The following is a 57671-nucleotide window of genomic DNA, read 5'->3' on the forward strand; positions in this document are numbered from 1 at the left end:
TCAACCTGGTTAAAGATATCGCAAACCAGTTTTCGATAGCAGTAGGTAACATTATAGCCAATGAAACAATTCAGTCCAGACAGGCGGAACAAGAATTGCTGTTGAAATTGAGTTGTGACATAACTTCTGTAAAAAGCAGAGAGAGCCTTCTTAAGGCATTAAAGCTCAATCTTAAAAAGATGTTCAATTTCAGGCGTCTCACGATCCTGACAATGAATGACGGAAGTCATACCCCGCAGATATTTCTTTCGACGGACCCAACGGCTGAAAATCTCAGTTTAGCCAGTTATACAAGGTGGCCGATACAAGATGATATTTTCGACAAATGCATTTTAACAGCTGAACCATTGATATTTGATCTTGAAGCACTCACCGATTCAAGGAATGGCGACTTACCACTCTATTTAAAAGTCAACTATGAGTCAGGATTAAAAAAGGCTGTTATTATACGTTTTTCAAAGAGCGAAGATGTCTTTGGTTTCTGGATCCTCTTCTTTGACCATGATCTGGTTTGGGATAAGGGAAAACAAAACCTGATCAAAGGCATATCGCATCAAATTTCAATTGCCGTATCTAACATTGTCGCAAATGAGGAAATCACAAAAAGAGAAGAAGAAAAAACCAGGTTGCTCGCTTTCAGTAATGCCATTGCTTCAGTGAAATCAATCAGAGAAATTTCCTCCGTCATCAATGCGCAGCTAACAGCATGGGGCATCATAGGCGATCACTGTATGCATATCGTGAATGATGATAAAGTCACGCATTCTCTTTACTTATATGATCAGGAAGCGTTGTGGACGAAACTTCCTCAATTTAAGGAAATAAAGGCGGGTAAGTACCCGATCGCGGACGGTATAATGGACGGGATGATTAGCGGGAACCGCCTCATGGCGCACAACATACAGAAATATGATAACAGAAATGAGCTCCCCAGGTATGTCGAATATTGGAAACTAGCCGGCATGAGCGAAATTGCAAGCATCCCTGTTAATATGGGCAACAAACTAATTGGGATCCTAATACTAAAACTTTCGGCTCCATTCGCCCAACTTACTAATCAGCAAAGCTTACTTATAAGTATCTGCTCTCAAATAGCCATTGCGGTATCTAATCTTACAGCAAATGAGAAAATAAATAAACAGCTGGCTGAGATCGAACAATATAAAGGACAACTGGAAGACCAAACCAGTTACCTCAAAGAGGAAATTGAGATTACTCAAAATTATGGGGATATCATCGGAGAGAGTTGGGCAATCAGGAAGACATTCAAATTGGTTTCCCAGGTTGCCATGTCTGACAGCACGGTACTGATACAGGGAGAGACGGGTACAGGTAAGGAACTTATTGCCAGAGCTATCCATAATAGCTCTCCCAGAAAAGATAAGCTTATGGTTAAGGTGAACTGTGCAGCGCTCCCTCCCAATTTAATCGAGAGTGAGCTCTTTGGTCATGAACGTGGAAGCTTTACCGGTGCAACCGAACAACGGATCGGAAAAATTGAATTGGCAAAAAACAGTACGCTTTTTCTGGACGAAATAGGAGAAATGTCGCTTGATCTGCAAGTGAAGCTTCTTCGTGCACTGCAGGAAAAAGAAATTGAGCGAGTAGGCGGAAACAAGACCATAAAGGTTGATATCAGGATTGTAGCCGCAACGAACCGCGATCTGGAAAAAGAGGTTGCTAAAGGCAGGTTTAGAAGCGATCTTTATTATCGCCTGAATATATTTCCAATATCACTACCACCCCTTAGAGATCGAAAGGAAGATATTCCTCTTCTCGCCGCGTACTTTGTCCGACGGTTTGCCCAAAAAGCCGGACGTCAGATCACCACTTTCAGCGACATTGCTATGCAGCATATGATGCGATACAGCTGGCCAGGAAATATAAGGGAGCTTGAACACGTTATAGAACGCTGTGTCCTGCTTTCTTCTGGAGATGCTATCAAATTTGCCGATCTGCTGCCATTAAGCAAGCCGGCATCACCCGATCCTACAGCTATCGAAACGACTTTAAAGACCATCGATGAGAATGAACGCGATCATATCCTGCGGATACTAAAATACTGCGGTGGCAAAATTGCCGGTGATAGCGGCGCTGCTCAAATACTAGGAGTGCCGGCCGGTACCCTCTATTCGAAAATGAAAAAGCTCGGTATCAAACGTGAACATTCAATATAATTTCATCTTAACACATTCCCTCTTTCCTTAAGTTGCTGTAAGATGTGATTTAAGAATTTAAGGAAGACAGCGGTTTATAGAAATAATCCACTGCCTTCCTGATTCAAACACCTACCTGACTTTAATTGCTTCCTAGAAAGAATTCGGCTTCTCTGTTAAAATCCTCATGATATTGAAACAACCCTCCATGACCTGCATCACTCCAGACGATCAATTTCGAATTCTGGAGGTGCTTGGCCAACGTGAAAGAATTAAGTGTCGGCACAATAAGATCAGAAGTTCCATTCACAATTAAAACAGGATGCTTAATCCCTGCCAGTTGCTGATGGCCATTATCTTGCTGATAACCATAGGTGATAATTGCTTTCGCCTGCGCTCCGATAGTTGCGCCGCTATTGGGAACATCTCTGTTAACAGTTCTTGAGCCAAGCCTCTTCATGAAAGCCCTGCCGGCGCTGATGCCTTCCTCTGATTTTGTAAAAAACAGATTAATCAATGCATTTTCAGGTCCATCTTTCATTCCTTCACCGATGACTGCTTCCAGTTGCGTGATGCCAGCCGAACCTATTGGGCCGGTTCCTGCGAGTATAAGTTTTCTCACCAGTGATGGACGATTTGCAACGATCTCCTGTGCTATAAATCCTCCGAGTGAAAAACCTAATAGATCAACCTGCTCATAACCCAGGGCATCAATAAAATCTATCGCATCTTTAGCCATCTCAGCAACGCTGTCGGGCGCACTTCCCTCTGAGCTGGCAACGCCTTTATTGTTAAAAAGTATGACGTACCTGTTTTGAGCAAAGGCATTTGTAACTGCCGGATCCCAATTGTCCATCGTTCCTGTAAAATGTTGCAGGAATATTAATGGTACTCCTACTTTTTTCCCGAAGGCACGATAAGCAAATTTTACATTCTTTACATCCACATAACTTGTGGGAACAGTTTCGTGAGTGAACACCTCTGCGTTTGTTTCTTCAATTGTTTTCATTTTCATTGTTTTTATCTGTACTGTATATTAAAATTCATCTCAGTCTGTTAACAAACGGTCCTCTCCTGCTTATTGGCCGATCTTTTTCAAGAGTATGGCTAACGAATCAGCCTTTGTTATTGATGCGCAATGACCCGCATTCAGCTGATAAACTTCTTTAACAGCTGCAGTATTGATCATTTCGTTTTGTAAATCGGGAGAAATTGTATGGTCTTGTAAAGTCTTGATGTAAGCTTTTGCAACAGATCCGAAGTTTGCCGAAGTTAGCGCCACAGTATCTATCAGTGGTTGAGCGGGTTCAGTTTTGTAGTGATTTAACACCAGGTTTTGAGCCTGAGTTGATCCGTCCTGGATAAATACATCTACTATGTGCGTGCCTTCTATGTCGACGGTTGAATGATCTGCTGAGAACTTTAAGATGTCCAATGTAAGGTGTGATCCTGCATCTGTAGTTGCGATCCCAAATAAAGACTGCCCTGAGGTTGGAAGATACGCTGCGAGGTAAACAAGCTTCTCAACCTTAGTGGGTACCTGCTCAGCCACAGCAGAAATGATCATACCTCCCAGGCTATGGCCTACCAGAATTACTTTGCCATTCATACTTGTCATGGCATCAATAACTTTATCTCTATAAAGATTTAAAGTTATCCTTGAAGCATCGGTCGCATCGCTACCATGACCAGGAAGTTGAACAACTGTAACATTATTTCCATCTTTAATCAAACTTGCTTTCACAGAATCAAATACATAAGGGGCTTCCCAGGCTCCGTGAACAAGTAGATAATTTTTAACCGAAGGATTTGTTTCATCATTCTTTTTTGAACAAGATGAAAACATCAAGGCAGCAGTGGCTGCGAAAAACAGCATTAAAATAAGTTTCTTCATGACTATAAGCGGCTAGTTTTTTAGCACACCACAAACTTAGAATTAACCTACCCCGAAAATCTTAACCGATGTTAAAATCAGAAAGTGACAGGAATTATTTTTTTCAACCAGCCTCTTTATTTCAAGACTAAATATCCGTCATCGATATATCAAGACCTGATCAGTCAGACCCAAACCTATAACGATAACCTTAAAGTTATTTGGAGGGCAAAAGCTTGTTTTGGGTATTTATTTAGCGAAGAACCGGTACTATCGGAATATCAATAGCAGGGAAGGAATTGTTGAAATATCAATATCTGCCTTCAGCCATATAACCATGCAACAATATGGCATACAATTATTTACAAATCTGGCATGTATTTTACATATGCAGAGGCACATGGGCTGTAACCATAGGCTTGGAAAGAATACACTTTAATCTGAACTGCAATGAAATACACTGATCTTACATCTGCACTATCCCTACTCAACACTATTGGCAAACTGACAGGACTGAACGGCACAACTATCGAATTAATGCTGAATAACAGTAAAGAATTGGAAATCCCCAAAGGGGATACGATAAATAATGATGGAACACTATGCAGGTATCTCTATTTTATCATGTCAGGTAAAGCAAGATTATACTATGTAGATTATGCGGGAAAAATCATCACCTGGTCCTTCCATTTTAATGATATACAAAGTACACTTAAGAACCTTTACATTGTTGACTATAAGAGCGTATTAGTGAACGCTTCAGGGAATATGCTCATTGAAGCCCTTACGGATACCAGATTACTAAGGATCGGAAGCAGAGAACTCTGGGATAAATTCGATAGTGAACCGGCAATGGAGAAATGTTTGCATAAACTGCGCGAGCACTCCTTTATTGCGGCATATGGACGGATCCTGAATATGCTTACGCAATCTGCCAGTGAAAGGTATAATCACCTATTATATCATGAACCACACTTGTTGCAGATGTTCGCCGACAAACACCTTGCATCATATCTGGGAATTGAACCTCAATCTTTAAGCCGTATCAGAAGAAATTTAAAATCGTCTTCTTCACAGCGCAGATCAGTAGAATTTTCCAGTGATATCAGGTCATGATATTAGATCAAAATGATCAGGCAATTAAATACGTCATGTACGATTGCCATCAAAAAAAACATGGTCCCTTTCAACAATTTGAAAGGGACCATTAGCACACATGTTCGTTTTCAGGTTACCATCTATTTACTTTCGGAGATGATAATATCTGCCAGCTTATCAGGCATTGAGATAAATGGAGTATGGCTGCTGGATAAGGTATACACTTTATCTACTTTACCCGCTTTTACCATATGCTGTTGTGCTCCATAGCTGATTGCATTATCATTAACAGTATGGATAAATACTTTTCTGATGCTGCCAAAGTTCTGCTCTGTCAGCTGAACCGGAGTAGCCAGGGGAGCAAGCGGTTCAGGCTTGATATGGCTCGCAAGATATTGCTGAACCGGAGGTGGTGCATCTGCTGCGAAAATATCTGCTACGGCATCCTTTGCAATGATCGCCTGACCGTGCTCTTTATCAACTGTAAGTGATTTACCGATGTGTGATCCCGGGTCCTGTTGCGCCAGTGACAAAAGACTTTCGCCATTATGAGGCAATGCGGCAGCAAGGTAAATCAGTTCGCCTATCTGACCAGGAATATCTTCGGCGACCTGGCTTATCACCAGACCAGCGAAACTATGCCCCACCAGTACCACTTCTTTACGGGAACCGATGGCTGATTTTACCTGGTCAACATACGTTTTAAAAGTGATTTCCGCAAAGGAGGTGTTATCTGCGCCGTGGCCTGTAAGATTAACCGTGATCACTTCGTTGCCCTGCTTTTTAAGCTGTGGGACAACTGCATCCCATGAAGAGGCATCAGACCAGGCACCATGGATCAAGACAATTGTTTTTGGACTCTTGTCATTTTTTTTCTGGGCTTGAGTAGAGATTCCGAATAGACTCATAACCATAATAATTATTGCTGTTTTCATGTTGTTTAATGCCTAATTGTTTAGGACAGTACAAACCTCCGACAAATCAACAGCAATAATTTTAACCGATGTTAAAATCCAAAATCAGCTAGAAAAATCTTTGAGATCAATCTGAACTTATCGTTCAATCATTCTCTTTCGGATCCGGCTAAGAGAAGGTCCCTGGATACCCAAATAAGAGGCGATATGATAAAGGGGGACATTATTGAAGATGTTTGGGTGCTTCTCTAACATTTCACGGTAACGGTCTTCAGCGGATTTAAACAAAAATCCTTCGGTATTGGACATTACTTCATGGAAAGCCATTTCAGCGACGATCCTACCGAATCTTTCCCACTGATGAGATTGACCGTATAGCAGATTGAGGTCATCGATATGAATATATAATATCAGGGAATCAACCATGGCTTCTGTATAATAATCGCATGATGTCTGACTTAAAAAACTCTTATAGGATGTAACAAACTGCTGGTCGGTAAAAAACAACATGTTCTTTTCCTCGCCCGTTTCAGTATTTACACGGTAGATCCGAAATACTCCATTTATGATAAATCCCAGGTGCTTACAAACGTTCTTGTATTCGTTGTAAAATTCGCCTTTCTTATATTGCTGAACTTTCCAGTAAGGCAAGGACAAATCGAATTCATCCGGTTTCATCCCAAAGGAGCCTAATTTCTCCTTTAATAAGGCTGTTTCTGTTGCACTCTTTATCATTTCGTGAAAGTATCACATTTAAGGATAATCCACAATGGTAGTTGCTACCGGCCATCCCAATTTTACATCAAAAATCAAATTTCTGCCTGGTTACAGTAGTGTAATAAAGCAATAGAGAGTAGAACCCAATGTTCCTACTCTCTATATTCATTTGTGACGTTACCACAATAAAGCTGTTCTAACCGACACTGCCGACACATACTATTTTTCCAAGATGTAAATCTTCTTTTCCGCGTAATCCCATACTGTCTTATACTGATCCAGAAACCTATAGCCGAAACACATAAAGCTGGGTTCCTCAACCTGAAGTGCTTTTCGAAACACATCAGTACCTTTCCGGCTCATAGGAGGAGTACCGATCACATTAGTTTTAAAAGTCCCGTCAATTACAACGTCATTGACATTGAACAGCTCTTCACCATATCCATCAATTCCGCCCGACACCAAAAGTCCCTTTGCTTTAAGTTCTTTTTCTACGTTTTCTTCAAACTGAATAATTCCGAATTGTCCTGTATCAAATGCTCCCAAAACATCGGTATCCCCTATTTTGACATGCACCAACGGTATATTAGGCCGGCTTCTGAGCTCAAAATTGATAATCGCTATTACCCGCTCTCCGTTTAGAAAATCTTTGGAAGAGCTTCGCTGTTCTGTATTTTTATATAATGTAATCTTCCTTCTTAAATAATCCAGCTTAAGAATATATCCTTTAAAAAAATTGTATCCGATAAATCCCATTAGATCGGGCGTGATACTCCTCTGCAGGAAATCCAGTTTCGCACTCTTGATATTGAGCAAATTCCGGTAAGTTAAGCCATTGGTGAATTTAAGCTCGGCAATGGTATCGCTAATGTTTTCATCAAATGATTGCCCGCTGCCGAAGTTACCTTTACCTTTTTTCTTTGTTTTCAAATTAACAAGGTTATCATTGAGATTTAAGGCGGCCTCCGTTCCATTATCAAACATCAACTTCCCCTTTATACCATTGACTTCGACCGAAACAAAAGGATAGGCATTTACCATTGTTATAGGGAAAACAATGCTGTCACCATGGAAAATTGGAATGTGTTCATAAACCTGTTCCGTTGACAGTTGCCCCAGGGCGCCAAGCTGTATACTACATAGCAAAACAGCTATCATCATCTTTTTCATAAATTGTTTCTTAATAAGGATTTATTCTTTTGGCTAATCAATATGGCTTAAGAAAGCCCAATAGTGCGATCGCCTATTGTTAGATCTTTCATGCTCTCGAATGCCTACGTATTTAACACGCCACAAACATCGTTCTATCTTTTATCAATAAAATTAACATGGGTTAACATTATCCCCGCTGAATAACCCGAGGTTTGTCGTGTACTAAACAGTTAGTTGCCAAACAAATTACCTGAAGGCACGGGCTGGCCATTCCTATAATTAAACCTAAAACAGATGAAAAATAATCTTCTCATAGCAGCGGCATTTTTATTGTTGCCGGCTACGCTCATCGCACAAAAAGATAGTCTTAAGGCCGTGATTGAAAAACAGCCTGCCAATGTCGAGGCACACAAAGAATATGTATCGCTGATGGAGGGCGATAGCGCCGGCCTTGTAAAACAATATCAGCTGTGGCTCAAAAAGTTTCCAAAAACAGCGGCAGTGCCGTATGGTCTTGGTTCCTATTATGCCAGCAGGGAAGATCCTGCCGCCAAACCTTACCTGCTGAAAGCAGTAACACTGGATCCTAAACTGGCGGATGCCTGGTTTAGGCTATCTTTCGATGCACAGTGCTGGGGAGAGTTCAAAAAATCGGAGGAATACATGGGCAATGCGGTGAAAGCAGCCCCCGATAATCCTGACTACCTATTTCAATATGCCTACAGTTTGCTGGAAACAAACCCTGTCAAAGCAGACGAGCAGATAAAAATTTTATATTCGAAGTTTCCTCAGAGCCAACGTTGGGCGCAGATGTTATATTGGAGAGCAATTCTCAGCACTGACCAGCAACAACGGATAGACCTGTATGAACAATTACGCGAAAGCTTTCCTATGGCTAGCACTAAATGGGCTGCCTGGGGCATGCGGGATTACATAGATCTCCTGCTGGGCATCAATGCTGATACTGCCGCTAAAATGGCCTCTCTCCTGCTTCAACAGCCGGGGTTAGACAGCTCGCAAACGGCAGACCTGGAAACAGGAAAACAATTGTCGCTTGCCTTTGTGCAGGCACAGACACTGTTGGCGGCACATCAGCCAGCAGCAGCGAGTGACGCACTTAAGGGTTTGACTGTGAATATGTGGGAAGAGCAAAGCTTCTTCCTGCTGAAAGGGCGGATAGCACTTGAAGCAGGCGGTCCGAAGCAGGCATATGATACGCTGATGGCCTGTTATATTAAAGCTCCTGCCAGGCGCCTGAAAGATACTTTGTTATATTATGGTGGTAAAGTAGGTAAAACTGAAAACACTGTTTACAAGGAGATCAAACAACAACTGCTGGCCGGGGCGAAGCAGGCTGATTTTAAACTGACGTCTTATTTGTCTTCCGGCCAGGCGTCAATGAGTGATTATAAAGGGAAAGTGGTGCTGTTTACTTTCTGGTTTCCGGGATGTGGCCCCTGTCGGGATGAATTTCCTCACTTTGAAAGAGTGCTGAAACGGTTTCGTGAATACCCGGTTTCCTATATAGGCGTGAATATAGCGCGGCAACAGGATAGTTATGTGATCCCGTTCATGAAAAGCAGCGGTTACAGCTTTATGCCCCTGAAAGATATGGGAGCCAACCGGCATAATCTGCCTGTCTGGGGTGCTCCTACAAATTACCTGATAGACCAGGAAGGGCGTATTATTTTTAAGGGTTTCAGGGTTCACGATGAGGAATCGGAAAAGATGTTACAGGATATGATCCAGTTGCTGTTGCATAAAACAGTCTGACCTTTTGCGATAGTTCTGCTATATAATGGGACTGAATGAGCCTTAAAATATCTCTTGTCGCCGAAGCATAAAATAATAAGTTCATTCATTATTTTTGCTCCATAAAAGGCAAGTTATGCATTCCCCAAATATGGCAGATATCCGTAGGATATCCCTGATTAATAATCCTGTACTGCGCAATGTACTTATCACACAATCTTATTACGAGCTTTCGCAGATCATCATGTCCCGTACAGGGTCGGTGGCGAATTGGTGTACCTTCGCTACATGGGCTTCCAAGCAGGCCGGTCAAAGTATCCGGAAAGAGGATCTTCAACGGACACTCGAGGCACGGGTGGACATTGAGCTGTTGAAGGAATTTCAGACACTTATTACAATTGCTGCGGAAATGGGTATTGGCTCTTCTATTAAAATCAAGCTCCACGCCCTCGTAAAAAATAGTATGATCATCAGAGTAGTTGATCAGATAGGCGAAGCGGTTGCAAAAGGAAATAAAAAGGTATTTGAAGAAATAGGTTTTCAATTTGCCAGATTTATTGCCAATTGTTTCAACAATGCTGAACCTGACTTACAAAGCTGTGAATTATTTTGCCGGGAAATGCTTGACGGTGACCCGCCTGACGGGCAGCAATATTTAAAAAGAGCCTTCACAAATTACTATATGGCTTTTTTTGAGCACGACGAGCAATTGCGCGTGGAAAAATTGTTGCTGGCTAACCTTGAGATCGGATTCCATGAGCAAACAAGATTACAGCCTGAAATTCTGGCATCCCTCAATGCTGCTTTTACAGGAAAAGATACTTTTCGCAAAGAGGTCATTGACTTCTTATTTCCTCCCGGAAGCTGGCTTTCCCAGGTACGTTTTCTCTATCTGAAAGCTACCGGAAAAACATCACGCCTGGAAGCAGCAATTGATCGACTGATAATGGAGCTGCAGCATCTCGTAAGGAAGCAGATCACCGCCTATCTGATGACATTAAACCTGCCGCATGAAAGTCTGCTGTTATCCAGAGATCTACAGCGAACATACCCTTTGGTGTTAAGCAGCCTTTCGTGTAAGGACCTGGTTGAATTAATGGCAAAAATTGATACGACTCCTGATAGCTTAAAAGAAAGCGGGGCGGAAGATTGGGCTGATCTCACCGATCGCATGCATTTTATTACGGAACTTTTCCGCTGTTACCAGTTCGATGAACAGTTGTATCAGCCAGCTTTCAAACCGGATCAAGTAGAGGCAATGAAAAGAGGAGAGATACCAATGGGACGGTTATAGGATTAAGAGATCAAGGATAAAGCTCATTTAGAGGTTAAAATCGACCTAAACCAGGGAAATAAAAAGCAGTTGCCATGCCTGCACCCGAAAGTTTGAACACTTCCCGGGTGCAGGCATGGCAGCTGTTTTTATTTTATCGCCTGCGACGGTATAATAAGAGTACGGCGGAGAAGATCAACAGGCCGCCTGGTATTACGCCAAAGAAAATAATACGCATCATTAAAATACCCTGATCATCGCTGTCGATCGCATCTTTGGAGCGGATGGCACCGGTGTTGACCGGGAACGTACCGTAGGTGAACCAGCGGAACATTTCTGTAATGAGCGGCTGGTTCCAGTTATAAGGCTTACGGCGTCCCAGTTCTGCGGAACTCATGAAATCGGCGTCGCCGGTTACCACGATCCGTTGTTCCTTACCGTTTACCTTGCGTTGCGCCGCTATGGCCAGCGCTTCATTGTTTTTCGCTACTAACAAAGGAACAATGTGAAAGCCTGCAGTATCGTGGTACCCGATGCCAGCAGTGCCCGACATAGATACCACGCCGTTGTCGGCTTTGTATCCGCTCAGTTTAGGCGCTATCGTGCCTGCACTATCCGCAAAGTGGGCGAGTATAAAATCGGGAGCGTAATCGCGGCTTTCTTCCTGTATCGCTGTAGGACCGGGATGTATGCCAAGCGGTTGCAACAGCGGTGTTACAACGTTCTGAGAACCGGGTTCGGTGATCACAAAAAGGTTTCTTCCACTGGCTACATACTGCGCCAGTTTTTGCTGTACTTCGGGAGAGAACGCAGTTTTGGGATCGGCGATCACCAGTACCGAAGTGGAACCCGGAATGTCCTGCTGTGCAAGGTTTACTGTATCTACGTTAAAACCCTGGTTGATGAGTGCACCCCTGAACGTAAGTTCGTTTACAAACGTCCTGAACTCCGCATCGCCGGCTTTGATAATACTGCGTTCCCCGTTTCCACGCAGGAAGGTAATAACGGGAATGTCTGCAGGCGTGACTAACCTTTTCAGTGCTGCGGTAAATTCCTGTTCACCGGGATATATGCGGATGTCGTTGTAATAGCGTAAGAAGGTTTTCTTATCACCATATTCCAACAGTCTTACCAGACGATTCTCTTCCGGATTCAGATCTACGATCTTCTTTACGGCCTCAGGTTTCAGCACTTTCCTGAAGTCGAGGTCCTGGATATCAGATACTTTTTTTGCAATGGCCGCATCGCTTTCCCCGGGATAGTTTTTATAGAGCCCTTCGTTGTTGGAGAAGTCGTAGTAATACACGTATTCCATCTTCATATCGGGCATAAACCTGCGATATGGCGTGAGGATGCGTTCGTCCTCGCTTTTCTTTTCCGGGGCGCCGAGGTAGTAGTTATTGTCCAGGATGTTTACGTAGGTAGTTACTTTCAACGGATGCTCCATTTTTGAGACCAGCTCACGGCTTTGATTACCCAGTGTATGCGTCTGCGTGGCAGTCATATCGATATATCCGGTTAAAGCCGGAATGGTGCTCAGATAGCCCACCAGGAAGCACAACCCAACCAATCCGAAGTACCGGGCCGTACGTGATGTCCTGGAACGGGCCTCTCGCTGGTCTTGCAGCCGCATCCCGGTAATGGCTAAGAAGAAGCCGATCACGATCAGGAAATAAATGATGTCCTGGGTACTGATCAGACCGAAAATAAATTGTTCGGTCCTGCCTGCAATTGACATAAAATAGGTGATATGCCGTACGGTATCGTTCCCCTGGAACAATCCGCCCACGAAGTTAAGGCCAGCTAATACCGCCAGTGTGCTGATCGCTGCTACAACCTGGTAGGTAGTGAGTGACGACATAAACAGTCCGATGGCGGAATACGCGCAGATCAGCAGGTACAGTCCCATAGCACCGGAAGCTAAAAGCATCCAATCGATATCGGTGATGAAAAACGAACCTGCCACGCCGTATAAACAAATGATAACGAGTAGAAGTGCGCCGTAGCCCATCATGGCTACGTATTTACCGAGTACGATATCTTTTACCTTAATGGGAGATGATAACAACAGTTTGATGGAGCCACTGTGAGTTTCGCGGCTGATCAGGCCCATAGTAAGCAATGGAATGTAGAAGTATAGAGTACCTTTTACACCGGGATAAAATCCTTCCTGCAGCCCCGCGAACACGATAGAAGTAACATCGTTAAAATGATTACCCATCCGCTGTGCGCGGCCGAGCATCTGTATGTAATAAAGAAAATTAATGCCTATCTGTACGGGAAATACGATCAGGATGAGCCAGGCCACCGGCGAATGAAACAGGAGGCTCAGTTCCTGGCGGGCTATTCTGATAATTACTTTCATGATTGAACGGATGGTTTAGATGTTTTGTTGGATAACTGTGCGAAAATGGCGTCGAGCGAACTTTTCTCCAGTGTGATTTCTTTCAGGCGCCATTTGCGGTGAACGCTCGTTTCCACCAGTCCTTCTGCAATGTCGGCAGCAGGATCGAACCGCATACGAACGGTTTTGTCCGTGAGGAACACTACTTCCTTCACTCCCCCTATCGCCCGCAATTCTTCGGCTGAAGGTGGATTTTCCATGGTGGCCACCAAACTATCCGGTTCAATGTAATTGTTGAAAGTATCCATCGTGTCTTTAAACACGATCTTACCACCTTCGATCATGATGATATCCTGGCAGGTGGCCTGTATCTCCGAAAGGATATGCGAAGAAAAGATCACTGCGCGGTCGCTCGCTATTTCCTTGATCAGTTGCCGTACTTCCAAAATCTGGTTGGGATCGAGGCCGTTGGTGGGTTCATCCAGCACAACAAGCAGTGGCCGGTGAATGATCGCCTGGGCAATACCCACGCGTTGCCGGTAACCGCCGGATAAATTGCCGATCAGCCTTTTGCTGAAATGCGCTACACCACATCTTTCCTTGACCCTGTCCACCGATTCACGGATCTTCCGTTTTTCGATCAACCGCAGGTGTGCGCAATAGGTGAGGTATTCGTCTACGGTCTGCTCCAGGTACAGCGGTGCGTTCTGCGGCAGGAAGCCGATGCGTTTCTTGGCCTCTTCCGGGTCAGTACGCATGTCTATACCTTCAATCAGAACCTGTCCCCGGGTTTGGCTCAACACGCCGCAAAGGATGTTCATGGTTGTAGATTTGCCGGCGCCATTGGAGCCTAGCAGTCCTACAATACCGTTCCTGTTGATCTCGAAGTTAATGTCCTGCACCGCCCAGTCTTTGCTGTAGCGGTGAAACAGTCCTTCGATCTTTACGATATTATCTTGCATATTCAATTTATTACGCAATGAGAGATAAATGGCGCCGGAGGTCTCCGGCGCCGGGTAGGTATGGTTGGTTGTGCGATGGCTTATGGATTCAGTGGCCAATCCGGATTAAATATGGTGGCGTTGGGCCACAGCTGCCGCAGGTATTTGTCGCTGCCGGGCTGCAATTCATACTCTTTTCCTTCGGCGGTATGTTTAATTGTTTTACTGAAACGGGCTTCCTTGTTGAGGCGTTTCAAATCTATCACCCGCATGCCTGTAAATGCCAGCTCACGGCGTCTTTCTTCCAGTACAAAACGCAATATCCGCTCGTCGTCGTTACCGAAATCGGCCGGCGTAAATACTTTATAGGCAGCCGGTGTGATCCGGTTCAAACGTAGCTTGTTGATATCGTCCAGGGCTTCCTGTTTTTTACTCTCGCGGGCAAAACATTCAGCGCGTACAAGGTACATTTCGGGTACGTTGAGGTAGTTGCTAAAGAAGTCTCCACGGAGGAAAATTTTTACCTGGTACCTTGACATATAGTTGAACGGTGGTGCAGGTGGCCAGCCATCTGCATAATACAGGGTCCAGCGTTTGTCGTCGTTGGTAAACAAGGCACTCAGTTCCGGCGATGCACAAACGTCCATGCCCAGCCCAAATGGCCGCAGGAAGTGGCGTGCCACGATAGTTTCGGGATTCAGCTGTGCATCCGGGATGTTTGTCCAGCCCAGTGGTGCACCTGGCACATTCGGGAACGGACCGGGAATGATGATGCTGTAATCATTCATGTTTTTAAGTTCTCCCTGTAGTGAAATGGCCAGATCAGCATTTTTACGGGCGTTCTCATAATCGCCCATAAACAGGTAGGTCCTGGCCAGCAGTGCGTATCCACCAGCTTTGGAGGCCCTGAATTTCGTGAGTTTATTTTTCTCAGGCAGATCGGCTACTGCGGCTTCTCCGTCGCGCAATATCTGGTCGTACACTTCTTTTACCGTGTTCCTGATAAATTTTGCATTGATGTCGGCAATCAGCGCAAGGGGAATACCAGTCGTAGTAGCGGCGGATGCGGCATCGTAATGCTGTGCGTACACGTTTACCATTTGCAGATGCTCCATGGCACGCCCCAGGTAAGCTTCAGCACGAACGCTCCTCTTGGTTGCTTCCGTTCCTTCAGTAGCATCCATAATATTGTTGATGATACTGTTGTAGTAGAAGATCCTTTTATACCCTTCACTCCAAAGAAAATCGTTGGCGCCCTGGTCGTAGGGATTGTTGTTAAAGGTGTAGATACGACGGCCATGCAATTGCTGCTTTGTAAACAGGTTGCCTGGTTCTCCCTCGGGCAAAAATGCATCATCGGACTGAAGATCCCAGAAGTAATCGCCAAAGTTGACGATGATACCGGAATTGAGCATGTTCTCGTAATCCGTAGTGGTTATGGGAATGAACTTGTCTTTCGGTTTGATATCTAAAAACTTATCGCAACCGGATAAAACAACGAAGCTGAATATATAGAGAGATAATTTTTTCATGATTCCGCTTTTTTAGAAGGTGATATCAATGCCTGTTGAATAAACCGGCATCACCGGCAATAGCCTGTTGGCGTATTGTATGGTGTGCTCGTACGCTTCCGGATCTATACCGGCATCGTTGCGGAACCACGCAAAAGGATTCTGCACCTGGAAGGTTAGTTTGGCAGAAGTCAGTTTTCTGATCCGCGACAACAACTGTTCAAAGTGGTAGGTCAGGGCGATGTCGCGCACTTTTACATAATCACCTTTGAGTACGTTGCGGTCAGACGCATAAGAGAGCAGTATATAATAGCTGCCGCCATCGCCTTTAAGATCGGGCGCCGGCATCATGCCTGGTATTTTCTCATCGCCTGGTTTACGCCAGAAATTCATTACGCGCTGATCAGCGTTCCTGAGCGGGAAACCGGTCTGGATGGTAGGTACCACATCCCGGATCACGTTGCCACCATTAGCAATGATCATCACACTAAGTGAAAGTTGTTTGTATGTAAAGCTGTTGGTAAGCCCTGTAGTGTAGGTTGGACGAAGGGTACCGCTGTACACCAATCCTTTTACATCGGTCATGTTGGCCACGATCGTGCCGCTCTGATCGTAGTTCTGTACTATTTTTCCTCCCGCGTCGTATACCAGCATGGAACCGTTGGTAGGATCGAGTCCTGCGGAACGGAAGCTGAACACGGCATCCATCGGGTAACCGATCCTGTTTACGCCGTAGCCGCCGGTAAAGGTATACACCGTTTCCTCTCTGGTATTGATGTTGGTCATCCTGTTTTTATTAAAACTTAATGCCAGCGTGGTGTTCCAGGAAAAAGTTTTGCTGGCGATGTTGCGGGTGTTCAATGCCAGCTCAAAACCTTTGTTGTTCAGACTACCGTAGTTGATCAATGCGTTGGGAAAGGCGTTAGTGGGATCGATAGTCTTTTCGCCGAGTAGGTCGGTTGTTTTACGGATGTAATAATCCATAGATCCGGAAATTCGGTTGTTCAGCACAGCGAAGTCGACCCCCAGGTTAGTAGTGGCTGTTTTTTCCCAGCGCAAAGATTTATTGGGCGGATACACGATATCAGTAGCTGTGGCATTGGCTTCAGCAAAATACGTAGAACGTGCCTGCAGGAATGGTCCCACAGTACGGGCTACGTTGCCGCCTAAACCGTAAGTAGAACGAATCGTAAGGTTGTTCAGCCAGCTGATATCTTTCATGAAATCTTCTTCGGCCATGCGCCAGCTCGCGCCCACTGACCATAACGGCAGGTAGCGGTAGCGGGGATCGGTTCCGAAGAGATTAGAGTTATCTACGCGTACGCTGCCTGTCAGGTTGTAACGGCCGTTATAGGTGTAACCGGCATTACCATACACTGAAATATATCTTTCCTCTCCGTAGTAGAAACCGTTGCCATCGTTAAAGGGCAGTGCAAAGGTGCTGGTCAGGGACTGCGTTCCCTTAAGGTTGCCCAGGAGGAGTTCATTTACGGGTTGAAACTGCAGATTGTTATCGCTGTAGCCCATTTTAAATACCGAGGTACTGGCATTCGAAATAGCCCTACGTTCGGTGCCGGCCAGGGCAGAGACGTGATGTTTCGAAGCGAAAGTCCGGTCGAAGTTTAGTTGCGCACGTGCAGTGTACGATTGGGAGTTACCGCGTGTTTCGTACAGTTGTCCACCGTCCGGAACATTTTTTATCAGCTCATTATTGATGACCTGCGCGGCATCGTTGATCATCCGTTTTGCATAGTAAGAGGCGGAGTTGTAATACTGCTTATTATAGCTGGTACCGCGTTCTGTCTGGTATTTCAGATCGAGAGTGAGCCCTTCGATAATCTTTGCTGTAAAGCCTCCCTGTACACGGAAGTAGTTCGACCAGTACGACAACTCGGCACGATCCATTTCTTCGAGCGGACGGTAGGTTTCATCATGCAGGCCCAGGTCAATGAGACGCTGGATCTCGTAAGCTGATTTTAGTTTCGTGAAATCGGCTGCACTACCATCGGGATTGCGGATGATTTCGTAGGGCATATTCCAGTAAAACGATTCCGGGCTTTCGCGTTGATATTTTCCTTTACGGATGTTGGTGTTGGCGCCGATCTCGGCATCCAGCCAGCGGAACACTTTCAGGCGGTCTTTCAGCCCCACGTTGATGTCGTCGCTGTTCGTCCGCAAACCATACCCGCTATTGCCGGTATAGTTCATCATCAGATTGTATTGGTGTATATCGTTGCCGCCACTGGCCGAAAAGGCGTGGCGTTGTTTTACATTGTTGCGCATGAAGAGGTCTTCGAGTTGACTTTGCCCATCCTGTGTTTTGAGCCTTTTCAGGGTCGCATCCAGTTCAGCCTGTGTAATGTAGCCTTGCTCCTGCTCATAAAGGGCCTGCAGCACTTTAGAGTTGCCGGTACGCCGGATCTCGTCGGTGAAGCCGCGATGCCATTTATTAAAGAGTTCCTGCTGCAAATCCACCATCTGGGAGGAATTGAGCAGGTTCAGATAACCGGCGTCGGGTTTGGCGGTGAAAAATACGCCGCTGCTAAAGGTAACCACCGGCTTCCTGCTGCTGCCGTGACGGGTGGTGATAGAGATCACACCATTGGCCGCACGGGTACCGTAAATAGAAGATGCGGCAGCATCTTTCATCACAGTCACGTTTACTACGTCGGCGGGGTTGATGTAGTTAAGGTCTCCTTCATAAGGAAATCCATCTACCACATATAAAGGTTGCTGGTTACCATATAACGTAGACAGGCCACGGATCGTAGGGATCCCGTTTTGCATGAAAAGCCCTGGCACGGTGCCTTCTAAACGGTCCATAATGCTGGTTTCCATCCTGGCGCTCAGTGTGGCTTCGGTAACAACACCAAACGAGCCGGTAGCGCGTTCTTTTGGGATAGACTGATAACCAGTGTTGGCAGTTACGTTCAATTCAGTCAGGGTGGAAGAAATGTGAGGCAATATGATGGTACCGGCGTTACCGCTTTGCAGCATGGCGGCAGTAACGGCAATCTCTTTAGTTTGATAACCGATAAAGCTGATGCGCAGTACATTACCCGCATCTACCAGGAGGGAAAAACTGCCGTTCATATCGGTGATGGCCGACCGGCCGCCGCCTCTTACCACTACGGTAGCACCGATCAATGGTACGCCCAGGCTATCTGTTACCCGTCCCGCCACCGGCGCGGCTTTCGCGTTAGTGGCATCGTCGGGTACAGGACCGCTTTTACTATAAAGGAAAATCGTATTGTCGGTTACTTTATAATTGAAAGGCTGGTTTTTAACAATGAGGTCGAGGAAACTCAGTAGCGGCATGTTTTGTACAGAAACAGATACTGCGTTCGCTTGTTGCAGCAGGTCTGACTTTCCCCATACTACATACCCTGTTTGTTTTTTTATAACCGCGAATACCTGCTTCATGGGTATGTCCCTTCCCGAAAAAGTGATGGACTGGGAAAAGGTGTTGGCTGACACATGTAGACAGAAAAAAAGTAGGAAGGCACTGGTTAGTTTCATCATCCGAAGCATTTTGGTTGGAAGCCGGCATGGCACACCCCCACGGCTCCAGTAAGCAGTTTTTTGCATAGATTTGCAACGTTTGGTTGTTAAAAATGAAGGTCTCGAAACCCGTTTTATAGCTACCAACGATCTTCCGGGAGTGTTTGCCGCACTTCCGGTTTCTTTTTGCCTGGCAGCCCGATCTTAGTTGATAAATTTCACTTCATGTTTACGATTTCAGTTGATATTAAGGCACAGGGAAAATATATTATGGCATCACAATCAGCTTACGGCCTTCCTCCAGCCGGAAGTGCACATCGGATCGCTCCAGTCCGTTCAATACGTCAGATAATTTCAGTTTGCGGCTCATCTCACCAAAAAAAACAATATCGGGCACATTGCCTTCGTACACCACTTCCAGATCGTACCACCGTTCCAGTTGGCGCATCATATCTTTTAAACCCACGCCGTCGAAATTAAACAAGCCGTTTTTCCAGGCGATGGCTTTTTCCACGTTTGCATTGCTTTTTACATTGAAACTGCTGCCTGAGGCCTGCAATTGCTCACCCGGCTTTAACACCACAGCACCATTGGTTCTGCCTGTCTGCGATATTTTTACCCCGCCATTCACCAGCGTGGTATAACTGTTTCTGTCGTTGGTATAGGCGTTGATGTTGAAGGCGGTACCTAATACTTCCAGGTTGATCCTGTCCGGCACATTCACGCGGAATGGCTGTTGGGCATTGGCGGCTACCTCAAAGTACGCTTCGCCTGTAAATTCCACCGTTCTGCCGGCGCCTTTGAACGCCACCGGAAACCGTAGCGAGCTGCTGGCATTGAGCCATACTTTGGTACCGTCTGGCAGGGTAATGGTAAACTGCCTTCCTTTGGCCGTAGTAACGGTATTGTATTGCACGGCCCCCGCTCCTGCCTGTTCCGGCGTGTATTGCAGATCGCCGTTGTGCAGTACCACGGTGGCGCCGTTCTGCCGGGTAATGACGCCATTACCGGCGCTGTCCAGTACCAGCTGCGAACCATCGGCTAGTGTAAGTATTGCGCCGGTTTGTCCGGGCGCCACGTCCAGCGAAGCGTTACGCACCATTTGGCGTACGGGCTGTGGGGTGTTCCGGTTAAGATACCAGGTCCCTGCCGCGATCACGACCACGGCTGCTACTGCCCACCACCACTTATGGAGGTAGTGCACGCGTGTTTCCTGTGGTGCAATAGGATCGGCGGGTAGTTTGTCCGACCGCAGGATCTGATCGGCCACCTGGCGCCACTGTTGGGAATTGTAGGCAGGAGGCTCCTGACTGCCATGAACTTCCAACCAGCTTTCCGCATCGTCGATCAAGACGCCGGAGTCGTCGCTGTCCACCAGGCCGGTAAGCTCGTCCAGTTCCTCCGGCGTAGCAGTGCGGCTGGCCAGGCGTTCCAGTAAATATGTTAATCGGGCGTTTGGTTCCATTATAATGGGGAGTAAATGATCGAGTGATGACTCCCTATCTATACCAGACAATCGGGAAGACGATTGGTACCGAAAAAAAGCAAAGTTTTTTTCGACGCGGGTATATTTAGTAGAGGAAGTCTAATAAAAGCAGGACAAACAGCGGGTAGCCGCTCTTTTTCAATGAGGTGCGGATGTTCCTGAGTGCCATGACCATCAGATTTTTGACGGTGCTGACAGCCAGGTCCATATGCCCGGCAATCTCGCTGATGCTAAGCGCCTGTTCGCGGCTCAGACGGTACACCTGCCGCTGTTTTTCGGGGAGTTGCTGCACGGCGGCATTCACCATAGCCAGCAGCTGGCGAAACTCCACGATATCCGCCGTTTTCCCGGTACTTTCTTTTTGCAGCCCCACGGCGTCTATTACCTTGTCGTGAATAGACTGCCTGCGCACATGGTTTACGGCGCGGTAAAAGCATATCTTTTTGATCCAGGCGGCCGGTTGGGCAACGTCGCTCAACTGGTCACGCGAGAGCCATACTTTCAGGAAGGTGTCCTGCACCAGGTCGTCGGCCACAGCTACAGAGCCAGTAATACGTGCTGCCATGGCCTGAAGGCGGGGTGCGTACAGTTCCACCAGCTGGCTAAACGCGGCTTCGTCTCCGGCGGCAATACGCCGGTAAAGTTCAGGAGCATCAATAAGTTGTCCGTCGTTCAATAAACCAATATTAAAATGGAAGATGTTGCATTACCCGTGGGAGAAAACGAATGGTATGAAAAGATTTTGATTGAAACAGGAGCGAATTTCTATAAAATCTATGGGAAATGCAAGGTTGGGTTGTAAGCACAGGAAATGAGCAGTGTTACCGGCGGCGCCAGCTGTTAATGTTAACCCTATGCTCAAAATACAAACTACTTGGTATTGTTGCGTGATTTTTAAACGGATAAATTTGATCCATTAAACACCCCATGTATGTTCAATTCAGTTGTTCTAGAAGTAGCAGTCGGAATAGTCTTCGTATATATTTGGGTCAGCATGATCTGTACTGCTCTACGTGAAGCCATTGAGACGTTCACCAAGACCCGTGCGGCGTACCTGGAAAGAGGCATACGCGAATTACTCCACGACACGAAAGCAGAGAATATAGTCAAGAGCTTTTTTGAGCATCCGATGATCAATTGCCTGTATTCATCTGGTTATAAGCCTGGAAAAAAAAATAACGAGCCAAGATTACTGGAAAATGGGAAGAACCTTCCCTCCTATATTCCTTCTAAAAATTTTGCGTTGGCCTTAATGGATATTGCCGCGCGGGGCACTAAAAATAGTGTCGTTAGCAGCGATCCAAATTCCGCAGAAATGTCAATAGCATCTATCCGGGCGAACATCTTAAATATTCAGAACGTACCCGTACAAAGGGCCGTGCTGACCGCGTTAGATAGTGCGCAGGGAGATCTGGACCGTTTGCAGCAAAATCTTGAGAAGTGGTTTGATAGCAGTATGGACAGAGTATCCGGCTGGTACAAACGCTCGACCCAGTGGATCCTGTTCTTTATTGGCTTAACCGTGGCCGTTGGATTAAATATAAACACAATAAAGATCGCAGATTATCTATTTCAAAATGATGATGTAAGAAAATTAATTGTGATGCAGGCAGAAAATGCCACAAAGGATTCAACATTCACGAAACAAAATTTCGAGCAGGCTAAAGCAGGACTGACGGCACTTAAATTGCCTATAGGATGGGGAAATGGGATCAATCCGGACGGAGGCAATGATAACGTTGGTTCGCAGGATTGGTGGAAAAAACTGCCCATATATATTTTGGGCTGGCTGCTGACAGCCCTGGCAGCAACACTTGGCGCTCCTTTCTGGTTCGATATGCTCAACAAAATAATGGTGATCAGAGGTACGGTTAAACCTGCTGAGAAGAGCGGCGAAGAAGGATCTGAAGACCGAAAAACCGATAAGCCAAATATTGTTACCATTCAAATGCCTGGAGGAAATGGCGCTACTAACGGCAACGTTGCTAAGTCGATCGCCGGCAATGCAAATAGACCTGATCTGGAAGGAGGCGCTGTGTTAGATATGGAAAGTGATATTGATAACTGTCTGTTGGAAACGAGCACCGTTACATCAGATGAAGACTTACCAAAAGCAGAAGGAGGAATTTCAAAATGATACGTGAACTAATATGGTTACCGGCCGTCCTTAAAAATGCCGGACTTAAAATCGCCCTCGTTGATGGATGGGAAGAAAGAGGAGCAGCAATGGGTACTGTACTCGGCGTCCTTTGTCATCATACGGCAGGCCCCCGAACAGGTAATATGCCTAGCCTGAATACGCTTCTCAAAGGCAACGGAAAGACTCCAGGCCCCCTGGCCCAACTGGGCCTGGGAAGAGATGGGACTTTCTATGTAGTAGCTGCAGGAAAGTGTAATCATGCCGGAGCAGGTATATGGCAAGGCATTAGCAATGGCAACACCCACTTCATTGGTATCGAAGCTGAAAATACCGGGCTGGCGAACGATTTCCCCTGGCCGGAAGTACAACTGGACGCATATCAACGTGGAGTCGCGGCCATCTTGAAACATATTGGCAAGGGCGCTAATTTCTGCGCCGGCCACAAGGAGTATGCACTTCCTAAAGGACGTAAGCCAGATCCCGACATTAACATGAATGAATTCCGTCAAAGGGTCTCTGATATTCTTAACAGCACTACCCCACCGGTCTTAATTCCCGTTGAAGAGCCAGCCGCGCCTGACGGTACTCCCGGAAGAAAAACTATCCGGCGCGGAGACCGTGGCGAGTTAGTCAAAGTTATTCAGTCAAGACTTGGTCTTGTACAGGATGGAGATTTCGGGCCTAAAACCGAAGCGGCTGTACGCCAGTTCCAAAGGGAACATCAACTTGTCCCTGACGGAATTGTAGGCCCAAAATCATGGCAGGTATTGGATACGGTTCCAGCACTTGTGTAAACAGGTCGGGGCGTTCATATTGAACGCCTTTTCTTCTATTTAGAGAGGCCACTAGTGCGATTTTTACAATATTGTCTTCTATTTAACTATTTCACTCACCAAAATAATAGGGCTGACATTGGTATAGTTTACAAAATCTGCACGAAGCGCATCCCTATGTGGAGCGACAGCCGCTTGATATTCATCTAAGCTTTTTACATAAAATGTACCAATAGCCATAAAAGGTAAAGGTTGATTTGGGATACCGCTTGATAGCCCCTTTTCAATAGTATACTTAACCAGATTCGATCCTAAATAACCCGCCACCATAGGCATGTGCTTAGTTTCATAGTACTCCATATTGAAGGTTTTGCCTTCGGCATAAGGGTACATGACGGAGATCTTAATTATCCCTTTTTCAGTAACAGTAATGTTCTGTTTTTCAGATTTTTCAGATTGCTTTTCCTGACTAAATGCAACAACACAATTAGTAAAAAGCAAAAACGATAACATTAGCTTAAGCTTCATGTCAGTTAACTTTAGGTGAAGAAGTGGGGGTAAAATGTCACTAATAAAGTTAATGAAAAACAAGGTATACTTATAAAGTTGGCCGAAGAATCAGGCCGTATCTCCCATTCCTGCAACATATTAATTATAACAAGATAAAAAAAGAAGGTGTCTTTTGACACCCTCTTACTTCGATCAGATAGTCCTTAGTTCTTCATTATTCTAAAGATCTCGTTTTTATTATTATCGCCTACCTGGATAAAATACAAACCGGAAGGAAGGCCATCGAGTGACAGTGTTTTCCTGCTGTTGTCAGTGATCTCAATAGTCTTCAGCAAGCGCATATCAGGACCAAATACTTTCGCCATCACTTTAGACGTGATAGGTTTACTGTATTCGATAAAGACGTAGTTGCTGGCTGGGTTAGGATAAATGCTCACGGTTTCCGGTTTAGCTACCGGCGCCACTTTGTTGAGTGCCGTAGTCGGTGCGGCTATCCGTTGTTCTATCACACCACTCTTTAGTGCATCGTATGCGTTGATGTTGAACTGACCACAGAGCAGTTTTGGATATACTTTCTGGAACAGGATATATTTCTCTGCGTAAGGTTTAAAAGAGAGCGCTATCGGTGATACCCCAAGTTGTTTAGGACTGAAATTGATGATGCTTACCGGCGGCTGGTGCAATTTGATACACTGCTGGCTGGTGGTGCTGAGATCACGGAGAAGCACGTTGGTAAACGTACTGGCGTTGCTGGGATTACTGATAATGTAATTGGCGTTGGCCAGTATCGCGAACTTGTCTTTGCCTGCTGCTTTTATTTCGAGCCCATACCTTTCGGTGTAGCTGGCCGTTTGCGGGAAGGTACTGAACTCCACGAGCCCCAGAGAACCAGGCACGTAGCGCAGCTGCAGGAAGAATACCTCTTTGCTTACGGCAGTGTAGTAGCTGGTGGTGAAACCTGTCAGATACAGGAAGTAGCTTTCGTTGCCCAGGTTGCGGATTACGAGATCATTGGATTCTTCTGTGCCGGCATCTCCAACATGGAAGGAACCTATGATGCCGCCGTTTTCTCTTACGTCCAGTATCAGTACCTGTCTGTTAGGCGCGCCGGTGGGGGCTGTAACATCGGTGAAGCCGGAGATGAAGAAGGCATCGTTACCGGCAATGTTGGTACGTTTCACGATCTTGGTACCAGCAGATTCTGTGGTGGCCCCGAGATAAGCGAAACCATTAACAGGGATGCCGGTTGGCTGGAGGCGAAGGAAGAGCACCTGGCGTGGACCACCAAAGCCGCTTGTACACAGCTCTACATAGCCCGTCAGGATGATGTTGTTATCGGTGGCTTCTGTCAGGGCCAGGGCGTTGGCGTTGCAGGTGAAGCTGGTGGAGTACTGGTAGTTCCAAACGATGGTACCGGCATTGGTGAGACGGGTTGCCAGTATATTGATCTGCTGACCTGCCGGTGCGGGGCTGTAACGGCCAGCAATAATCACGTCTCCGTTAGCAGCTTCAATAAGATCATTGTACTCAATAAGCGCGTTCGCATTGGCAGTAGTAACCGCAGAGAAGTGCAGCTTCTGCACCCAGATAGGGTTCAGCAGCTGATCCAGGCGGATGAGTACCGGTGTAGAGTACACGGGGATGCCATTGATCAGGTTAAGGGACTGGATCACGTGGCCTAAAAGATAGTAACCTTTACCGCTTTTCATGCGGAAGATCTTCTTTGGAAGCAAGGACGGCAACAGCTTACCGGGTTGTGGAACCACATGTTCAGAGATGAAGTTCCCATTGGCATCAAACTGATCGAGCGATAAAGAACTTTTCGTGGAATCCTGATAGACGTTAGCACTCCATAACAGAAAGGCTTGTGGCGCTGAAGCCAGCAATGGCGTGTCTACGACGAAACTTGCTGCTTTGTAGTGGAATTTCAATGCGAAGGTGTTGTAATACTGCTGATCCGCATTTTGTGCCTGTGTGGTGCTTAAACCAATAAGCCAGGCGATGATAGCCAGGTATAAATGTTTGCTCATGTGGGATAGTTTAAAGTTAACAAAAGGGTTATCGTAAAAGGGGTGACAAAATATCAGTGAAAAGATAAGCAGACAAGCCTGTAACGGACATGCAGTCGCCCGTTAAATAGCCTGTATGATAGATGCCGCCGAAAGCAACACAAAGGATTGCATAATTTGAGCAGGATCGTTAACTTGTCCTAAAATATGCATATGGGCAGAACCCGCCACTCCACGTTAATTGGTTTATTCCTTATAGCCACGGCCAGTACAGCCGTTGCTCAGCAACCGCAAGCGCTGAAGGTAGTTGCTGCCGGTGCTGAATTAAAACAGGTTTCCAAACAATTCGCCTTTTCGGAGGGACCTGCTGTCAATAAAAAAGGGGACATTTACTTTACAGATCAGCCCAATGATAAGATATGGAAGTATGATACGAAGGGCAAGCTGTCTTTGTTTATGGATAAAACCGGCCGTTCCAATGGCCTGTACTTCGATGCAAAAGGGAACCTGCTATCCTGTGCGGATGAGAAGGATGAGTTATGGTCCATCAGCCCTGATAAAAAGGTAACGGTACTACTCAATAGTTTTGAAGGCAAACGCCTGAACGGTCCCAATGACCTGTGGATCGATCATAAAGGCGGTATTTACTTCACAGATCCATATTACCAGCGCGACTACTGGGACCGTAAACAACCGGACATCCCTGGCCAGAACGTATACTATCTGCCTGAGGGGTCAAAGCAAGCTGTGATCGTGGAAGACAGCATTGTAAAACCTAACGGTATCGTTGGTACGCCGGATGGCAAATACCTGTACGTGGCGGATCTACAGGCTGGCAAAACTTATCGCTATAAGATAAATTCAAACGGCTCACTGACAGACCGGGAGTTATTTGCACCACAAGGCTCGGACGGTATGACGCTGGACAATGAGGGTAACCTGTACATCACCGGTAACGGCGTCACGGTATATGACAAGCATGGAAAAAAGCTGGGTAATATACCTGTACCATCTAACTGGACCGGTAATGTCTGTTTTGGTGGGAAAGCGCGGAAGATCTTGTTCATTACCGCCTCTGAATCAATCTATACTCTACAGATGAAGGTAAGAGGCGTAGAGTGATATTGGGGAATGAGGGGCTGATAATCCGTTTAATGGCAAATCCGTAAATAAAATAAAGCCTGCTGCAAAACATGCAGCAGGCTTTATTTTTTGATACTAATACTTTATTTTTTGATAGCGGAGAGTTGATTATCTACCACCTTCAACGATAATGTGGTAATTGAATCGTTCACCGTCGCATACTTCTCTTTCAGGAATTGCCTTCTTTTATGATCTACATTTGCCATAGTCAATGAATCAGCGATGGTAGAGAGTGAGTTCTTATAACGGTTAAACCTCTCCCGCTGTGTCGGATTGTGCTGGTTCTCAATGAACATCTGCAATGTGTCAAGATAGCTGTTCTGCCTGGACTGCACTTCAGCGATGGTCTGACTGTCAACAGCCTTCGAAACACTATCAGCAAGCAGTTTATTTTTCTGGGATGTAGCCAGGATATTCAATACGGTATCCTTGCTTTTGATCACAGCTTCCTGGTTGGAGATCACATCATTTTTGTATGAGGTAGACATAAAAGTAAATACGCCTACTGTTACGGTCATGATAAAACACACCACCATATAGCGGTTGATCATTTTAAGAATAGCAGGGTTTACTTTTGGCAGGGTAACCAGGCTGGCTATCAGTTTATACGCGAGGTACATCAGCAGGAAACCAAATCCGGCTATACCTGTACCTAAAATCTTCACGATGTCTAAAGTGTCCATAGGAGTTTGAAATGAGCCTCAAATATATATTATTTGGAATATATAATCCTTACCGGCTTTTCAATACTCAATTTTGGGACAACTTTACAATGATTCTATTTTAATGTCATCTATCGAGGCGAGGCAGTCAAAAGCCCTGACACCAATGGCGCCTGAACGAAATTCGCCATCGGTTACAGTAATGACCGGTGAGTCACTATTATTGAAATAGACCATAATCTGATCGTCTTTAGCGATTATTTTTATAGTATACGCTTTGTTCATTTCCAGTTGCTGCGGATACTCTTTCAAAAGCTTCCATTGTTTTTCTGAAGATTTACCCAGCTGTATCCTGTCATTTTCCGCGTCCAGGCCTACATAGTATCCGTTATAACTATCTGCCCCAAGATTCTGGGATGTAACCCTGAATATGATACCGGCATTGCCCTTAGAGGCCAGCTTCACGGTAGCTTCGTAACTAAGGTTACTAAAATGTGAATGGGGAATAGACTTGACGCCATGGATACCATAACCCCAGGAACCTTTGTTCGAAGCGGAGTGAATGGCGCCATCTTTAATGAACCACTGACCGTAGTTCGTCCAGCGGTCCAGGCCCCAATTTGTAAAATCTTCATGGAAACCTACCACACTATCCGGAACGGCCGCCCCGGTTTCTATCACGGGGAAAATACTGATCCTGATGTTCTCTGAACCGTATGGCGCCAGTGTAACGTCTTCCAGTGGTTCGTTTGATCTGACCGGAGCGTATGGTACTTCTTCCGCATGCATTTGATTGTCAGATATCTTCCAGAAAGGTAATTTCCGCGCTTTTGCTTTAAGCGTAACCGGCGTTACTGACTGCTCAAAAGGATTTTCCGGCATCGGTCCCTTTACTACCTTTATGTCGTATTCCGGGAACATACTGTTTAGCTCTAATCCATAGTTCCAGGCAGATGCGGGCTTAACTTCGTAGTCAAAGAACCCTTTTACCGGATGCTCTTTACGGACCGAATAAGCGGCATCCATTTTCAGACTGTATACCAGCGGGCCACGCTCTATCACCATTTCATGAGCTCCCTGGTCTCTGCATTTGACCTTCATGGGAAAATTCAGTACTATCTCATCCCCTTTTTTCCATGTACGGTTCAGTGTAAAAATAGAACCTGGTATTTTCCTGTCTAATTTTTTGCCATTTACAAGTATTTCAGCCTGACCGCACCAAACAGGCATTCTTAATTTCAAGGGAAAGGCCGCCTTCTTTCGCGGTTTGACCTTGATCCTGATCTGTTCGTCAAAAGGATAATTGGTCTCTACTGTGAGTTTTACCGGAACACCGTCTGCCACGATCGCATTCACTTCCACCGGAGCATAGGCAATGACGGCAAGCCCTTTGTCGGGCGTGGCAACCCAGCTATTCTTTACAAAATACGGCCACCCCATGTGCATGTTATAGCGACAGCAACCCATACCAGAATATGGGCTCAATAGAATACCTCCTTCATAATCCTCATCGAAACCACTATGCCCGTGTTTGCAGAACAACTGGTTAGGTTGCGTATAGTACAGGTGCGATTTGAGATCCCGGCTAAACTGAGCCGGCAAAACGTTGAAAGCGATCTTTTCCAGCTGATCCCCAAGCTGTGGGTCATGCACGATCCTTGAGGCTGTTTCGAGGCTTTGCATCCATTCCACAACAGTACAGGTTTCCACTCCCTGAAAGGAACTTCTCCCGGACAGGAATTCTGTTCCTGATGCAATGATGCCTGCCAGCCCATGATCGTTAAGCAGGTTTTTTATTCCTTTCTGCGTGGCCTGCTGATATAACGGATTATGGTTGAGCTGTCCGCAAAGCACGGGGAACTTTAGTGCCTGGCCTACACTAACGCTATGTTTTGTATGAAAGTCATCTCCAAAATAATAGAATGTATTGTTAGTATAAATATCTGCCCAGGGATAAGCCTGCTGATCAAGCTTTCGGGCCAGATCAAGGAGGAACTGGTCGCCGGTTTTATTATATAGCCAGAGTACTATTTCGATATTGTCGCCAGTCCTGGATTTACTCCATTCGTATAGCGGCATTGTATCCAGGCTTGCCAGCTGATATTTGAAATAACGGGTAAAAAAAGGGATCACCTTTTTATCGCCGGTGGCTTCGTAATAACTCTGAAGCGCATACATCATGGGCATCCGTGGCCACCAGTCTTTCATTTTTGCAGGGCCAAAGGAGCCGTCGGCATGTTGATTGTCCAGCGTCCACCTGATCCATTTGAGGGCGCGTTCTTTCAGTGCAGGATCATCAAGGGTATAGGCCAGGGCGATCAACCCTTTTACATAGTATGGCACACGTTCCCAGCCGGAGCCGGTACCACCCAGCCAGTCTGAGTCCGGGCCCAGGTTCTCTGCTTCAGGATAAAGCTCCTCTGCATGACCTGTTGCGCCGTCACGTTGCAGCTCCAGTTGTTTCAACAACCATCCTTTAGCTTTGATGCTTCCCAATGGCAGCTGTACATAACTTTCTGTTGACAGTGGCGCCCTGTTGAAGTCATAGGTCTTATTCCGGGTCTGTGCGGTAGAAAACAAGGAAAGCCATAACAGCAGACTAGTTGATAAAATGGTTCTCAGCATGGAATATATCGTGTGATTGAAATTACTCAGCTCAAATATAATAGAACTCTTCGCTTTTTTTTAGCTCTTCCACAAATCCATGTGATAAATGGCATGACAAATATTGCCATTCAGAAAAAGCTCAACGGGAAGGTAGTAGACTGGATGGAAAAGGTAACAGATGTATTTGCAGGCAGATCGTAGTATTATAGCCGTAGCATCACTGGAGGGAAGGTGGACTTGATGCGGATCTCATTTTCCGGAGATATACTGCTGTAGAAATCAATAATAAAGTGTGAGAAGGTCTGTTAAGACAATGGCTATACTGTCCGCAAGCCGGGTTGCAGGTAGATGGACAAAAGTGTCCGATGTTCAAAGGTATTTGCGGGTTGTAACATTCAATGGATATCTATCACCAAAATACATTTCTCAGGCGGCTACAGGGCTTTATTCGCGTTGAATAAGAGGTTGAGCAGGATAATTGTCTGCAGGCCCTGATAAGGCCCTTTGATATGGCAGGGACATAGGCTGCCGGGGATATACAGGCTTGTGAATAAGCTGCGGTATCTGAGGCACTGATACGGCGATAATATCAGCAGCCAGGTATTTCGCGTTAGCCGAGGGGTATTCATGGTACAATCCTCTTACCTGTAAAGTTACGATGAGCGTACCTTTGCCCGGAGCATCCACAGGGATTGCCGCACCGGTAAAAGGTTCCTGAGGGTCGATAGTGATCACTACAGCATCTGTATCAACGATCCGATGTTCTGCGAAATTGATACGTACAGCGATCACTTTTACTTCCAGTGCAGTAACGCCTTTGACCTGCGGCAGTATTTGTGCCGGAATGTGCAATATTCCATCCCTGGACAATTTGGGTGCTATTTGGAAAAACTTGTCTATGCCGGTATGCTGATTAAAGCGGAAACCTGTTATCGCCTCTGTGTTATTTCTGCCCGCCTGGATCAATGTTTTATTTAACCGGTTGATATGACTGCTATCGCAATGTACATCCAGTTCCTCCATGAAGGCGCTACGGATAAGCGCACCTTTTCGGCTGGCTATGCCGAATCGCCGTGCGGCACGGCAGGTGGCGTGCGTTTGCCGTACCGTTTCGGGTGCGCTGCGCAGAAAGTATTTGCCGTTACGGCGATAACCTATCATATTACCGAGCTTGCCGGTAAAGGTTATTAAAGAAGTCTGTCTTGCCATTGAAGATGTTTTGGTTAGATACAAAGTTAACATAAGCTTAGAAGAGCTTTTTACGACACGATTGAAGATTGTCTAAGCCGTTCATATGAAACATTTTCAAATATTCAAGTATGATCAATCAAATATGTGCAAACGTTCAACCTCACCCGAATGCCATTTCGAGAATTTCGAAATCGCAGCTTAAAATAAGAACGGCTACCCTTGTTATAAAAGGGCAGCCGTTCTTGTTTAAGCTGTATAAACCATTTAGTGCGTCACTACTAATTTCTGGGTTACACTTCTCCCCTGCTGCTCGACACGTAAAAAATACATCCCTGACCGCAGCTCGCTTACCGGCAAGCTTGCCTGCCCTCCTTCGATGTTGATGACCCGCTGACCGGCTGCGATCCCGTTCACATTGAGGATCGTCACCACGCCATTTCCTTTCCATCCATTCCGGAATTTGAGGATGGCCGTATTAGTGGCGGGCTGGGGATACACCTGAAGCAATCCGGAGAAACTGCTTTCGTCTATGGCTGCCTGGGCTGTGGCCTCAGTCATATCGGCCACTCTAAGCGGGCTATTTACAGTGATCGTATCGCTGATGATGATATCTTCTATATAGGTCTTGAAATTGCCTGTTTCTCCTCCATGATCATAAGCGATCATGATGCGGTCTATGGTCTTTCCATTCAACCAGTTACCGATGTTACTGAAGATTCGGCGCCAGTTATTGACTACGCCATGACCGGCTCCGGGATGCATGGATGTTCCATTCTGGTCGGTAGCGCCAATATCACGCAGGGTCGTCCCATCTGTCATTACCAGGTCCACCGTTACATAACGGGACAAGTTGTTGGTCGGATAGGTCCAGAAACTCAGTTTGGTAGCTGCATTTACAGGTATGTTCACATCGAATGCCCGGAAATAATAGTAAGATGTGCCAGCTGAATTATCCGTTCCACTTACACGAATAGATGAGGGGCCTGTATGACTGGTTTCGCCGGTTACGACGCCACACAAAGGAGCGCTCACATTTTGCGGTACAGAACTGGGGTCGGCGCTATTCGTCCAGCTTAACATGGCGTCATACCCGGCTTCCATGCTGGTACGGAACCACAGGGGCGCCGTGGAATAAGGTATGGGCACATTAGTGGTCAGGGGCTGATTTCCCTTCAGCACCTGGGTTGCGCGGCCGGTCAGGCGCAGGTAAAAGTCGGAACCGATATAAGTCCCGTCTGCGCTGCTGGTCAGAAAATATTGATTATTAGGCACGGCGAAATAGCTGTCTGCCATTTTCATAATGTTGGTGCCTTCATCATATTCATCAAACATGGCGATATAGGCCGTACTCAATCCCACGTTCTTAATGTTGTACAGCTGCCGCCAAAAGAACTCGCCTTTGTTACGGGGAATATCGTTCACCGGTCCGCCGTTCCAGTTACTCCATGCAAAACCTGAGAAGATAACCGGTTGATAATCGATGTTATGTGCGTTACAATAAGCGACATCAGGCACGATGAGATTGTTCTTAAAATTATCTGCCCCTGTATTGTCCTTGAAACGGCCTACGCTCCAGGGAGAGAGCATATCGAATGCGTCAAATACTGCACTATAACCCGGGTGCGTATCATTCACCCCTGTGCGCCAGTAAGTAGGCACCCCTCCTATCACATAGTAACCTTTAGCCTTCAGCCAGTTGATGATAGCGAGGCTGTTGGCCGGGGCGCTCACACGGCCCACAAGGCCGAAACCCCATATGCATACTACCGGTTTGCCATCCTGATGTGCGTAATAAGGCGAGTTTACTACATTCAGGTCATTTTCTATGTGCAGCCAGTCGTTCTTAAAGTAGGTGGTATCGTCGGCGCTCATGTCATACATGATGTAAAAAGAGCGCTGGTATTTTTCTGCAGCACGACGCAGCCGCTGCGTAACGCTATCGCGGTTGGTACGGAATACGCCGTCACGGGTTTCGCCGAGGAAGCGTTGCAATGCCGCTCCGTCGATGCCGTTGTCCTGCATCCATTTGAAGTGCAGATCAATCACATTGTAATACCAGGAAGAAAAGAGTTTGGATGGCTGACCATTATTCAGGTTGCCGAGAGAAGTCTGGAACAGGTTACCGGAGGCATACTCTGTGACATCAGGATAAGCTTCAAAAGTAATAGCTCCGGGAGCAGGTACGCCGTTGTTGGATTGATACTGACCGGCCGACCAATGCCGCCAACGGGCTACCGGCGAGCCATCACCAAAAGTGTTAAACCAGGCCTGGTAACCGCAGATGACCCTTCCGGTAACAGACTGGGCGATAGGGGCCACCTGGGCTAAAGAAATTAAAGGGTTGCAAAACAGGGTTGCAATCAACAGGAATTGTAACATTTTTCTCCGCATATACGTGGATTTGGTTTACTACAAAGTAATAAGTGACGGCTTAATAAAAGGATTAATAATTCGCTTAATTAGTGATTAACTTTTATAAATACGATGTCCTGCTATAGAAGACGTAGTTACATGGCCATTTTGAATGATAAAAAGTTGCCAAAAACAATTTTCAGGGTGAGGTGTTTGTTAAGGTACGTTTATGATAACGTCGTAAATGTCCGAGCCAATCTAATAGAGCACCATGGGCACGTATGTCCTATCAAACCTCCGTCTCAGGATTGCCTCCAAAAATTCAGGTGAAATAACACATCAATCTAAAAACCAGAAATTATGAAAATTGAGAAAGTTCTGTTCGTTGTCACCTCTCATGATGAGTTGGGTAATACCGGCAAAAAGACCGGTCTCTGGATTGAGGAGTTCGCCGCTCCTTATTATAAGTTTCATGATCTTGGAAAGGAAATTGTTATTGCATCGCCTAAAGGCGGGCAGGCCCCTATCGACCCTAAGAGCGATCTACCGGAAAATCAGACAGAAGCAACGAAACGATATTACAGTGATAAGGAAACACAAGGCAAGTTAAGCAATACTGTTCTGTTGAGCAGTGTTTCCGAAAGTGATTTTGATACCGTATTTTATCCTGGCGGACATGGCCCGATGTGGGACCTTCCTGACAATAAGGATTCTATAAAACTGATCGAATCATTTTATAATAACGGAAAGCCTGTCGCACTGGTCTGCCATGCCCCGGTTGCATTAAAGAATGTAAAAACCCCTGATGGCGAATGGCTTGTCAAGGGAAAAAAAGTAGCCGCATTTACCAATTCAGAAGAAGAAGCGGTAGAACTAACAACAGTAGTACCTTTCCTTTTGGAAGACATGCTGATAGAAAGAGGCGCGAATTTCCAGAAAGGCGAAAACTGGAAACCTTTTGTAACGCAGGAAGGGTTATTGATCACAGGACAAAATCCGGCATCCTCCGTTCTGGCTGCCGACACGCTGCTTAAATATGCAGAAGAACTGGTTGAAAAAGAAGTGTAAGAATCACTTACAGGAATAGAAAAGAGCCCTGCAAAATTGCCGGCTCTTTTCTATCAAAAGTGAATGACAGCCGGCTAGCGGCACTGATAGGATATGGCTATATTACTGAATGCAATATTTGCAAACTGGCCTTCTCTTTTTTCTCCCTGATCAAATGCAGTCGGTAATCCATAGGCATTGTAAGACAATGCGACATTCACATTATTACGACTATAGTCCCCACTCAGAAACTGCCATATCGGATGCAGGCTATTAATGTTCACTTTATTGTCGTATTTGAAATCGGATAAAGTAACTACACCTCCAGCGTCTGTTACTTTTTCAAGATTTCCCTGCTGGTTATAATGATAGTTGTATGCAAAGCGTACATCCGGATTGGATATGCCTTTATGTCTGACCTGGATCAACCGGTCCTTATTGTCGTATGTGTATTCACGGAGATAGTCGGGCCGGTTTGGAACATCCGTAAAGCCGAGTGTATAGACGGTATCGCTGGAGATGCGGCCTTTATAGTCATATGCGTATCGGAACCTGATCTCATAGTTGGTGGGATGGCGGTATAAGCCTATCAAATCTATTAAACGGTCACGTTTGTCATATTTAAATACGAACCGCGGCCTTCCGGTAGAAACAAATGTCCTGTTCATTTCTACGGGGTTTCCTTTATTATTATATTTTATGGTGATGGTGTCCTGGTCGTAACCGATACGACCGATCAGCTGATGTACACGACAGTATTGACCGCCGGGAGGATAGTGATCATCTTTACTACAGGCTGTCAATAAGAAGCTCATAACAAAAACAGCAGCACACGAAAGTGTAGTTGAGAATGCTTTCATAAGTAGAATTTAAACAATGAAAAATTAGAGTAATGCATACAGGTTATATTCTGCAAGTGAGAACAGAAAATAGAAACGGGTGTAACGGGTTATAGGAGATGTAGTTATTTTGGTGTCACAACATTAATAAAAAGAAAAGTGCGGGATGATTTTAGTTAGTGAAATGGGCATTCCGGTTCGTAACCGGCCTAAAATGATGATTATCATTTCTGATTAACTTTATTTACACTTTAACCTTATCGGTAAAGTGAATGTGGGCTAACTGATATTGAGGTGCTCGAATACTTTCTTTACAATGCGGTCGCATTTTATAAGATGGAAACTATACACCTGGTCTTTCATGTAACCATTTAAATTCTCTCTCACAATACCATCGCAAACGTACATCGTGAAATATAAATTTTGTCTATCTTACAGCCAACTAGTCCCTATACATACACAATGGCAAATAAATCAATAAGCAGTAGGAATCTTGCAGGCCTAACATTTTTCTCTGGCATCATCTTTCTGTTGCTCAATTTAACTAGTATCCATTCAGAATACTATCTTGGTGAAGATCTGGTTGAAATAACCGTAAAGATGACAGAAAGTCCGGCGGACATTCATACAAGATCAACTGCAACCACCCGCTATTCCTTAAAAACAGCTGAATACCCCTGCGAATTCTGGCTATCATTCAGTGCCTATAAGCTTATAAAGGATGATAAGGCTGCAAAAAAACAACTTGATCAAATTATTGCCGGTGATCTAGTTACGGTTGAAATAAGAGCCAATAAAAAAATCTACCTGGAACAATCGTCTGCCGCAATGCCGGTTATGGGATTGAAAACCCAAACAAGCCAGATACTAGACTCCAAAAAGCTCGAGCAGGCGGATAAAAAAAGGCTTATGATCAATATTGGTCTGTCAATACTAGCAATCATAGGGGGAATACTGATCTTCTTCTTCTCCAAAGAAAGTAACCCACTCAATTCGGTGGCTGAAAATTTCTCTTAGCTGTCTTATGCTTATCTCTTATAGACAATAATTCATCTTCCTTTAGATCCAACTGTTGCAAGATGACATCACATTCTGCTATCTTTTCTTTATCATTCATTACATCCGCCAGTTCTATACGCATTACCGCTACTTCTGCTACTTCAAACCGGTTTTCACCATCGCGGTGTTTCAAGGCCACATCAAGGGTTTGGGCCGCCATATTATCGTCGTTCTTATAATCACGAAAGCGCTTTGCAACTGCTAAAGCCTTCTTCATCCTACTTTGGTCGCGATTATCAGCATCTTCCCAATTCTGCTGATCTTGCTCACCGTAACTCACAAAGATCACTGAATTACCTGATGCATCCGTGAGTGTGAAACGTGTAGCCCCCGGCTTCATTCGTGATATTCTTGGAATACCTGCATGCGGTACCTTACCTGTATGTTGTTTAAACCTATCCGTAAATTCCTTGTATACAGCAGCTGCATCCTGTACTGTAACCAGGCAACCGGTATAGCCATTGGCATGTTTGTCCATTCCTTTTATATAGCCAAAATGAAGGGCATATCCGCCCCGTTCTACCACACCATATTGATAAGGCCGCGTTTGTTTATAGGTGATACTATATCCTAACATCTCCCAGAAATCAAGGGTCTCAACAACGGACACACATGGTAAAATGGGAATCGTACACCATTCCCTGTTAGTAGTTCTTTCTAGCATGTTGAAATATTTTCCGCAAGTTAAGCCACCGTTCAATAAACCTGCCTTTACATACTTATTTGTAGATAAAGCAAACGCAATAACCTGCAAATTGTATTTTTGAGTTATGACGAATTTGACCTACGAAGGCAGACTATACTACAGCCCTATCGAACTGACAATGGCATTTATCGGTGGTACCTGGAAAATGCCCATCCTGCTTGCATTGCGTAAAGGACCAGTAAGGTATGGCGACTTAAGGAACACCATCTCGCATATCACTGATAAGATGTTATACAGTCAGTTGCGTGACCTGGAGAAAAAAGGCATGGTCACAAGAAAGGTTTACAAATCAAAGCCGCCGCGGGTAGATTACATGCTGACTGATCTGGGTAAAAAATCGATTAAACTTATCGACAAAATAAATGATTTCGGCTGCTATCTAATGGAAGTTGAAGGCATTAAACGGACATGACTTCCGGTAGCAGTAATACCGGTTAATTTAGCAACGCATACCACTGAAGGCACCGTGTTCCGATAACCCTATGTTGTTACCCATCTATCCCACGAGGAATGGATGGAAGAAAGCGGTTCAGATCCTGAACCGCTTTTTTATTATAATAATGTATTACTTTTATTGACAGACAATTATCTAGACTCCAATCATCTGCTACTATAACAAACAGACCATTCCCATATGTGCCCTGAAAAATCAATGATAACATGCAACATTTGCCAGGGAGCGGCAAGCCGTTATCCGCTCAAGATGCAATCAGCAGAGATCTTCTATTGCAGGACCTGCGATACTTTTATAAAGCAGGCCAGTCAACAGGACATCGAACTACATCTTGCCGGTCGTGGATATACCGATCTCAATAATGAACAATTTTTAAAACAGAAACGAAGCCCGTTTTTCAATAGCATCATAGATCAATCCCGCAAGTATATTACACCATCAACATGGCTTGACTTCGGCTGCGCTTATGGACATCTGCCGGAAATACTGAACAGTAAAGGATATCAGGGCTACGGTGTAGAGATCAACGCAGCGCTATTTGATCACTGCAAACGAAAGGGATTGCCGGTCTTTACTTCTATGGAAATGATACCTGCTTCCCAACGTTTTAATGTTATAAGCGCTATTGACTCTCTTTATTACGATCCGTCTCCCACAAACACTATTAAAGCTTTTCATCAGCACCTTAAAGAAGATGGCATACTGATCATAAGAAATACTAACCGTAACTGGCTGATAAAATGCTATAAGCTGCTCGGGATCAGATCACGCGAAGGCGGGATGGGCGATGCTTTTATAGGGTACAGCAAAAAGTCCATCCAAAAACTATTGGAATCAGCGGGTTTTCAGATACTGAAGTATCAATATAGCGAACAGGGTAAAAGACATTCTCTGTTTCACAGTATCTTTTACAATCTGACAAGTATATTCTCGATGCTGAGTTTTTACAGATATCCTGTTACTCCCGGTATTATCATTATCGCCAGGAAAAAGCCTCTTATAGACTAGTCTATGCTATACAGGTCGTACTCTCGTTTTCCTTTTTTAATGTTTGACCAGGCCTGCCGGATGTCTTTAACGGAGTAGTACATAGATTGCATAAAATTGTTCCTCCATCTGTGAGAGTGAAGCAGGATATGTAAGCCCTGATCAAGGGATGTCTGATCTATCTGGTTATACAGACTAAAGATGCGGACAAAGGTATCCCGCGCATGGATCATTTTGAATTTCCGTACAAGAAAATAAGCTTCTCCCAACAGGTCCGCTTCTTTTATCAGCTCCGGATATTCCATGATGAGCTCATTGTTTAACAGATAGCCGTTTTTAGGAAGAAAAAGCTCAGAGTGACTACAAACAGTTTTAATGTCAATGCCTACTTTTCTGAACTGTGACACTTCTTTAAGGAAAAGCTTCCTTGCTGCGGAGAAATCGCCCTGGCAACGGTCAAGGCATTCATAATGAAAACCCACTTCGTGATTCAGGGATTGGATCTCTAACATAATGTCGGGAATAAAAACATTCCGTCTCGTGTGAAAATAAAAAGTAGCAGGAAAGTCAATTTCATGCAGCTTCTTTGCAAATTTAAGCGCTACCTCGGGGGAATTCTCTACATCGAATCTCAGGATGAGCAGGTTTTCCCTGGTATCAAGATCATGAAGCTCCGAAATTTTGTACACTTTTCTTTGGGATCGCTGAAGCGTAAGGGTACTGATAATATCAGAGAAGATATAAGGTTTGAGGTGCATAACAATCAGGTATTATTATTTAAGGATGTCTTTGGTGTACTTATTTGCGTATTTATAGTTGTCCATAACAGTTGTATCATATACAAGGGGGCAGCCATGACAAAAAGATTGCTGGCCGCAACTATGAGCGCTCCGGGAATCAGAGACGACTTTTCTTATTTCCTGGTAAGGCGCGCCATTCCATACTTCAGACAAACTGGAGTTAAATATATTACCGAGAGAAGGCGTGGTCAGCTTCTTTTCTTTATGATACTGCTCACCGAGCCTGTATGTACAACAAGGTATAACGTCTCCGTTATACTTTATCACAGTGCCAAGATAAGGCCAGTGACAATGGGGAATAAGCTTGCCTTTTCTGGCAGATTTAATACTATAGGTACCCGGATCATAATCGGTATAATTATGCAGGCTACCCCAGAAGGTTGTAAACTGGTCTACTCCCATTCCGTAGAACAACTCCTGTGCGGCGGGAATATCATGAACGTTGTGCTGATACTTTATATACTGCACTTCCACTCTGGGATACTCCATGTTCAGCTCTTTCCTCAACTGGCAGATACGACGAAGGTTGTCGATCACAACATTGATCCTTCCTCCTATTCTTGTGATCTGATAGTCTTCCTGTTTTAATCCATCAACGCAGACGGTCAAATGTGTTAACCCGCTTTGCACCAATTCTTTCAATTTCTCATCACTGAGGTTAAATGAAAAATTAGAGCTTATATGGGTATTTAATTTTGCATCACTTGCAATCCTGCACATTTTGGCAAGATCAGGATGAATTAAAGGATCACCCAGATAATATAATGACACTAGTGTTGTCCTACCTTTTATCTCATCGATGATGCGTGTGAACTGACCGATATTCATTTTCTGATCGGCAGAGAAGCCCTGCTTCTGTATGTCCTCATTCGTGGAGGATTTGGCATGTACGCATACTGTACATGATAAGTTGCAAACAGGGGAGATATCAATCTTTACGATAACGGGACTGGCCTTTACTTTGTGTTGCCTGGTAAGGAATGCTGTAATGGCTACCAGACTATTAAAGGCTTTAGAGACGGACATGTTGTCGACGAACCGACCAAGCCGTCTTCTGATTAACTTTTTATAGTTAACTTTTCGAAGCGTGGAATTCATCCTTTGGGGGTTATGGTTATTTTAATGCTAACTAATGTAACATTTTATACCGAGAAGGCAAAAAAATATAACCATATACCTGATTATTTCTATATGCTGCGCATTTCTTTTAAGCGTCCGTTTACATCGAATGTTATACGATAATTACGTCTTGCGCCACGTATCATAACATACCATCCTTTTACATGTACAGCCTTGATCTGCGTAAAATAAAATGAGCATGCCAGGGGACGAAATAATGGCGGAGTTGTTTAGCTTTTTATTCCTCACCCGGCATAATAATATGACTTCCTTCGGAAACAGTCTCATATCTTTCACTCCAGGTAAGCCAATGGTCCAGTTCCGGTTCAAGAGGAGCTGCATCAGGTTCTCCCCTGTCAAAGTAAGCCATGCCTGCCATGTTTTCCAGTCCTGATTTCAGTTTCTCCATCCATTTCTGCCAGTAGAAAATATCTCCGCGTTCATGATAGGCATAGTTCCATATAGATTGCTGGTATTGACGATACAGCTTCAACCGTGATGCATCTTTTTCCTTTGCAGTAGTAAGTATTGCTTCTGCTATTATCTTTAATTCATCTTCTTCATCCTTACTTACTGCAGTGAAGTGTTTTGGATAAATACCCAGTGGATACATCAGCTGATGGAGAATTTCCAGATCATCTACATGCATACCCGCTATCACGAACGAGCCGATCCCAGCATCGAGTCGCAGCAACGCACCTCCCCTGTCACTGATAGCTGCATTCACTTCTGTCATGAAGTCGCGGTCAATAGGTTGATGATGATATGGATCAGGAATTTGAAAAGCAACTCCCCAATTGTAATTGGTCACGATATCCAGTTTCTCTCCATTTTCAGCAAGAGGTTTCTTCCTGGTTATTTCCTGCGCCAGCTCCCACTGTATCAGTCCGTCCAGCAATGCAGCTGAAGGCGCCCAGTCCGGATAGCTGGCAAGACCACGATGCTCACTGTCTTCCGTATATCTTGCAAAGATGTAAGCAAACGGGAATGCTGCGGCGTAGAGTACCCTTTTGCAGATCACTATTGCTATTGTTTGATACGCCGCCTCTTCCTGACCGTTCCTGAACATCCAGACTAATTTCCACAGCTGTTCCTGGTCAATGGTCTTCACGTATTTGTTGTTCCAGCGGACCTTCCGGTCGATGATCCTTTTAACCAGTCCGAAGTGCTTCAGTATGTCGTCCTTTGCCGCTGCCGGCGCCAGCACCCAGTCTTCGCCATGCTTTGTTAGTGTAGCGACGTTGCCGTCCTCTCCCATATACCAGGAATAGTATTTCTGTTTATCAAGATTGATAGCCACTACCGAAGAAGGATTTGCTTCGCCATTTGCGTCTATTTCCGCCCCTCCTTTGATCAATGTGATATGCCAGTCATCTTCAGTAAAAGAAGCTTTATAGTTGTCAGGCCCTAAAAGCGTCATACTTATCACCCCAGCCAGATCATCGGCAGAGGTCTCTGTGTATTCGATCTGTGGCTTCAGCAATGGAATCCCTTCCTGGATGGTACTGTAAAGCAGGAACCCTTCCTCTTCGTCAAAAAGCGCATCGATCAGCTTCTCCCTGATCACATCATTATCATTCTTATCATACAATTCCAGCACCTTCACCCTGGCGAATTCTTCGAAATAAAAATGATAATCGTCCGAGATCACGACCGGGCACCACACATAGGATGTTCCATATAACTCACCATGATTGTAAATACCCATCAGCATTTCTTCAACGGCAATATATCCTTTGATGTAGATGATCTGTCCGCCGACACATACATTCTTTGCTTTCAGGTTCCCCAGCACGATCAGCGAGCAGGCGCCGTCCGTGTTCTGGTTGATGATACTACCCTTCACGTGGAGATCGCCTACAACTATTATGCTCATATAGTCCTCCATATCCAGGTCCAGTTCATCCAGCACAGTAGTCCCATTATAGAGCAGGAACTTATCATCCGGCAGGCCCGGAGACCTCTCTTCTACAATGGCAAAAGGATATGCTTCGTATTTAGCTTTCAGATTTTGCACCAGCGGTTTAGCTCTCTCCCACGATATAATTTCCGGTTCGGAATTATTGGCAGCAGATATATTACCCAGGTTATCCCTGAATATTTTACGCTCTTCTTTTAACATATGCAGCAGCCGGTCGTCGCCACCAAAGAGATATTCATCTTCGTCCAGCAATTCATCCGCCACTTCCGGCAACAGGATATGCCGCCAGTTCGTATAATCAGCTGCTTCTATCTGCCATCCACGGCAATATGTTGCTGCATTGATCTTTCCTTTAATGGTTGCTCCATGATCGTCAATGATCAGGATCTTGCCATTCAGATCACCTTCAATCTCTAGTCTCCCGTGGTTATAATATGCCAGCATCGCATCTGCAACCGTCACATTACCTTTGACAATGATCTCTGCACATCCGGCAGCCAGGTCCTTACAGGTGAGTGATCCGTTTACGATGAGGAAAGCCGAATAGGTATCCAGTTCGAAGTCAATAACAGGTGCATTGACGGTAAGGTTACCGTTTACAATAATACCAGCTACATTTTGTTCGCTGTAAAGATCAAACAGGTCCAGATATTCATTAATGATCGTGTCTCCTTCATATACTCTGACTACGAGTGGATCATTGTCTGCTTCCAGCATTTCAAGATCAGTAGCAATTGAGGTCACCAATTCCTGGTTTATTGCATCTCTTAAGGATAGCGTAGTTAATTTCACGGTACGAACTATTAATCAGGCCATGAAGATAATCAGAAAAGATATAGCCTGTACCTTTAATAGCAAAGATTATCGCAGTGGTAACGTGAACGCCTGATGTCACTTTTGCTTTAGTAAAAGATGATGTCGTTCCGGTCAGATATTAATTGCTGATATGGATTATTCAGAAACCGGACAAGGTAGGGCTGTACGTCTCTGCCAATCACGCCATGATACTTATTAATGAATAGTAAACGCTGACTATTAGGCATGTAGTGATGAATCATATCGATATACAAAGGCCTGCATGCATTATCCATTTCTCCATCGGCCAGAAATGCCGGCTTGGCTGAATAAAAGGGTTGTTTAGTTCCTGCTTTGACAGGTGTATAGTTCCAGCAATCACACATAGCGTTGTAGACGTCATTAATATGATATCCTTCCATATATGGGTAAGCGTTATTTATCTGCCTGAGTATATGCTCATCGTGATAAATAGCCTGATCGGCACAGTATACGGTGATCCGCATACCGGATGGACCTCGGTGGCCGCTAAATGTGTAGTCCAGTAGTTTCGTTACATATTCGCGATGGTTTCCTTTGATCAGTTCCGTGATAACATAGGGCGCTTCCTTTCCAAAATAATTTTGGATAATATCGAACAGGTCATTGCGGTTATATGCTACGCGGATAGAATCCGTCGCACCTTTTTCCAGGTAAGAGATATAAAACGGTTTCTGACCGATGGCTGTAAAGTATGCTGTGAATTTCTCTTTGAGGTCGCCGTATAATGCCTGATCTGCGGAATCCTTTTTACAGTGCTCAAACAGTATGTTCAGTGCTTCGTTGAAATTGGCGGGTTCATCTTCATCGATCGGTACAAACGTAGGTAATGGAGAATCCAGTATCAGGGACCTGATGCGGGAAGGGTCACGCTGTAGCACTGCCTGCATCAGCCCACCACTGTAAGAAATACCAAACAGATTGACAGAATCAATGCGCAGTACGGACAGCAGGTCGTGAATATCGGATACTGTCTCGTCAGTATTATATCCTGCAAGATCGATGCCGCGTGCCTCCAGCCCTTTCCGGAGCCGCTTTACACCTTCGACTACCATACTATCTTTGTTCAGGTTATACTTGTAAGATTCTTTAACAGCAGCGCCCAGTTCCGGTCCTGAAAGGCTGGGAATGGAGTATCCTGCCCCACGTTGTTCAAATGCAATACAGTCCCTGTCATTGATGATCATACTATTGGCGGCGCCTCTTGCCCAACCCAGGGAACCACTGCCGGGTCCTCCGCCAGTGAAAAGGACCGGGTCTTTCCGTTTATCAGGATTCTTACTTTCAACGATAATAAATGGCAGCTTAACGGTCTTTCCGTTTTGCTTTTTTCTATTCTCCGGCACAACCAGGTAAGCACAGGTCGTCTTAAAAGAACTGTCTATTTTAACGGGACATGCGCAGGGCTCTATAACAGGCTGATAAGCCTTTTTCTGTTGTGACCGCGCGGCTGCAAACAGGAAAATATTTATAATTAAGCTGAGTAATATTGCCTTCTTCATCAATATTTTTTTTTCAAAAGTAGATTAGCAGCAGTTGCCAGTCCAGGTAAAAAACGGACATTTTTAGCGTTGAGCGGCGAGTCCCTGTCCGGTGAACCTGATTACTTCTTTATAAAAATGGCTCATATCATGATAGCCATGATCGCAGGGTGAGAAGGCCTCCTTACCGGCAACGTAAGCTGTTAAAGCGGCTCTTGCACGCAGGATCGAGAAATACTTTTTGGGACTGGCGCCGACAATATTATTGAAATAGCGGTTAATGGTCTTCGAGGTAATGAACATTCGCTCTGCAACCTGGCCGGTGTTATACTGCATACGGTTTGCCGTATACAGATCGATACTATCTTTTACAATATGAATATAATGGTCCTGCTTCCGTCGCCTGGAATACTGCAGCAAGAAGAAATCCTGCAGCAACGCCATCCGTTGTTCGAAAGAAGCAGCTGTTTTAACCTGAAGAATAAGTGCCGCAGGCAACACCTCATTTAATGCTACTATCTTGCTGATGAATTTCGTCTGGTCAATGCCCAGCACTGCTTCAAGTCCACCGGGGAAGAATTTGACGGAGAAGATATGATCTGACGGCAGGTTAACACGCTCTACGATCGAGTCTCTTAAGAGCAGCACATCATTTGATGCGCCGATCGCGTAACAACTGTCACCGGCTACCAGTTGATACGGCGTTCCCAGGTTGATCCACATCGTAGGTGTCCAACTTGGGAACATTTTTACCGTAAAACATTTATTGTTAGCAAATGAAGCCGTTTCTTCGGAAGATGATTCGGAGAAAAATTCAATATAGTCTTCCAGTTCAGGACGAGGTGCACTGAAGCCGTAGATCTTTCTTATATCGTCGAAGATTTCAACCATTACAAGGCTAAGTTAACGATTAACATCCGCCCCGGCAAGCAGCTACAACTGCTTACTTTGACTGAATTTATGTTGCTGGTATTCGGCCAGTCGTTTGTCAATTAATGACTTTACTTTTCCGTAGTTTTCCTCGTTATAAGCTATTGCGTTCAGCTGTTTCCTCGCTGCTTCACTGAAATAATTCTCTCTCAGCTCTGCCGTTTCTAAAAACAAGTGAGCAAAGTCGCGGGTATAAAGGATGTCATGCCCACTCAGGTTCTTCACATATGCCCTGATAAAGCGTTGTTCAGCTGTAAAATCATCGTCCAGGATATATCCTCTATTTAGAACGCGTACCCATTCAATAACAGGCGATGTTCCTTCTTTAACGGCCGTTGTTACCGCGGCGGTTACATCATTCGTTTTTACCAGTTCTCTTTCTATAGCCCATTGCAGGAACATTAAAGAAGTTGTTTTATAATTATCCTGCGATGCCTGAAACGTTTCAAATTTCCCATAGAGCATGGCATAGTATAATTCAAACACCGGGCTTTCATATTTCAGTCCGAGCATAAAATCACGGATAGTCTGATCGTCGTCAAACTGCAGGCCCCAGACAATATCTTTCTCATTGTCTAACACGATCCTCCACCTGTAAAAGCTTTCACTTCCATCGTCGTTCAGCCACACGGGGGAAATGTCACTGCTTTTTAATGTTGGTTCTCCCAGCTTTTCTTTCAGCGCTTCAAATTTGTGATTAAAATCCAGGGATAAGGGAAACTCCGTACCTGATTTATTGTTATACCATCTTATGTTGGTCAGCATGGGTATAAAGACGCCTTTTTTCTCTCCCTGGACCAGCGGATAATTTTCAAGATAGGGCTGAGCTGAAAACAACAGATCGATCCCCAGTTTTTTATTTTCCACCCAATAGGTAGTATCAGTTGAGCGATTGGAAATAAAGGGCTTCTTGGGGTATTTGTATCCGTTCTTCTCCATAAATTCAATCATCCTGGAATCATCGATCCTTAATCCTGTGAGGTTTGCAAGTGTTTCGAACATCTTATTTTTTTTATTTCATATAGGGTAATGCGGCGCACAAAATAGAAAATAATTTGCAAGTGTCAGCCAGTTTTACGGGCGGTATCATAACGAGGCGATTTTTACTTAACTTCCGCTTATATTTCATCTATAAAAATTACCACAGATTCCGATCGCTGGTTAACCTTATGAACATCAGTCAGCAAATACTATTCATTTTCAGCGTAATGGGCGCCTTAAACGGCATCATGTTAAGCCTCTATCTGTTTATCCTGAAAAAGGCTAAACCTGTAGCCACCTTGTTCCTGGGTTTACTGCTGATGGCGGTGAGTATCAGGGTGGTAAAAACAACCTTTGCACATTTCAATCCTCAACTGCCTAAGATCTATCTGCAAATCGGGTTGTCCGCCTGCTTTCTTATCGGTCCTTCTTTATACTACTATTTCAAGGCAATACTGATAAAGGCCGAGCGGATACCGGCGTCCTGGAGAAGGGACTGGGGGATACTGCTGGGCATATTGTTAGTTGGAGGTACTATCGCACCCTACCAGACTTACCCCTGGTTTTGGAACAACGTGGTGGTTTATATTATTTACGCTCAATGGCTGTTCTACGTTATAGCTTCCGGCTTCCTGCTGAAAGATGTCCTGAAAGCAGGTCTAACTGATTTTTCGGGGTTAAGCCCCAACGAGCGGTCATGTATGATACTGTACCTGGGCAATGCCGTTATTCACCTGGCCTATGTCATGGCCTTGCTAAGACTGATACCAGGATGGTGTCTCAGCGGCGCTGTTTGCTTTACACTTGTCTTGTACGTCACCATTTTCTTTTATTCTTATGGCCGCGGATATGATCCTACCTCGACAGCCATCAGGCAGGAAAGGAAGAAGATCGCCGAGGAAGATGCACAGACGTGGGTTGCCAGGCTTGAAAAAGTTATTGAGGACAAAGCGCTCTATAAAGACCCTAACCTTAAACTGAACGACCTGGCCAAGACGATCAATATTTCAGGACATCAGTTATCCCAGTTGTTGAATGACAACCTCGGTAAAAGTTATTCTACTTATATCAATGAGTACAGGATCAATGAGGCGTGTAAACTGATCGCTACGAATAGTCACCTTACGTTTGAGGCCATCGCCTACGAGGTCGGGTACAATTCCAAGTCAACTTTCTATACCGCTTTTAAGAAAATAAAAGATACTACTCCGGCACTTTACAAGGACGGCCTTCAAAATAGCGCTCAAACACTTTATTGATAATCAATCATTTAACTTTTCGCATAGTACGGTTTTATAAATCCGTACACCTGATTTCCTGAACCGGGACGGCACCTGTCGCCCCTGCCTGTAGGTTTGCGGAAAACTACGATAATGACAAGGGCCCTATTGATCCTTCTTCTGATTATTTTTTCTTTTCCTGCCCTGGCGCAGATGAATGACACAAGCAAAATTGCACTCCGGGAAGTAGTAGTGGCCGGTGAAAAACTGGCTATGCAGCGACGGGGAGATAAAATGGTGGTCAACATTTCCGGCAACCGGCTGCTGGCCACAGCTGCCAACGCCATTGACATCCTGAGAAAATTGCCAGGCATAGAAGTAAATGGCGATGGTACGATTCAGATGTCAGGCAGGATCACACCCAGTATATTCATTGACGGGAAACCTGTTCCTATGAGTGCAGAAGAGTTACAAAATTATCTTGCCAGCCTTCCGCCTAATACGATCGAATCTATTGAGCTGATCAACAACCCTTCTTCCCGGTATGATGGCGAGCACAAAGGCATTATTGATATCAGGCTGAAAAAGGACCAGACCCTGGGATGGCAGGGTAATGCCGCCATAAATATGCAACAGCATGCTTACAATCAAACAGAAAGCAGTCTTTCCCTGTCATACAAAACAAAAAAGGTGGCCTACAGTACCCGGTTAGGTTATGTCAGAGGGAAAACCATCCGTACTTATGAGGCACTACAACATCTTGCCAACACCAATATCCAGGCTACGAATACCCGTACGGTCACCGGCAATAACAATATCAATCTTCAGTTCGGAGTGGAATATAATCTGAAAAAAGACCAGCTATTGGGACTAACGGTGAGGACTTATCAGCAGGACCAGGACATCTATTCATTCAATACGTTGCACACCAGGGATAAGACGGCCGAAAATCTGCTTTCCGAGATTCACAGTCATAATAACTTTGGGCCGAAGCAACATACCTATGCATTTAATCTGAACTATACGCTCAAGGTAAGGAAAACCCTGCTGGAGGTATTCGGCTCGGTTGTTAAGATCAATAACCGGCAGCATGAAGATATCAGGAACATACATGCTTTTACGGACGAGCTATGGCAACACTGGAACACGGCACTGAAGAATGATATCCTGATCCGCATGGCGCAGGCTGACTTTACCCGCAACATCAGCAAAGGTAAATTAGGTGCGGGCGCTAAATTCGCTTTTACCAGTACCAGGAATGACCTACGGTATGACACACTGACCACGGAAAAGGGCTTCGTCCTGGATAGCAGCCGGACCAATAATTTTCAATATGACGAATATATCTCAGCCGCTTATATCTCGTATGAAAATACCCTCAATAAGATAAGTTATAATATCAGTCTGCGGACAGAACATACACATAGTAAAGCCAATGCTGTTACGCAAAGCCAGGTGACAAAAAGAGATTATCTGAAGTGGTTACCCTCCTTCAGTCTAACGTATGCTATCAATACCGGTCAGCAAGTGCTTCTGTCTTACAGCCGCCGTATGACACGGCCCAACTTCTCGCAGCTGAACCCATTCCGGTTCTATTTCAGTCCGCTGAATTACTGGGTCGGCAATCCTTACCTGCTTCCTTCCACAACGGATATGCTCAGTCTTGCCTATACCAGGGGACCGTTTAATGTGAACCTTTTTGCCGGCAGGGAGTCAGACCCTATGACGCGCTATCCGGAGTATGACAGCGTTACCAACATCCTGCAATACCTGGGTAAGAACCTTCCTCATAACGACTTCGCCGGTATTGAGATCAGCTTCCCGTTAACCGTCACTCCCTGGTGGAAAATGAACCATAATATCAGGGGCGCCTACAAAAAGGAACTAATGCCCTATCATGAGGTAAACTATGAGATCCCTATATATGATTACACTGTTTCCGGCAGCCAGGTGTTCACGCTTCCCCGTGAAATTACTTTTGATATTTCTTATTACTACCGTTCGCTGAGTGGTAATGGCCTGTACGTTTGGAGGCCGGTAGGTAACGTTGATCTCAGTTTGCGCAAGAACTGGCTCAATGGGAAACTCAACACGAGGATCAACTATTATGATATATTCAACACCTACCGTATTAAATTTATCTTCCGGGAAAAACAGATCATAGACAATGAACTGCAGCATTGGTTCGGCATTCAGCGGGTGGCTTTTTCCGTCAATTACAGCTTTGGCAGATCAACACATAAGGGCAAGCAACAACGGAAGAATGAAGAAGAAAACAGGGCCGGGATGTAGCGTTTTAAGGCGCCAGATATGTGGTTTACTTACTATATTCCTCATTATTAAATATTTGTACGTTTTTTGCATATATTCACGACAATGAAATAATGAATTATATGAAACTGTACACAATATTTGCATTCTTACTATTTACGGTAACAGCCTATTCACAGACTACGATCAATAACTACAAGTATGTACTCGTTCCGGAAAGGTTCGATTTCTTCAAGGCCGATAACCAGTATGGACTGAATACTTTGACCAAACTGCTGTTGAATGAAAAAGGATTTACCGCCTTTGTAGGTAATGAGGAGATGCCCACGGAATTAGCAACCAATAAGTGTAATGCGCTTAGGGCTGAAGTAGTGCAGAAAAAAGGGTTGTTCGTGACAAATCTTACGTTGTTGTTGAAGGACTGCCAGGGTAATATCATTTTTAAAAGTAAAGAAGGTAAAAGCCGGGAGAAAGAATTTCAGGCGGCATATGACCTCGCCCTGAGAGATGCATTCACTTCGCTGAATGATGTGGATTATAAATATGACAGCACTAAGGCAACAACACAGGCGTTGCCTCAACCACAACAGCCAGCTGTAGCGCCTGCAGCTGCTACGCCGCCATCAGCACCAGTTCCGGCTCCTGCACAGGTACCCGCAGCACCGGCAGTTACTGAAACAACCGGCACCTTATATGCACAGCCAACTCCTATCGGATATCAGCTGATCGACACTACTCCTCAAAAAGTATTGACACTGTTCAAGACTTCTGTGCAGGATCATTTTATAGCTGAGAGCGGGGCTACCAATGGTATTGTATTCAAGAAGGACGGAGAGTGGTTTTTCGAGTATTACAAAGACAACAAACTTACTTCTCAGAAATTACAGATCAAGTTCTGATCATGGTACGTTTCTGCATAGCGATTGAAAATACTTTACAAATTACAAAAGGCTGCTTAATGCAGCCTTTTGTGTTAATTAAATTTAATAGGTTTTGCAGGTATGCCGACGGCAGTACATTTTGCAGGTAAACTCTTTGACACGACTGCTCCCATGCCGACAATCGTCTCTTCTCCTATATCGGCCCTGTTAATGATCTGCGCTCCAGTGCCAACATATACACACTGTGATAGTCTGACCTCTCCGGAAATGTTCACTGAAGGCATAAAAGAGCAATAGTCGTTAATGACAGTATCATGTCCGACGGTGCAGCTTAAGTTCAATATAACATGTTTGCCGATCTTTATATTTACGGTAATGATGCAACCGGCACAAATAATAGAACCATCTCCAACGGAGACATCGTCTTTTCCGATCAGCACGTTAGGGTGGATCAAAACGGGGTAATGAACACGCTGGTTGTTTATCTTTCCGATGATGTTCTTTTTGGTTATCGGATTGCCCACAGCAATCACAATATCTGTGTCCTCCTGGATTTCATTAAGATCGTGTACACCTCCCAATACAGGAAAACCGTTTACTATCAAGCCTTTTTCCAGGCCGTCGTCATAAAATCCTGCAAACTCCCATTTTGAATGCTGGGTACCCAATTCATTGATTTGGTCGATTAACATTTTGACTTCACGTCCGAAGCCGCCAGCCCCGTAGACTGCGATCTTTTTCATAAATGGTATTTTGGTATTATGAGGTTATCTGCTGGAATTAAACACGGGTAAATTACTATTTTCGGGCCTGCTCAATGTTAACGCGTTGTTAATGAATAAAATTCGAACCACTAATCATAGATGACATAGTAAAAAGCCTTATTGTATGAGGCTCTCTCATACAATAAGGCTTTACAAATTACCTGCAGGAATCGGTCTGATTCGTTCCAACGGGGGTAACAGACGCTGGATCTATTTCGTCCACACGCGCCCAGAGGAATTCGTACCCTATAATATAAAAACAGGCCGAATTGCCTCCTGAAATGCAGCAGGTTGGATCATAGGGAGCACCACCATGTGCGCGGATGAACCATTCACCGGTATCATCCTTTTCATAATAGAAGACATCCTTTTTTTCTTTAGCGGTGACTGCAGCTATACCCAGCAGCGAAGTGATAATCAGAAATACATTTGACAGTTTGATTTTCATAGATTTTCTTTTTAATGATGATTTGAATGATAAAAAACCGGTTATGCTATTGGCGTGCGCATTTTCCGCCATATGAAAGCGGTACTTAATATTCCGGGAATAAGTACGACGAGGTTAAGTGCCAATTGCTGTTGCCAGGTAATTGTTTTAAAAACACCTGCACAGGCACAGGGTACTTTGCTAAATACGGCCGACATCACCAGTACAATGTAAACGGTAAACGAGAGCATCAGGAACGTACCGGCTACAATGCCGGCGGCATTCAGACGGGGGATCAGCAACAGTATCACTATAAGCAGCTCAACTAATGGTATTCCCCATTTCAATGCAGGGATCATTGCACTATGGAATACCTGGGCTTTAAGACCGTATTCAAATATGGTCATATCTGAAAGCTTGTCCAGTCCTGTATAGGTAAACAAGAGGACCAGCATCACGGACGTAATGTAAGGGGCGGATTTTTTCCAATTCATAGGGGTGATTATTTATGCGTAAAAAATGATCTGTTTTTCGGTTTGTACGATGGCTGTGTTCAGGGAAGGTCTTTCTGACGGGTTAATATTCGTCATTCCTATTATCAGATCTGCCAGCAGAGGCTCAAGTACATACTCCGCTAATTTCTCTCTAACGGTGTACAGCTCTCCAAAAAAGATCCGCTGTGGTAATTCTCCCGTCAGGAAATGAGCGAGCAGGGCGCCGAGTGAATAAACATCGTCACCAACATGAGGCTTCATATAGTTCATTTGCTCCGGAGACATGTAACCAACGGTACCTAATGTAAAAGGCGGATCTGGAAGTCCGTCATTCAGGCTGCAGGACATTTCAAAATCAATAATGTATGTCCTGTTCGCGCTGTCAATGATGAAATTCTTTTCATTAATATCCCGGTGTACGTATCCGGCGGCATGCATATCCTGTACAATTGATAATATAGATAAGTAAGTCTCCAGTATTATCTTCTTCGTGCCGGCCGTGAGGTCCCTCCAGGACCTTCCCTGTCTGAGCTGTTCAATCCTTTGCCCCGCATGCGGCCCTTCCACGTATTCAAGAACGAGAAAGGAGAATGCCTCATACTCGACGAGATCGATGAATTTTGGGGTCCTTACATGCCTTTCCAGGGCATTTATCACTTTCTTCTGCCATGATAGCTTGTCCCGTATATCTCTGCCAAAATGATCGTCGGCAGTATGGCTGTTACCTTGTTTGATCAGGCACCACCTGAAAGGATTTTTTAAATTAAATGCCTTGTAAATAGTTGTCTTCGGATTATAGCTAAGTTCTTCCACAGGCATATAGAAGTGACCTACGAATTTCCGCGTTACCGGCTTCAGGTATCTTTTCTCTACCGCGAATGGAAAAGGTTCTTTCTCCGGCTTCTTATTACCCAGGCGCTGTACGTAAATAATATTCGAAATACGCATAGCATCCTGAATAACACGTCCTGTATAATGTCCCGTAAGGGGCAGCAACCTGTCTATTAAATGCCGTGCATCGTCTTCCGATCGGGCAATAAACTGTATGCCTTTACCGATCAGGTGTGGTCCGTATAAGCCCGCATGTAGCCGGTAGGCCTCATGTTCATTCCTGATGATCCTGAATATCGTACGATCGTCTTTCAAAACTGGTAGTATGTCACTGAGCAGGGCCTGCAAACTTAACGTCCTTACCGACAGGCAGATCAACCAGCCGCGTGAGGCACTGAAATCGAGGGATGTAAGCCAGATATGATCGTTTGTGAATTTTACTCCTGCGTGTTCCAGCAATATGTCATTTTCATTTAACTGCAACTCGAATGCCTTCTCCAGGCCGGGATATTGAAGCATCACTTTGAGGTTTTGATTTTTCAATAGGGTTGACGCCAATGGTACCAGTAGGTTAACTTATCACTAAGTTACTATTATCTGCTGAAAGTTGTCCGCACTACTTTTTCGTAAGTTATGGCATCGGCACCGCCATCTTTTTTATCGTCCAATACCGTCTCTCAGGTAAATAGCTGTAAGGGAAGTAAATAAAAAAGGAGCGCGATCTGCGCCCCTTTCATTCAATGTTCACTGTTATTTCAAATTAAGATCTTTTACTCCCGTGACCTCAGTAGAGATCTCACCCAGCCATCCGGCTTCAGCCCGCATACCTGTATAGACCTTAATAAAATCTATACCTGGCAAACGCACAGGAACACCATTTTTATCAACTGCCCAGCTAATCTTTATGGCTGCTTTTTCAGCCGTATTCTCCCAGTTATCGGCATAACCGAATTCAAATGCCGGGCTTATATAATTGGTACCCTCCCCTGAAAGGTCTTCAATATTCTCACTTGTTAATCTTGTACCAGTGAAAGTAATACTGTCCCCTTTCCATTGCGGATAATAAGAAGTTGTATTAAAAACGTTTTTAGAAATATAACCTGACTTACCCTGGTTATCTTTCCATCTGATATATGTTGTATCACTCTGATACATGCCATCCGGTGTAGGTTCCTTATTCTCATCAGGCTTATAATAAGTGATCTGATAGTTATGGATAGTTCCCGGGCTTTTGTATTCAGACCCTGCTATTTCATACCATTCGTCGTCAGGCAGACCATTACCGTTTGCATCGGCAGATACCATAACAATGCCAGGTTCCGCCCAGTTAGCAAAGCCATTGCCTTCAACGAGGAAGCTATATTCATCGGGTTTATTAATAACAGTATGACCAAATCCAACTACCACATGACCACCGAATCCGCCTAATGAGATCATACCGTTTGTCTTCAGCTGCTCTTCAGCTTTGCTGATGATCTGCTCATCTTTATCACCGGCATCCCAGGTAGGCAGGCTATTCACAAACTGTCCCGGTGCAGGGAAGTATTCGTACACTTTGGCAATACCGTTCTCATATGTCTTTTCAGCTACTTTCACGGTAATCTGTTGTTGTGAAGTGCCTATACTATTCTTTGCGGAGAAGGTGAGCGTATATGTACCTGCTTCCGCAAATACATACATCAGGTTCTTATTCATACTGAGCGTATCACCGCCTGTGGTCCAGAGATAGGTTGTTGTAGCGGAATCGCTTTTTACAACCGGGTTTACCCTTAACCACTTCATATTATCGACAGCAAAACCTCCTTCAGGTGTTGTAATGGTAATTTCAGGCGCTACCTGCGGCGCTTGTGTTTCATCGTCTTTCTTACAGCTGCTGATCACAAATAATATCGCTGTTGCAGCGATTAGAATTCTTCGCATGAAAATCTTTTTATTTTAATGGTAGATGAAGATCCTTCCCATCTTTATGCCGATGGGAAGGACCATTATATAAACACAACGGTTAATGGAATACAGGCATAGCCGGGAAATACCAGCCGTTGTAAACAACTGAATTGATCAATGCACCGGTCGATGCATTATAACGCAGCACAGTATTTACATTACCGGTCATTGCACCGTTCAGGGTGGTCACTACCAGTGTGTTGTTGCTCTTATCATACGCAGCGCCTGCGCCATAAAAATACTGGCCGGTTGGAAGCGCAATGAATGGCGTAGTTAAAGATGCGGTATTACCGATCACATAACGGTACAAGGTGGTACCACCTGCGAATCCATTATTCTTAACAATGAAGATCGCACTATCGGTAGTAGATGCTGCGATAGCAGAATGACGCCATGCACCCCATGGTGATGGTGTTGTGAATGGCAGCTTAATAGCAGTGCGTGCCAGCGTAGCCGGATTGATGCGTATCAGGGAATCGGTTTTGGCTGCATAGACAGCACCGTCTTTACCTAATGCAAAACAGAGATTAGCCGTTCCGAACGAGCCTGCAAAAGCCATTGTAGTTGCATTGTACGCAACTATGCCTTCTGTTTGCGCATGTACAAAGATGTAGTTTCCCGCTTTGATCATATCGCCGGTATAGCTGTTTACACCGGATAGTTTAGTACCGGTAGCAAGTCCCGGAAGACTGATCGGAAAAACACCTGTACCTGTGCTTAACAGACCATGCGTAGCATCCAGTCCGAGGAAGGCGTGTCCGTCGTTGCCAGGCAAAGTAGCGAGACGCGCGGTCTCAACAAGTGTAGTGGCATCAGTTACTACCAACGGGCCACCTACCTTCACCACGGCATACAGTTTTCCCTGGAATACCGTAGCAAACTGCAAAGTACTTGTAGAACCTCCTAAGGTCTTACCAGGATTTGCCGCTGCAAAGATGTTCAGCGTAAGTGTATTGGTGCTATAATCATAGAAATGCAGGTCGCCGGAGCCATGTCCGTACCAGCCTTCGTTCGCTACGAAAAAGCCGTTTGAATAGTTAGCCACTGCTGCAGCCTTTGCAACAGCTACTTCGGAATCAAGGGTCAGACTTTCGCTGACGTTTTCTTTTTTACATGCATTAAGCAATGGGATCGCTGCTGCCAGTACGAGCAGGTAAAGTTTGATTTTCATATGAAAGGTTTAAGTGTTATTCACTTTGATAACCTTTCATTCAAGCACGATTATGCACATAGCTCCGCCAGTCTTAACTTTTAATGCTGCGTTATTACAGATCAAAAGTATAGACAAATAAAATCCGCATACAACCACAAGAGCCGGCATGCGCAAGGGGGTATTTTACACCAACAAAAGAATATAGAACCTTATAGGCCGACATCCTCCGCCTTTCACCCGAAAGCGCCTGAATGAAGTTGCAAAGGGCAGGTCTTCTGGCTCCCTGATCTTCCGGCAGCCTTCCCATCCGCCTCAGGCGGACAGTGGCAAGAGAGATACCGAAATCGTACTCAGGTTACAGCTACGGGGATAGCTCCGGTATTGCACCGGATTCCCTTTTAATGCCCGGCGTTATGCACAGGC

Annotated in this window: 45 protein-coding genes and 1 riboswitch (2 of these 46 cut by a window edge); of the genes, 14 read left to right on the top strand and 31 right to left on the bottom strand. The window is 44.9% G+C overall.

The features are described 5' to 3' along the window. Positions 1-2177, top strand: the 3' portion of a protein-coding gene (locus C7475_RS33245; RefSeq protein WP_110052427.1) for a sigma 54-interacting transcriptional regulator. It extends 1003 nt beyond the left edge of the window; 2177 of the gene's 3180 nt are visible here — the last part of the coding sequence; its start codon lies off the left edge, out of view; its stop codon occupies positions 2175-2177. A 121-nt stretch (positions 2178-2298) separates the two neighbouring features. Here C7475_RS33245 and C7475_RS06495 read toward each other — a convergent pair whose 3' ends face one another. After that, positions 2299-3165 (bottom strand): alpha/beta fold hydrolase, encoded by an 867-nt coding sequence (locus tag C7475_RS06495; RefSeq protein ID WP_110052838.1) that lies wholly within the window; start codon positions 3163-3165, stop codon positions 2299-2301. A gap of 69 nt (positions 3166-3234) precedes the next feature. Then, a complete protein-coding gene (locus C7475_RS06500; protein WP_110052429.1) occupies positions 3235-4050 on the bottom strand; it encodes an alpha/beta fold hydrolase in 816 nt (271 codons plus the stop codon). 429 nt (positions 4051-4479) lie between these two features. Here C7475_RS06500 and C7475_RS06505 point away from each other — a divergent pair, with 429 nt between their 5' ends. Next, a complete protein-coding gene (locus tag C7475_RS06505; protein WP_110052432.1) occupies positions 4480-5145 on the top strand; it encodes a Crp/Fnr family transcriptional regulator in 666 nt (221 codons plus the stop codon). A 122-nt stretch (positions 5146-5267) separates the two neighbouring features. Here the strand turns inward: C7475_RS06505 and C7475_RS06510 are convergent, their stop codons facing one another. The 3 genes from C7475_RS06510 to C7475_RS06520 form a co-directional block, all read right to left on the bottom strand. Continuing rightward, positions 5268-5969: an alpha/beta fold hydrolase gene (locus tag C7475_RS06510; protein ID WP_233259774.1), complete on the bottom strand. Its 702-nt coding sequence runs from the start codon at positions 5967-5969 to the stop codon at positions 5268-5270. 210 nt (positions 5970-6179) lie between these two features. After that, a complete protein-coding gene (locus C7475_RS06515) occupies positions 6180-6776 on the bottom strand; it encodes a Crp/Fnr family transcriptional regulator (RefSeq protein ID WP_199236176.1) in 597 nt (198 codons plus the stop codon). A 201-nt stretch (positions 6777-6977) separates the two neighbouring features. Further along, positions 6978-7928 carry a hypothetical protein gene (locus C7475_RS06520; protein WP_110052438.1) on the bottom strand — a complete coding sequence of 317 codons (951 nt, stop codon included), beginning with the start codon at positions 7926-7928 and terminating at the stop codon, positions 6978-6980. A 276-nt stretch (positions 7929-8204) separates the two neighbouring features. Here C7475_RS06520 and C7475_RS06525 point away from each other — a divergent pair, with 276 nt between their 5' ends. Both C7475_RS06525 and C7475_RS06530 read left to right on the top strand, forming a co-directional pair. After that, positions 8205-9683, top strand: a complete 1479-nt coding sequence (locus C7475_RS06525; protein WP_110052440.1) for a TlpA disulfide reductase family protein — start codon at positions 8205-8207, stop codon at positions 9681-9683. A 115-nt stretch (positions 9684-9798) separates the two neighbouring features. Next, entirely contained in the window at positions 9799-10956 is a 1158-nt protein-coding gene (locus C7475_RS06530) for a hypothetical protein (protein ID WP_146217492.1), read from the top strand. Positions 10957-11089: 133 nt separating this feature from the next. On the opposite strand, the gene C7475_RS06535 is transcribed toward C7475_RS06530, so the two are convergent. From C7475_RS06535 to C7475_RS06560, 6 genes are all read right to left on the bottom strand, one after another. Further along, entirely contained in the window at positions 11090-13300 is a 2211-nt protein-coding gene (locus tag C7475_RS06535; protein WP_110052446.1) for a Gldg family protein, read from the bottom strand. Continuing rightward, entirely contained in the window at positions 13297-14241 is a 945-nt protein-coding gene (locus tag C7475_RS06540; protein WP_110052840.1) for an ABC transporter ATP-binding protein, read from the bottom strand. The genes C7475_RS06535 and C7475_RS06540 overlap by 4 nt, the downstream gene beginning before the upstream one ends. An 80-nt stretch (positions 14242-14321) precedes the next feature. Continuing rightward, a complete protein-coding gene (locus C7475_RS06545; RefSeq protein ID WP_110052448.1) occupies positions 14322-15752 on the bottom strand; it encodes a RagB/SusD family nutrient uptake outer membrane protein in 1431 nt (476 codons plus the stop codon). Positions 15753-15764: 12 nt separating this feature from the next. Continuing rightward, a complete protein-coding gene (locus C7475_RS06550) occupies positions 15765-19154 on the bottom strand; it encodes a SusC/RagA family TonB-linked outer membrane protein (protein WP_233259775.1) in 3390 nt (1129 codons plus the stop codon). A 346-nt stretch (positions 19155-19500) separates the two neighbouring features. Next, positions 19501-20697 carry a FecR family protein gene (locus tag C7475_RS06555; RefSeq protein ID WP_110052453.1) on the bottom strand — a complete coding sequence of 399 codons (1197 nt, stop codon included), beginning with the start codon at positions 20695-20697 and terminating at the stop codon, positions 19501-19503. Between the two features lie 106 nt (positions 20698-20803). After that, complete coding sequence (locus C7475_RS06560; protein WP_110052456.1) at positions 20804-21394, bottom strand: RNA polymerase sigma factor; 591 nt, start codon at positions 21392-21394, stop codon at positions 20804-20806. Between the two features lie 255 nt (positions 21395-21649). On the opposite strand from C7475_RS06560, the gene C7475_RS06565 reads away from it, so the two are divergent. Together C7475_RS06565 and C7475_RS06570 are read left to right on the top strand one after the other, a co-directional pair. Continuing rightward, the gene (locus C7475_RS06565; protein WP_146217493.1) at positions 21650-22855 is read left to right on the top strand and encodes a hypothetical protein; all 1206 of its coding nucleotides are present in this window, start codon (positions 21650-21652) and stop codon (positions 22853-22855) included. After that, positions 22852-23652 carry an N-acetylmuramoyl-L-alanine amidase gene (locus C7475_RS06570; RefSeq protein WP_110052461.1) on the top strand — a complete coding sequence of 267 codons (801 nt, stop codon included), beginning with the start codon at positions 22852-22854 and terminating at the stop codon, positions 23650-23652. Before C7475_RS06565 ends, C7475_RS06570 begins: the two co-directional genes overlap by 4 nt. A gap of 78 nt (positions 23653-23730) precedes the next feature. Here C7475_RS06570 and C7475_RS06575 read toward each other — a convergent pair whose 3' ends face one another. Together C7475_RS06575 and C7475_RS06580 are read right to left on the bottom strand one after the other, a co-directional pair. Further along, positions 23731-24159 (bottom strand): EthD family reductase, encoded by a 429-nt coding sequence (locus tag C7475_RS06575; RefSeq protein WP_110052463.1) that lies wholly within the window; start codon positions 24157-24159, stop codon positions 23731-23733. 185 nt (positions 24160-24344) lie between these two features. Then, positions 24345-26171, bottom strand: a complete 1827-nt coding sequence (locus C7475_RS06580) for a T9SS type A sorting domain-containing protein (protein ID WP_110052465.1) — start codon at positions 26169-26171, stop codon at positions 24345-24347. A gap of 192 nt (positions 26172-26363) precedes the next feature. Here C7475_RS06580 and C7475_RS06585 point away from each other — a divergent pair, with 192 nt between their 5' ends. Then, complete coding sequence (locus C7475_RS06585) at positions 26364-27272, top strand: SMP-30/gluconolactonase/LRE family protein (protein WP_110052841.1); 909 nt, start codon at positions 26364-26366, stop codon at positions 27270-27272. A 104-nt stretch (positions 27273-27376) separates the two neighbouring features. Here the strand turns inward: C7475_RS06585 and C7475_RS06590 are convergent, their stop codons facing one another. The 4 genes from C7475_RS06590 to C7475_RS06610 form a co-directional block, all read right to left on the bottom strand. Continuing rightward, positions 27377-27976: a hypothetical protein gene (locus C7475_RS06590; RefSeq protein ID WP_110052467.1), complete on the bottom strand. Its 600-nt coding sequence runs from the start codon at positions 27974-27976 to the stop codon at positions 27377-27379. Positions 27977-28060: 84 nt separating this feature from the next. Next, complete coding sequence (locus tag C7475_RS06595) at positions 28061-30580, bottom strand: beta-L-arabinofuranosidase domain-containing protein (RefSeq protein ID WP_110052469.1); 2520 nt, start codon at positions 30578-30580, stop codon at positions 28061-28063. Between the two features lie 426 nt (positions 30581-31006). Then, entirely contained in the window at positions 31007-31771 is a 765-nt protein-coding gene (locus tag C7475_RS06605) for a hypothetical protein (RefSeq protein ID WP_110052471.1), read from the bottom strand. Positions 31772-32017: 246 nt separating this feature from the next. Then, positions 32018-34144 (bottom strand): T9SS type A sorting domain-containing protein, encoded by a 2127-nt coding sequence (locus tag C7475_RS06610; RefSeq protein WP_110052473.1) that lies wholly within the window; start codon positions 34142-34144, stop codon positions 32018-32020. A gap of 321 nt (positions 34145-34465) precedes the next feature. Here C7475_RS06610 and C7475_RS06615 point away from each other — a divergent pair, with 321 nt between their 5' ends. Continuing rightward, positions 34466-35173, top strand: a complete 708-nt coding sequence (locus tag C7475_RS06615; RefSeq protein WP_110052476.1) for a type 1 glutamine amidotransferase domain-containing protein — start codon at positions 34466-34468, stop codon at positions 35171-35173. Positions 35174-35247: 74 nt separating this feature from the next. On the opposite strand, the gene C7475_RS06620 is transcribed toward C7475_RS06615, so the two are convergent. Beyond that, positions 35248-36012, bottom strand: a complete 765-nt coding sequence (locus C7475_RS06620) for a hypothetical protein (protein WP_146217494.1) — start codon at positions 36010-36012, stop codon at positions 35248-35250. Between the two features lie 441 nt (positions 36013-36453). Here C7475_RS06620 and C7475_RS06625 point away from each other — a divergent pair, with 441 nt between their 5' ends. Then, entirely contained in the window at positions 36454-37008 is a 555-nt protein-coding gene (locus C7475_RS06625) for a hypothetical protein (RefSeq protein WP_110052481.1), read from the top strand. Here C7475_RS06625 and C7475_RS06630 read toward each other — a convergent pair. Further along, positions 36980-37714 (bottom strand): hypothetical protein, encoded by a 735-nt coding sequence (locus C7475_RS06630; RefSeq protein WP_146217495.1) that lies wholly within the window; start codon positions 37712-37714, stop codon positions 36980-36982. The two genes, C7475_RS06625 and C7475_RS06630, sit on opposite strands and share 29 nt — an antisense overlap. A gap of 106 nt (positions 37715-37820) precedes the next feature. On the opposite strand from C7475_RS06630, the gene C7475_RS06635 reads away from it, so the two are divergent. After that, positions 37821-38168 carry a helix-turn-helix domain-containing protein gene (locus C7475_RS06635; RefSeq protein ID WP_110052486.1) on the top strand — a complete coding sequence of 116 codons (348 nt, stop codon included), beginning with the start codon at positions 37821-37823 and terminating at the stop codon, positions 38166-38168. A gap of 240 nt (positions 38169-38408) precedes the next feature. Continuing rightward, the gene (locus C7475_RS06640) at positions 38409-39218 is read left to right on the top strand and encodes a class I SAM-dependent methyltransferase (RefSeq protein WP_158286439.1); all 810 of its coding nucleotides are present in this window, start codon (positions 38409-38411) and stop codon (positions 39216-39218) included. On the opposite strand, the gene C7475_RS06645 is transcribed toward C7475_RS06640, so the two are convergent. From C7475_RS06645 to C7475_RS06670, 6 genes are all read right to left on the bottom strand, one after another. Beyond that, positions 39215-39955: a hypothetical protein gene (locus tag C7475_RS06645; protein WP_110052490.1), complete on the bottom strand. Its 741-nt coding sequence runs from the start codon at positions 39953-39955 to the stop codon at positions 39215-39217. The two genes, C7475_RS06640 and C7475_RS06645, sit on opposite strands and share 4 nt — an antisense overlap. A 15-nt stretch (positions 39956-39970) precedes the next feature. Then, complete coding sequence (locus C7475_RS06650) at positions 39971-41095, bottom strand: radical SAM/SPASM domain-containing protein (protein WP_110052492.1); 1125 nt, start codon at positions 41093-41095, stop codon at positions 39971-39973. Positions 41096-41354: 259 nt separating this feature from the next. Continuing rightward, on the bottom strand, positions 41355-43829 hold the full coding sequence (locus C7475_RS06655; protein WP_146217496.1) for a hypothetical protein: 2475 nt from the start codon (positions 43827-43829) through the stop codon (positions 41355-41357). 110 nt (positions 43830-43939) lie between these two features. Beyond that, positions 43940-45373: an alpha/beta fold hydrolase gene (locus tag C7475_RS06660; protein ID WP_110052497.1), complete on the bottom strand. Its 1434-nt coding sequence runs from the start codon at positions 45371-45373 to the stop codon at positions 43940-43942. Between the two features lie 63 nt (positions 45374-45436). Further along, the gene (locus C7475_RS06665; RefSeq protein WP_110052499.1) at positions 45437-46243 is read right to left on the bottom strand and encodes a helix-turn-helix domain-containing protein; all 807 of its coding nucleotides are present in this window, start codon (positions 46241-46243) and stop codon (positions 45437-45439) included. Between the two features lie 42 nt (positions 46244-46285). Beyond that, entirely contained in the window at positions 46286-47284 is a 999-nt protein-coding gene (locus C7475_RS06670) for a hypothetical protein (protein ID WP_110052502.1), read from the bottom strand. A 167-nt stretch (positions 47285-47451) separates the two neighbouring features. Here C7475_RS06670 and C7475_RS06675 point away from each other — a divergent pair, with 167 nt between their 5' ends. From C7475_RS06675 to C7475_RS06685, 3 genes are all read left to right on the top strand, one after another. Next, positions 47452-48522: an AraC family transcriptional regulator gene (locus C7475_RS06675; RefSeq protein WP_110052504.1), complete on the top strand. Its 1071-nt coding sequence runs from the start codon at positions 47452-47454 to the stop codon at positions 48520-48522. 114 nt (positions 48523-48636) lie between these two features. Continuing rightward, a complete protein-coding gene (locus C7475_RS06680) occupies positions 48637-50775 on the top strand; it encodes a TonB-dependent receptor domain-containing protein (protein WP_110052506.1) in 2139 nt (712 codons plus the stop codon). Positions 50776-50876: 101 nt separating this feature from the next. Continuing rightward, a complete protein-coding gene (locus tag C7475_RS06685; protein ID WP_110052842.1) occupies positions 50877-51653 on the top strand; it encodes a hypothetical protein in 777 nt (258 codons plus the stop codon). 74 nt (positions 51654-51727) lie between these two features. Here the strand turns inward: C7475_RS06685 and C7475_RS06690 are convergent, their stop codons facing one another. The 6 genes from C7475_RS06690 to C7475_RS06715 all read right to left on the bottom strand — a co-directional run bounded on the left by C7475_RS06690 (position 51728) and on the right by C7475_RS06715 (position 57266). Continuing rightward, positions 51728-52378: an acetyltransferase gene (locus tag C7475_RS06690; protein WP_110052508.1), complete on the bottom strand. Its 651-nt coding sequence runs from the start codon at positions 52376-52378 to the stop codon at positions 51728-51730. A 178-nt stretch (positions 52379-52556) separates the two neighbouring features. Further along, positions 52557-52847, bottom strand: coding sequence for a hypothetical protein (locus tag C7475_RS06695; protein WP_110052511.1), 291 nt, complete (start codon positions 52845-52847; stop codon positions 52557-52559). A 41-nt stretch (positions 52848-52888) separates the two neighbouring features. Continuing rightward, positions 52889-53320: a MauE/DoxX family redox-associated membrane protein gene (locus tag C7475_RS06700; RefSeq protein ID WP_110052513.1), complete on the bottom strand. Its 432-nt coding sequence runs from the start codon at positions 53318-53320 to the stop codon at positions 52889-52891. A 12-nt stretch (positions 53321-53332) separates the two neighbouring features. After that, positions 53333-54670: a protein kinase gene (locus C7475_RS06705; RefSeq protein WP_110052516.1), complete on the bottom strand. Its 1338-nt coding sequence runs from the start codon at positions 54668-54670 to the stop codon at positions 53333-53335. Positions 54671-54901: 231 nt separating this feature from the next. Then, on the bottom strand, positions 54902-56071 hold the full coding sequence (locus C7475_RS06710; RefSeq protein WP_110052519.1) for a PKD domain-containing protein: 1170 nt from the start codon (positions 56069-56071) through the stop codon (positions 54902-54904). Positions 56072-56153: 82 nt separating this feature from the next. Beyond that, positions 56154-57266, bottom strand: coding sequence for a DUF5074 domain-containing protein (locus C7475_RS06715; protein ID WP_110052521.1), 1113 nt, complete (start codon positions 57264-57266; stop codon positions 56154-56156). 229 nt (positions 57267-57495) lie between these two features. After that, a riboswitch (cobalamin riboswitch) is annotated at positions 57496-57671 on the bottom strand; it runs 22 nt beyond the window's last position.

Source organism: Chitinophaga sp. S165 (genome assembly GCF_003182155.1).
Taxonomy (GTDB): Bacteria; Bacteroidota; Bacteroidia; order Chitinophagales; family Chitinophagaceae; genus Chitinophaga.

Coding starts and splice junctions, on each gene's coding strand:
- C7475_RS06590 (WP_110052467.1), bottom strand. CDS start 27,976: ATGGACACTTTAGACATCGTGAAGATTTTAGGTACAGGTATAGCCGGA.
- C7475_RS06550 (WP_233259775.1), bottom strand. CDS start 19,154: ATGAAGCAGGTATTCGCGGTTATAAAAAAACAAACAGGGTATGTAGTA.
- C7475_RS06585 (WP_110052841.1), top strand. CDS start 26,364: ATGGGCAGAACCCGCCACTCCACGTTAATTGGTTTATTCCTTATAGCC.
- C7475_RS06690 (WP_110052508.1), bottom strand. CDS start 52,378: ATGAAAAAGATCGCAGTCTACGGGGCTGGCGGCTTCGGACGTGAAGTC.
- C7475_RS06540 (WP_110052840.1), bottom strand. CDS start 14,241: ATGCAAGATAATATCGTAAAGATCGAAGGACTGTTTCACCGCTACAGC.
- C7475_RS06545 (WP_110052448.1), bottom strand. CDS start 15,752: ATGAAAAAATTATCTCTCTATATATTCAGCTTCGTTGTTTTATCCGGT.
- C7475_RS06665 (WP_110052499.1), bottom strand. CDS start 46,243: ATGGTTGAAATCTTCGACGATATAAGAAAGATCTACGGCTTCAGTGCA.
- C7475_RS06610 (WP_110052473.1), bottom strand. CDS start 34,144: ATGCGGAGAAAAATGTTACAATTCCTGTTGATTGCAACCCTGTTTTGC.
- C7475_RS06640 (WP_158286439.1), top strand. CDS start 38,409: ATGATAACATGCAACATTTGCCAGGGAGCGGCAAGCCGTTATCCGCTC.
- C7475_RS06505 (WP_110052432.1), top strand. CDS start 4,480: ATGAAATACACTGATCTTACATCTGCACTATCCCTACTCAACACTATT.
- C7475_RS06615 (WP_110052476.1), top strand. CDS start 34,466: ATGAAAATTGAGAAAGTTCTGTTCGTTGTCACCTCTCATGATGAGTTG.
- C7475_RS06565 (WP_146217493.1), top strand. CDS start 21,650: ATGTTCAATTCAGTTGTTCTAGAAGTAGCAGTCGGAATAGTCTTCGTA.
- C7475_RS06525 (WP_110052440.1), top strand. CDS start 8,205: ATGAAAAATAATCTTCTCATAGCAGCGGCATTTTTATTGTTGCCGGCT.
- C7475_RS06645 (WP_110052490.1), bottom strand. CDS start 39,955: ATGCACCTCAAACCTTATATCTTCTCTGATATTATCAGTACCCTTACG.
- C7475_RS06620 (WP_146217494.1), bottom strand. CDS start 36,012: ATGAAAGCATTCTCAACTACACTTTCGTGTGCTGCTGTTTTTGTTATG.
- C7475_RS06520 (WP_110052438.1), bottom strand. CDS start 7,928: ATGAAAAAGATGATGATAGCTGTTTTGCTATGTAGTATACAGCTTGGC.
- C7475_RS06625 (WP_110052481.1), top strand. CDS start 36,454: ATGGCAAATAAATCAATAAGCAGTAGGAATCTTGCAGGCCTAACATTT.
- C7475_RS06535 (WP_110052446.1), bottom strand. CDS start 13,300: ATGAAAGTAATTATCAGAATAGCCCGCCAGGAACTGAGCCTCCTGTTT.
- C7475_RS06500 (WP_110052429.1), bottom strand. CDS start 4,050: ATGAAGAAACTTATTTTAATGCTGTTTTTCGCAGCCACTGCTGCCTTG.
- C7475_RS06555 (WP_110052453.1), bottom strand. CDS start 20,697: ATGGAACCAAACGCCCGATTAACATATTTACTGGAACGCCTGGCCAGC.
- C7475_RS06530 (WP_146217492.1), top strand. CDS start 9,799: ATGCATTCCCCAAATATGGCAGATATCCGTAGGATATCCCTGATTAAT.
- C7475_RS06660 (WP_110052497.1), bottom strand. CDS start 45,373: ATGAAGAAGGCAATATTACTCAGCTTAATTATAAATATTTTCCTGTTT.
- C7475_RS06685 (WP_110052842.1), top strand. CDS start 50,877: ATGAAACTGTACACAATATTTGCATTCTTACTATTTACGGTAACAGCC.
- C7475_RS06715 (WP_110052521.1), bottom strand. CDS start 57,266: ATGAAAATCAAACTTTACCTGCTCGTACTGGCAGCAGCGATCCCATTG.
- C7475_RS06670 (WP_110052502.1), bottom strand. CDS start 47,284: ATGTTCGAAACACTTGCAAACCTCACAGGATTAAGGATCGATGATTCC.
- C7475_RS06630 (WP_146217495.1), bottom strand. CDS start 37,714: ATGCTAGAAAGAACTACTAACAGGGAATGGTGTACGATTCCCATTTTA.
- C7475_RS06705 (WP_110052516.1), bottom strand. CDS start 54,670: ATGCTTCAATATCCCGGCCTGGAGAAGGCATTCGAGTTGCAGTTAAAT.
- C7475_RS06700 (WP_110052513.1), bottom strand. CDS start 53,320: ATGAATTGGAAAAAATCCGCCCCTTACATTACGTCCGTGATGCTGGTC.
- C7475_RS06650 (WP_110052492.1), bottom strand. CDS start 41,095: ATGAATTCCACGCTTCGAAAAGTTAACTATAAAAAGTTAATCAGAAGA.
- C7475_RS06580 (WP_110052465.1), bottom strand. CDS start 26,171: ATGAGCAAACATTTATACCTGGCTATCATCGCCTGGCTTATTGGTTTA.
- C7475_RS06570 (WP_110052461.1), top strand. CDS start 22,852: ATGATACGTGAACTAATATGGTTACCGGCCGTCCTTAAAAATGCCGGA.
- C7475_RS06515 (WP_199236176.1), bottom strand. CDS start 6,776: ATGATAAAGAGTGCAACAGAAACAGCCTTATTAAAGGAGAAATTAGGC.
- C7475_RS06710 (WP_110052519.1), bottom strand. CDS start 56,071: ATGCGAAGAATTCTAATCGCTGCAACAGCGATATTATTTGTGATCAGC.
- C7475_RS06495 (WP_110052838.1), bottom strand. CDS start 3,165: ATGAAAACAATTGAAGAAACAAACGCAGAGGTGTTCACTCACGAAACT.
- C7475_RS06595 (WP_110052469.1), bottom strand. CDS start 30,580: ATGCTGAGAACCATTTTATCAACTAGTCTGCTGTTATGGCTTTCCTTG.
- C7475_RS06605 (WP_110052471.1), bottom strand. CDS start 31,771: ATGGCAAGACAGACTTCTTTAATAACCTTTACCGGCAAGCTCGGTAAT.
- C7475_RS06695 (WP_110052511.1), bottom strand. CDS start 52,847: ATGAAAATCAAACTGTCAAATGTATTTCTGATTATCACTTCGCTGCTG.
- C7475_RS06575 (WP_110052463.1), bottom strand. CDS start 24,159: ATGAAGCTTAAGCTAATGTTATCGTTTTTGCTTTTTACTAATTGTGTT.
- C7475_RS06680 (WP_110052506.1), top strand. CDS start 48,637: ATGACAAGGGCCCTATTGATCCTTCTTCTGATTATTTTTTCTTTTCCT.
- C7475_RS06675 (WP_110052504.1), top strand. CDS start 47,452: ATGAACATCAGTCAGCAAATACTATTCATTTTCAGCGTAATGGGCGCC.
- C7475_RS06635 (WP_110052486.1), top strand. CDS start 37,821: ATGACGAATTTGACCTACGAAGGCAGACTATACTACAGCCCTATCGAA.